Consider the following 57,671-nt stretch of genomic DNA (forward strand, 5'->3'; position numbering starts at 1 on the left):
TCTCGATTAAGCTTTAATGCCTAACCTGAACAAGCGCCCACACGCATTACCTGATTAACTTGTTAAAGAGCGGCTTGAGATCTCAGTGAAGCCCGATGTGCTGGGCTGTTGTCTCAAGCGAGGTGCGTATAGTACAGAGCCACTTTCACTGCGTCAACACCCTTTTTAAATCTTTTTTACATTCGGATTCAGATCAACCAAAGTGCTGAATGTCGATGAGCTCAACCTGATCAGCCTCAACCGATTCAGTGTAGAAATGCTTCGCAACTCGTGCAAATCGAGAAGGGCTGTCAGTTACCAAAAAGCGCACATGCCCCACTGCTGTCGAAGCATTCAACAAATTAGCAGCCGTTAATTGCTGCTGCAGCACACGCGCAGAGGTTTCTGCCGAATCCACTAAACGAACCTGATCACCTATTACGTTTGTAATAGCAGACTTCAATACCGGAAAATGAGTGCAACCCAGTACCAGGGTATCCAATACATCAGTGCCTGTATGATAGTGGTCAAACAAACCACTGAGTGAGCGCTTCACGATAGCTTCTACCAGCTCACCGTCATGCCACCCCTCTTCAGCCAGTGCGACAAACAGGGAACAGGGTGCTGATTTAACGTTTGCCTCAGGCATCAGCGACAGTATGGCCTTTTGGTACGCCTGATTATTTACAGTACTTTCAGTTGCAATCACACCCACATGCCCCGTTTGGGTCACATTGACTGCCGCTTGCGCACCCGGCTCTACAACACCGACAATCAGCAACTGTGGATAAGCGGCAATCAGGGACTCCAAAGCAACAGCCGACGCTGTATTACACGCGACCACCAATGCTTTAATGTCATAGCGTAACAGCGCTTTCAGTGCCTGTTCAGCATAACGGGTTATGGATAATGCACTTTTAGTACCGTAAGGAACACGTGCCGTATCGCCCAAATAAATTAAATGTTCATTTGGCAGCGCCTGGCGCACCGCATTCAGCACGGTCAACCCGCCTACACCCGAATCGAATAGACCGATAGGTCGTTCATTCATACTGGGCACTGACTTACTTCTTCCGGGCACGTTTAATAGAGCGTTTTTTAAGCTCTTTGATATGTTCCATATTACGCTGCTTTTTCATTTTCTGGCGTGCTGTCAGAATATTACGCTTGCCTGCGAAAGGATTGTCCCCGGTTTTGAATTCAAAACGGATCGGTGTACCGCGTATTTTCAAAACCTTGATAAAGCGATTTTCAAGATAGCGCTTATAAGAGTTAGGCAACGCATCTGTCTGATTACCATGCACAACAATAATCGGTGGATTAGACCCACCCTGATGCGCATAACGCAATTTAATGCGATGGTTATTGACACTTGGAGGCTGATGGTCAGCAACCACATCTTCAAGCAAACGCGTCAACTTGTTAGTTGACCATTTAGCCATGGCGGCATCATAGGCTTCATGCACAGAGCCATACAGATCACCCACTGCTGTACCATGCAAAGCCGAAATAAAATGCATACGCGCAAACTCGGCAAACTCCAGACGTCTGCGAATCTGCTCTCGCACTTTGTCTTTTTGCTCAGAAGTCATGCCGTCCCATTTATTCAGGGCAATAACCAATGCGCGCCCGGCATCCACCACAAAGCCCAGCAGATGAAGATCCTGCTCCGTTACACCTTCACGCGCATCGATAACCATGACGACAACGTTTGCATCACGAATCGCCTGCAGCGTTTTGACTATCGAAAATTTTTCTACCGCTTCTGTAATATGCTTGCGACGGCGAACACCTGCCGTATCGATGAGCGTGTATTTTTTTTCATCACGCTCATAGGGGATGTAGATACTGTCACGTGTAGTCCCGGCCTGATCAAAAACCACGACACGATCTTCGCCAAGCATGCGGTTAACCAGAGTAGACTTGCCCACATTGGGACGCCCCACAATAGCAATACGGATACTGCCATCTCTGCGCGGATCAGTTGTCTCTGCATCAGCATCTTCTTCAGGCCGGGCATAAGGTGCCAATACATCCTCCATAAGGGACAGCACACCACGCCCATGAGAAGCCGCAATAGGAATCGGATTACCTATACCCAGCCGATAAAAATCAGCCATCGCCACATCCGGATCGATACCATCAGTCTTGTTCACGACCAGATAGTGATGCTTGCCGCTGCGACGCAGATGATTGGCAATCATTTCATCCGCGGGGTTCAAACCTGCTCGCCCATCAACGATGAACAATACAATATCAGCCTCTTCCACTGCGATCAGAGACTGCTGCGCCATCGCATGATCGATACCGGTTTCATCACCCGTGATACCACCCGTATCAATAACAATGTAACTCTGCTCCTCCAGACGACCCTCACCATACTTTCGATCCCTGGTGAGCCCCGGCAAATCAGCTACCAGCGCATCACGTGAGCGCGTCAGTCGATTGAAGAGTGTAGATTTTCCAACATTGGGACGCCCAACGAGCGCAATAACCGGTAGCATAGTGTTTTCCAGAAAAGCGTCGAAGAGAGCAAAGGCAACTCTTCGACGCTGAAGTCAATCAGTTCAGTTAAGTGTAATCGCGACCAAACGGCCAGCATTGGATAATACGTAAAGTGTATTATCCCGTACCAGCATATCGCCTTGAAGCCCGGATGAATCAACTCGATGACGCGCAACAAATCGACCATTCACCTGAGACATGAAATGCAAATAACCCTCCTGGTCTCCCACGACAACACTGTTTCCAAGTACTGCAGGTGATGTCAGCTGACGATGCGTCATAGCTGTTTGAGACCAGACGCTGGCACTGCTGCCAGCATCATAGGCATGCACATGTCCTGTAGCATCGGCAACGTAAATATTGCCAAACCCTGATGCCAGGCTACGGTAGCTGGAAACATTTTGCGCCCAGACAGCCTGCGCATTAAACGGATTAATCGCCAGCAAGCGTCCTTGATAACCTACGACATAAAGCATGTTATCCACAATAATGGGACGACCATTGATATCGACGATTCGCTCAAGATCGGAACGACCTTCATCCAGCGCCACACGCTGATCCCAGATCAACTGCCCGTCACGATTATCCAAAGCGACCAGACGACCGTTAGACATCCCTGCAAAGGTAACATCAGCTGCCAACAGCGGCACACCTGTTCCTCTCAACGTCAGAGCTGGCACTTGCGCATCGAAAGACCAGCGGTGTTCACCTGTCATGCGATCCAGCGCAGTGACCCGGCCACTAATCTGCTGCAACACCACCAGCTCACGGTTAATCTGAACCTGAGCCGTCACCTCTGAGGCCACACGCTGACGCCAAAGCTCTTTACCATCATTGCCATTCAATGCAACCACTTCACCCGCACGCGTGGTCAGCAACACCTGACCAAAACCAGCACCGACACCGCCAACAACCGGCTCACGTAAACTGATACTCCATGCACGCGCACCCGTGTGACGATCAAACGCGGTTACAATACCTTGACTGTCTGCAGCATAAATACGATCACCGTCAATCGACGGAGCCATCTGATGAAAGCGGCGTCCTGGACCACTACCTACCGTAGCACTCCACTTGACAGATACACTGTTCTCAGCGGAAAAATCAACCAGCGGAGATGGCTGAATTTCTTCACTACCACCCCAGAAGCTACATCCGGCCAGCAAACCCGCCACACAAACAGCCATTAAAGGCCTGATCCAGCTGTTCATCACCCTGCCTCACTACCCAGCTCATCACGTTTCATTTGCAACACTGGACGTGTCGGAAGGTTTTCAGCTGCCGCCAAAGCCCGATCATACGCCTCCACCGCTGCACCCACATTGCCCTGGCGGTATGCCACATCACCCTGTAGCTCATAGTAAATGGCACTGAAGCTGCCTGGACTCAAACCACTCAATGCACTGGCCGCCTGATCAACCTGATCTGCCGCCAATAACACTCGCACACGGCGCAATCCTGCAAGGCGTTTCAGGTCATCTTCCTTGGCCTGCTCAATTACCCAGTCCAGCTCCGCCAACGCCTGGTCATAGTCTTGCAATTGAACAGCAACACGTGCCAATAACAGAGCTGCATATTGAGCATAGGTGCTTTTGGCATGATTTGCCTTAAGCTGATTTCCCAGATGCTGAATTGTTTCCACCTGAGGAGCAGGGTTTTCATCCAGCTCACTGACGACAGCTTCTACCATATTCTGATATAACCAGGATGCCTCAGTTGCCTGACGCTCGGTATAGGACTGCCACCCTTTCCATCCAAATACAGCTGACAGCGCGACAACCAAACCAATGATCAATGAGCGACCATTTTCTTTCCACCAGTTTTTTAACGCTTCAAGCTGCTCTTCTTCTGTGCGAAGTTCTGCCACGACTACTCACTCCTCAAAATATTCGGTTGCAGCCGTCAGCACGGCAGCGATCTGATCAAAAGGTACTAACTGCGGGTCTTGTGAATGCCGTAAAGGGCGCAATGCAACAACCTGCTGCTCCATTTCAGCGTCACCTATCAACAGCGCCACACAGGCACCACTGTTGACAGCTTTTTTCATTTTATTCTTGGCACTCCCGCCTGAGCAGTCCAACGTTACTCTCCAGGGAAGGACATCCCTGAGGGATTCAGCCAACAGCACTGCCTGGCGCCCAGCGGCATCTCCCTGAGCAGAGATAAACACATCAGTTGCTCGTTTCAGATGCTCGGGCAAACAGGCCTCAGCCTCCAGCAGCAAAATCAGTCGTTCAACCCCCGTGGCAAAACCAACAGCTGGCGTAGGACGACCGCCCAACTGTTCAACCAGACCATCGTAGCGTCCACCCGCACAGACGGTTCCTTGAGCACCGAGCTTGTCCGTCACCCATTCAAACACTGTGCGGCCATAGTAATCCAGGCCTCGTACCAGCCTTGGATTCACCTCATAGGCTATACCCGCAGCATCCAGATTACTCTTCAGCTGTTCGAAGTGAGCCAGGGATTCTGCATCCAGACAGGCATGAAAATCGGGAGCGCTATCCAACAACGCCTGTACTTGTGGATTTTTGCTGTCCAGAATCCGTAACGGATTCGTTGACAGGCGTCGCAGGCTGTCTTCATCCAGCTGGTCGCGATGCTCTGTCAAAAAAGCCACCAGACGATCACGGTATTGTGCACGCGCTTCTGAACTTCCCAGGGTATTCAATTGCAGTGTCACTGCATGACTGATACCCAAAGCTTTCCATAACCGCGCCGACAGCAGCAATAGCTCAGTATCGATATCAGGACCTGCCATACCAAACGTTTCAACCCCTATCTGGTGAAACTGTCGGTAACGACCTTTCTGTGGGCGCTCATAGCGGAACATCGGACCTGTATACCACAAACGCTGAACCTGATTAAAAATCAGACCATGTTCTTCACAGGCACGGACACAACTGGCCGTTCCTTCGGGCCGGAGTGTGAGACTTTCACCGTTACGGTCGTCGAAGGTATACATTTCCTTTTCAACGATATCAGTCACTTCACCGATTGAGCGGCAAAACAGCTCTGTTTGTTCAACAATAGGCGTTCGTATTTCACTGTACCCATAGCTGGATAGAACAGCACGAGTATTCTGCTCCAAATACTGCCACAGCGGTGTTTGCGCCGGCAGGATATCATTCATGCCACGAATGGCTTTTATCTTGGCCAAACCTTGTTACCTTAATATCCAAAGAGAATCTGTTATCGACTGAAAGGCAGTGTAAAGCGAGCAACATTACCGGATGTGAAGCTACTCAAATCAACCTGCTCACCATCAAAGCGCATTTCTGCCACTGCATCCCGACGACCGATGACCAGCGACAAGGGTGACTCGCCTGTTAAATGCAACTCAGTACCACCCTGCGCCACACCGGAATACAGCAGCGCTTCATTAACATCACGAACCTGTACCCAACAGTCATCACTAAAACGTACATAGAGGCCATCCGTTACGACGGAAACTTCCTGATCAACAGCACTGCTTTCAGGTTCGTCCAACGCGCCGCTCTCACCATTCGTATCTGGCACCTCTTCTTCCACTTCAGTATCCGAGTCTGCTTCAACCTGCACAGCAGGGACCTCGACAACAGGAGGATCAAATACATCAACAGAAGGTGCACGCTCTTCAACAACAGGCGCCTGCTCAACACTGACAGGGCTGCGACCATATTGCTCACGCGACCACCATACAATCACCGCAATGATGGCCAGCACAAACAGCCAGGAAAACAGCTTCATGAACGGAGAACGGGAAGGGTCCCGGTCCTGAACACTGGTTGTTGAGCGAATAGCAGCCGGCTTCAGATCAACGCCCGGCAAGCTGGCATAGAGGTTGGCATAATGCGTCGAGTCCAAACCAAGATGCTTGGCATAAGTACGGATGTAGCCACGTAAAAACACCGGGTTATGAAAACTCTGAGGGTTCGCTGATTCTATTGCATTCAGCACTTTTATCGGCAAATTGAGTTCGGCTGATACCTGCTCAAGACTCAAGTGCAGACGCTCTCGCTGCTGAGTAAATTCATGACCTGGAAAACGCAACGGCTGTGTATCCTGCTCGTCAGTACTCACTGCGCTGACTCCTTAAACAGTCTATACTCTTCGCTATCGGGATAAAGATTTCTTAACAACAATCCATAGGTAGCAGCCAAACCTGCATTTCGGTCTGCTCGCGCAATGCGCACACCGACCCACAAGCTATTTGCATCATGCTCAACCAGTCGAGCATCCACCTGTTCTCTGAACCGCCCAAACCAGCGCACAGCCTCAGCCGTATTACCCTGTTCCAGCAAAAGACTTGCCAAGGCAACCTGGGCATAGGGGCGGTCCCGCTGCAGATCCAATGCGCGTCGCAATGCGTGTTCAGCTACATCAAGGCGCCCCACCCTCAGGTAGCAACGCCCCATATTTTCAAACGCCTGAGCACGAGATGCGTAGAAAGGATCTTCAGTTGCTCGGGAAAATTCCTGACAGGCTTCCGGGTAGCGCTCCCGTGCATACAAAAAAGCGCCATAATTATTGTGAAAAATGGCGCTCATGGGTTCAAGCTCAATCGCACGCTTGAAGTAGCGTTCTGCAAGTTCAAATTCTCGTTCAGCCTGAAAAACCAGAGCTAATGCATTATGTGCCGGAGCATAGCGCTCACCGATAGCCAAAGCCCTCTGCAGAGAGTTCTTGGCATTGACTGTATCGCCTGCCTGCAAGTACTGGATTCCCAGTTGAGTATATGCTTGCTGAGCAGCCTCAGGTGACGTATCAGACTGAGTTGTTTCAGACAGCGCACAGCCATTCAGCAGCAACACTAGCAAAATAAAACTGATCAGCCTGTTCTTCACTCAGCCTTCCCCTGCTCGAGTTACGGTCTCATTAGTTGCATCAAGTTGTAGCACAGACAGGTATTTTTGACTACGTCTGGTACGATCGTCAACCTGTCCGACAAGCTGCCCACAAGCAGCATCAACATCATCGCCTCGGGTTTTTCGCACGGTAGTCACAATACCACCATTCACTATAATTTGCTTGAAACGCAAAATAGCATCTGCAGAGGGTTTGCGATAACCAGAATTCGGAAACGGATTAAAGGGAATCAGATTTAACTTACAGGGTAACTGCCGCAAGACCTTCAACAACTGACGAGCATGCTCTGGCTGATCATTCACACCCGCAAGCAGCGTATACTCAACTGTAATGACACGTTTATCGTTGAGATGGCGCAGGTAATTATTACAAGCAGCAATCAAGTCACTGAGTGGATAACGACGGTTAACAGGGACCAGCTGATCACGCAGTTCATCATTGGGTGCATGTATCGACACCGCCAGTGACACATCACTCAAGCCAGCCAAGCGGTCAATCGCCGGAACCACACCTGCTGTACTGATAGTGACACGACGTTTGGATAAACCATAGGCGTTATCATCCATCATCAGCTCAGTCGCAGCGACAACATTATCAAAGTTCAGCAACGGCTCGCCCATCCCCATGAAAACCACATTGGTCACACGGCGTTCATCTTTGGGATCGAAGGGACCGAAGGAACGAATCGCCACACGTAGCTGCGCAATAATCTCCGCCGTACTCAGGTTACGATTGAACCCCTGCTTGCCTGTCGAGCAAAAACTGCAATCCAGAGCACAGCCAACCTGTGAAGAAACACACAGTGTTTTACGACTACCTTCAGGAATGAGTACCATTTCGATACTGGAACCACCATCCATACGGATGACCCACTTACGGGTTCCATCGGTGGAGATTTTCTCCAGTACTACTTCAGGTTCACGAATATCAGCAACCTCTGCCAACTTCTGTCGCAGCACCTTGCTGATATTAGTCATTTCATCAAAACTGCTGGCTCCCTGCTGATGCAGCCACTTGAGAACCTGCGTAGCACGAAAACGCTTCTCACCAATGGATTCGAAAAAGTCTTCAAGTCCTTTTGGAGAGAGTCCTAGCAAGTTAATTTTATCTGGCTGTTCTAGCATGACCCGGTACCCGCAGTCTGGTTGGTAAAAGGCCGGACGAAAGTCCGGCCTGAGTCTGAGTGCCGCTAATCAAGCACCGAAAAAGTATGCGATTTCGCGTGCTGCAGAAGTCGTTGAATCAGAACCGTGTACAGCATTTGCATCAATCGAGGATGCGAAGTCACGACGAATCGTACCTTCGGCTGCTTCCTTGGGATTGGTAGCGCCCATCAGCTCACGATTCAGCAATACTGCGTTCTCACCTTCCAGTACTTGAACAACAACAGGACCCGAAGTCATGAAGGCAACCAGATCAGCAAAGAATGGACGCTCTTTATGCTCAGCATAGAAGCCTTCGGCCTCTTCTTTGCTCAGCTGTTTCATCTGCATAGCAACGACTTTCAAGCCTGCTTTTTCAAAACGGCTGACAATCTCGCCGATGACATTTTTAGCTACTGCATCGGGTTTAATAATGGAAAGAGTACGTTCAACTGACATGCAAAGTGTCCCCACATAAAACTAAGGTCGATAAAAGGCGATAATTATACGTGATCGGCAACAAAGAAAATAGACAGAAGGGATTCTTTAACGAACGGGGACCTAGTGCTTGTGAGTAAGCGATCGCTCATCCTGCAGTTCACGATGCAAGAGCGCCATCAACTCTGCTTCAGGACGACCAATACCACAGGAACGAACCAGATCATCTACACCCGCACCCATCTCCATCAACTTGGCTGCCTGGTTATAAGCCAGTACACCGGGGTCCCGATTCTCCAGTTCATGCTGCTTTTCGACAGCGATATCGAGCTTTTGTTCAACCGTTTTCAGCCGCTTGCCCATGCCAATTGAACTACCCGTCATACCCTGAATTTCATTTCGCAGCACATTAATCAGCACCTGATGGCGCTTTTCCTGTCGACGGATACGCACCCAGAGCAGCGCCGTCACCAAGACGGCTGCCAGCGACACTAACGCCAGCAACCCGACGGCTAACCACAAAAATGAAACACCAGGCGCTCCACCCATCAGATGATCATGACCTCAAACTCTTCCAATAACTGATCCGTATCCAGAACGGCACAACGCTGCTTTAGACTGGTACCGTACAACCAGGCACGACGATCCTTATCCTGATTCAGGTTAATATCCTGCAGTGACAAATCAACAGACTGAATGATCTGATTACAGGCCAACGCCCAACGCCGACCTTTCAAGATCAGCACATCGGTATAGGCCGCCTTGTCAACTGAGTAACTCTGAGGTATTACCCAGCGCCCCGTATCGATGACACTGACTGGAGTATCATCCGGACCGAAATGACCAATAATCCAGTCATGTCGCATCTCAATACTCATCGTCAGGCTGCTGATTTCCTGGGCACCATCCACATCACTGATGGGGATAGCGAGCTTAAGACCATGCACATCAACCAGAATGCAGCGCACCACAGGTGAATCAACCTGCTCCGAAGATCCAACCACTACTGGCTCTGGCTCTGGCTCAGAGTGTTGCGCCAGGTTACAAGAGTCAAGCACTTCAGCTACAGAATCTTCCGGTATTTCAAGCCGCTCCTGACGCTCAGACAAAGGTGCCTCAGACGTTTCAGCATCCGGATCGTGCAACAAGGCCTCAAGATATTCATATACAACTTTTTTCTGGTCAGCCATCAACTTGCACCTGCTTACGACGCTCCAACAACCCTCTTAACAGACGCGCATAGGCATGAACCCCGCGACTGCCGGCATCCAATGACGAAGGAACCAATCCCTTGATGCTGGCATTACGAAATTTGGTATCAACCGGAATTACTGCATTGGAAACCTGGTCGGCATAAAGTTTATGCAATTCCCGCAGACTACTGACAGAAGCCTGAGTTCGCCGATCATAAAACGTGGGGATTATCGTATAAGTCAGCTTGTTTTTGCGCGCACGATTGACCATTTCAATGGTCCTCACCATGCGCTCCAGCCCTTTCAATGCAAGGAACTCTGTCTGAACCGGAACCAACAGATGATCACAGGCAGCCAGTGCATTGACCATCAGCACACCCAATACCGGAGGACTGTCAATCAAGACATAGTCATAGTCTTCCCGGACAAAACGCAGCGATTTGGCAACCTGCAACCCCAGCCCTTCTTTGCCGACCGCCTTGCGTTCCAATGTAGCCAGCGCAGTTGAAGCAGGTACCAGACTGATACTCTCGTGGCTGGTCTCCAGAATCAGAGAACGAAATTTTGACGCAGTCACCTCTGACTGTTCAAACAGATCATACACACTGTGTTCTATCTCATCCGGATCGAATCGGAAATAGCTGGTCAAAGAACCATGCGGATCCAGATCCACAATCAAGACCCGATAGCCAACTTCAGCCAATAATCCCGCCAGAGATACGACCGTTGTGGTTTTTCCCACACCGCCCTTCTGATTCGCGACCGCCCATACCTGCATAGTTATCTTCCCGCTACACTGCTGGACTTAAGCATTCCTGCACTTTGCCAACAAACTGCCAATATCATCCAGATCCAATACTGCGTCCGTCAAACCTGCATTCACGACAGCCTGCGGCATACCGTATATCGTGCAAGTTTCTTTGCTTTGCGCCCACAGGGTGCCACCCGCCTGTTTTAACAGACGCGCACCATCACACCCGTCAGACCCCATGCCGGTCAGCATTATCGCCAACACCTTGGCTCCATAAGCCTTGGCAGCGGACGCATAGGTCACATCAACACTGGGCTTATAGGTCATTCTGTCATCACCGGGTAATATTTTCACACGATCCGTCTGCCGGGGATCCAGCATCATCTGCATTCCACCCGGGCACAACAAAGCCAGCCCGGGCTCTAACCGGTCACCATCGACTGCTTCCCGCACGCGGATACGCGCCTGCTGATTAAGACGTTCAGCAAACACCTTTGTAAAGGTACCTGGCATATGCTGAACCAATAAGATAGGACAAGGAAAATTTGCCGGCAGTGCTACTAGAACCTTCTGTAACGCAGCAGGGCCACCCGTCGAAGCACCAATCACAACCAACCGCGCATCCGGCACTCGAACCCGCGACAAAGGCTGCGTCGCAGCCCCTGAACGATCATCAGCAGGGCGTACCACACGCTCCTGAGCAACCGGTTCACGAACAGCTGGGCGAGCCGCCGAGGCTGCCGTAGGACGACCTGGTGACGTAGCTGGCTCAGGTCGAAATACCATACTGGTACTGGTTGTTGATGTTGCCGCAGAAGGCTCTCGACTGAAGGCTGGTGCACCACGATAGCGCCGGGATTTACCCAAGGCAACCACTCGTTCAATCAACTCCTGACGCAACACACTGGAGCGATCCATCCAGGCCCGGATATCTTTTGCAAGATAGTCTGCAGCACCTGCCTCAAGTGCCTCCAAGGTCACACGTGCACCTTCATGCGTCAATGAAGACAGCATCAGCACATTGGTTGGTGATTGACGCATAATCTGTCGAACCGCCTCAATTCCGTTGAGCTGAGGCATTTCAACATCCATGGTAATCAGATCAGGCTTTAACTCCTTGGCCTTGGCAACCGCCTCACGGCCATCCACAGCAGTGCCCACAATTTGTATTCGTGGATCACTGCTGAGGGCTTCCTGTATCCTGTTACGGAAAAAACTTGAATCATCAACCACTAAAACCCTAACGGTCATCAGACACAATTCCTTTTATCATGTCATCATGCTTATGAGGCATAACGCTTCAACAGATTAGGAATATCAATGATCAATGCAATACGTCCATCACCGGTAATGGTTGCTCCCGACAAACCCTGGGTGCCATGCAGAATGGAGCCCAGTGGTTTAATCACAACCTCTTCCTGACCTACGAGCTGATCAACCACAAAGCCGACGCGCGTCGTGCCGACAGACACAATCACGACATGCCCCTGATCAGGCAAAGGTTCATGCTCACAGCCTTTGACCATCCAGCGTTTCAAATGGAACAGCGGTAATGCCTGATCACGTACAATAATGACCTGCTGACCATCAACGATATTGGTTTTGGTTAAGTCGAGATTGTAGATTTCATTAACATTGACCAACGGCAATGCGAACGCCTGTCCTTCGAGAGTTACCATCAAGGTTGGCATGATTGCGAGTGTCAAGGGTACCTGAATAGCGATCTGGGTACCCTGACCCAGTATAGAGTCGATACCCAGTGTACCATTCAGCTGGGTAATCTTGGTCTTGACCACATCCATGCCCACACCACGACCCGAGACATCAGAGATCTCAGTCTTGGTAGAAAATCCTGCATGGAATATCAGATTAAAGCATTCCTGATCAGTCAGACGTGCCGCCGATTCAGTATCCAGCATGCCACGCTCAACTGCCAGACGACGAAGTTTCTCGGGATCCATGCCCGCACCGTCATCCCGAATGATCAGTAGAATATGATCCCCTTCCTGCTCAGCGGACAACAGCACGCTTCCTTCACGAGGCTTGCCCATTTTTTCCCGGACATCAGGCGCTTCAATACCGTGATCCACCGCATTGCGAACCAGGTGAATCAACGGATCAGCAAGGGCTTCAACCAGGTTTTTATCCAGGTCTGTTTCTTCTCCTCGCAACTCCAGGCGTATCTCTTTTTTGAGGCTACGTGAGAGGTCACGAATCAATCGGGGGAAACGCCCAAACACCTTCTTGACTGGCTGCATGCGTGTTTTCATAACCGAGGTCTGCAGGTCAGCCGTTACCATATCCAGGGTACCTAACGCCTTGGACATTTCCTCATCTTCACGGGTACCACCAAGACGGACCAAACGATTACGCACCAGCACCAGCTCGCCAACCATATTCATGATTTTATCCAGCAGTGCTGTATCTACGCGCACGTTACTTTCCTGAACAGCTTTTTGCTGCGCCTGCGCCGGAGCGGCATTACGCGCCGCAGTATCGACAGAGGAGGAGTCACTTCCTGCTGGTGCAGCTACAGCCTGTGGCGGTGCAGCTACAGGGGCAATCGGCTGGCTTACCGCACCCGGAGTCGTCGCAGCCGCAAATGCGCCCTGCCCTTTAGCCTGCAGTTCATCCAGTAACGCTTCAAATTCATCTTCAGTAATTTCGTCGCTGCTGGCCTTGACTCCGGAGCTCTCGACTCCAGCCGACGCGCCCGGTCCTTTGCCAGCACCATGCAGCTCGTCCAGCAGTGCATCAAACTCATCCTCAGTGATCAAATCATCACTTGCAGATGACGCCGTCGCAGCAGGCTTTGGCTCTGAATCACCTGCCACCAGATCTCCCAGCAACTGGTCAAACTCATCATTTGAAGTATTTGGATTTGCAGGAGCAGGGGAAACTGAGGGTTTGACTGCTGGTATCTCCACCTCGTCTGGTACATTACCCGTAGTATATGCATCAAGGCGCTCAAGCAAGGCTACCGGTGCCGGCTCAGGCTCCCGACCACTGCGCACCTGCTCAAACATCAGATTTACTGAGTCCAGTGCCTGCAATACCACATCCATCAACAATGGCGATACGGCCAGCTCACCATTACGCAATAAATCAAACAGGTTTTCAGCTTTATGGCAGCAATCCACCATTGCTTCCAGCTGCAAGAAGCCCGCGCCCCCCTTGACGGTATGAAAACCGCGAAAGATTGCATTTAACAAGTCACGGTCTTCGGGACGCTGCTCGAGTTCAACCAGCTGTTCAGATAACAGCTCGAGTATCTCTCCCGCTTCTACAAGGAAATCTTCAAGAATTTCCTGATCAACATCCAAACTCATAGAGATCTCCTAATCAAAAACCAAGACTCGAGAGCAGTTCATCAACATCATCCTGATTGCTGACTGCACCAGCTTCTTTCTTTTTCAGCTGCGGGCCCTGAGCGCGGATCGCATCGGCCTCGGGATTACGTTCATCATCCTGAGCCATTTCAATACCCGTCAAACGCTCAACTTTGGCTGCCATATCCATCAACTTGACCAGTTGGGATTCCACTTGAGTCATCAAGGTAATCACTCGTCGGATCAACTGCCCCGTAATATCCTGAACACTTTGAGAGACAAGGATATCGGTCAGAGTATTTCGCAACTCTTCGATAGTTTTTTCAGATTCATTTTTGACAGCGCAGGTACGGTCATAAACGCCATCCAGCGCCTTAAACTCCCCCTCAAGCTGACCTACCAGAAGCAGCAGGTCACGAAAACGTTCAGATTGACCATCCAGACGATCCACCAGACTCAGTGAACGGTCCACGCGATCCATGGTTTCGTGTGATGTTTTTTCAGTCAGCTCAATCACATACCCAAGTCGCTCGGAGGCATCGGTCATCGCCGTGAGTGGGCTGGCCTCTTCTGCTGGAATTTTTTCATCTATATCTGAAGAAAAAGCCTTGATAGCTTCATGAAGTCCACGCGTCAGATGCCCGACCTCATTATAAAAAACCTGATGCCGCGCTTGCTGAAGGTCATTAATCAACTCCATGGCATGGTTGAGATTACCCTGCTCTATGGTCAGAACCAGTTCTCGAGCCATCTGCCCCAGCAGATCCTCCAGACCGTCGTATTCCAGTGTCGCTATCATTTTTTTCATTATTTTGTCTCTTGCCAGGCACTAGGTGATACGCTCGAATATCTTCTCGATTTTTTCCTTGAGCACTACCGCAGTAAACGGCTTGATCACATAACCATTTACACCTGCTTGAGCCGCCGCAATAATCTGCTCACGCTTGGCCTCTGCTGTAACCATTAACACCGGAATATGCGACAGCTCGGGGTCAGCTCTAACCGTCTTGAGCAAATCAATGCCAGTCATACCGGGCATATTCCAGTCTGTAATCAGAAACTCAATGCGCCCCTGCTTTAGGATCGGCAAGGCAGTCTTGCCATCATCAGCTTCTTCCACATTGGTGAAGCCAAGATCTCGCAGCAAGTTTTTTATGATTCGTCTCATTGTGGAAAAGTCATCCACTACAAGAATCCTGATGTCTTTTTTCACAAGACACAGCCCCCCCGGCTTATTACAGTAAAATATTAGCGCCCTGATTCTATACTAGACAGGCACAGGACGGATAACAAACAAAAAAATCATTGCCAGTCGCGCAAACGCCCTCTGAGCCTCAGCGCTGCCTGAGAGTGAATTTGACTCACCCGGGATTCACTGACACCTAGAATACTGCCAATTTCTTTCAAGTTAAGCTCTTCATCATAGTAAAGTGCCATCACCAGCTTTTCACGCTCAGGCAGAGCTGAGATGGCATCCGCCAATGCCTGACGAAATGCGTGATTCTGAAACAGGGCATCCGGTCCGGGCTCATCACCTTCAAACTGCACTCCCGCACTCTCATCATCATGACTGAGCTCATCCATGCTGAACAGCCGGCTATCCAGAGAATCCTGCAGCAACCCGTGATATTCAGCAACGGATATTTGCAACTCTGCCGCCACTTCCGTATCTGAGGCATCTCGCCCCGTCCGAAGCTCCACTGCCCGGATCGCTTCACTCACTCTGCGACCGTTTCGATGCACCGATCGCGGCGTCCAGTCACCTCGACGCACCTCATCAATCATGGCGCCACGAATTCGAATACCGGCGAAGGTCTCAAAACTGGCCCCCTTACCCGGATCAAACTTACGAGAAGCTTCCAGCAAACCGATCATTCCGGCCTGTATAAGATCGTCCAGCACCACACTGGAGGGCAGCCTGAGCATCAGATGCTGAGCGATACGCCTGACCAACGGGCCGTACTGCTCCAGCAACTCATTATTGGACTTGAATTGGAGCTGATTATACATACAGCTGGGTTCCGCTATTCAGTTATTGCCGCCTTACCAATTGCTCCACAAAGAACTCCAGATGACCTCTGGGAGTCTTCAACACTGGCCAGTGATCAACCTTGTTTGCCAACTGACGATATGCCACCGCAGCCTTACTTCCAGAGAACGCTTTTAAAACAGCCGTTTGCCTCTGTACTGCTTTGCGGACAGCCTCATCATAAGGTATTGATCCAACGTATTGAAGCGTTACATCCAAAAACCTGTCAGTTACTGTGACAATCTTATTGAACATATTCCGCCCCTCAGTCTCACTATGAACCATATTGGCCAGAATTCTGAAGTGCGTCATTTTATGATCACGGTTTAACATCTTAATTAAAGCATATGCATCGGTAATTGACGTAGGCTCATCACAGACAACCACCAGTACCTCTTGAGCAGCTTTCACAAAACTAACAACCGACTCGGAAATGCCCGCAGCAGTATCAATGATCAGCACATCCATCCGATCCGCGATATCATTGAATGCATAAATCAATTCTGCATGCTGATGTTCTGACAGCGCCGTCATTGCCTGGGTCCCCGAAGAAGCAGGCACAATTGACATATTATCATCTACACGCACCAGCACATCTGCCAGGGAGCAACGCCCCTCTAGTACATCGGCTATGGTTTTCTTGACCCGCAGACCGAGCAAGACATCCACATTCGCCAACCCCAGATCGGCATCCATCAATACAACACGACGCCCCATTTCACTCAGCGCAGCGGACAGATTGACCGACACATTGGTTTTGCCAACACCACCTTTTCCGCCCGTCACGGCAATGACCTTCACTGGATGCGTGTGCTTCATAGACTATCTCTAACCCGCTCTAAAAAACTGGCCGCTACTGAGCGGGTCACTTTCTGCACTGTCTGACTGAGCTGCAACAACGGCTCGACTCACCAGATCCTGGCGCTGAGCCACAATCAGATCATCCGGTATTTTCTGACCATCGGCGATATAGGCAATTGGCAACCGCTTTTCAACCGCCAGCGTCAACGCATCCCCCAAGCTCCCCGATTCATCCAGCTTGGTCAGAACACACGCATTCAGCTCAAGCTCCTGATAATTACTCCAAGCCTTTTCGATCAGTTGCCGCTGACTGGAACAGGACAGCACCAGCAACTTTTTCAGGCGTACAGAAACTGACGCTAACATCTGCTTCTGCTGAATGCCTTCGGGATCACTGGCATTCATACCGGCCGTATCAATCAGCACCAATCGTTTGCCCCGCAATGACATCAGCACCTCATCCAGATTGTGATTCTCATCCACCACACGGACAGGCACGTCCAGAATACGGCCAAAGGTCTTCAACTGTTCATGTGCCGCAATTCGATAACAATCAGTCGTCACCAGGGCAAGACCTGAGCTGCCATGCTGAAGCACGTATCGTGCAGCCAATTTGCCAATTGTGGTGGTTTTACCCACTCCCGTGGCCCCCACAAATGCAATCATACCGCCACGCGCTATGTACTCCTCACCAATCACCGGGACAGAGTCAGCCAGACGTGACAATACATTTTTCCATGCTGCAGATTCTGACAGTTCAGATTCCAGACTGGCCGTCAGCTGACGGATCAGCCCACTACCAAGCCCCAATCCCTGAAGCCGCTGCTGCAAGGGAGCTGCAGGGGAGACACTCGACGCAACTGGCACTTCAGGGACAGCAGACAGACGATTGAGCTGCTGCTCCATCAGTGCACGCAACTGATGAATTTCCTGCTGCATGCTTTGCACCAAAGCTCCCGAGGCATCATTCTCAGACGCTTCTGCCGCAGGAACCGTTGCCCATAGATTTTCAGGCTCTACCGACTCAGCCACCTGATCACGGCGCGTCTGCTCATCCTGACGAGTCTTAAGCGACTGTAAAATAAAGCGCAGATCCTCATCTTCTTCCGTATCAATCTGGCGGTTCACTGCCTGACTGACCTCGGCTTCAGGCTGCTCAGCTCGTCGACGCGCTTCAGCTATGCGCAATTTGGCCCGTCGCAATTCCGCTGCCAACGCATCCTCTGCAGGCACTGACGCAGGCGCTGCAACAGGGCGGATTTTCTGCTGACTACGCTTCAGCTCGGCCTGAGCTCGCTCGTAATCTTCCTCGCGTGCAGCCACAACTTCCACACCACCAGCCACACGATGATTGGAAATAATCACAGCATCGGCACCGATTTCATCACGAACCCGGCGCATTGCCTGACGCATATCTGGCGCAAAGATACGTTTAACCTTCATAACCATTCCTTATTGGCGCTCCGTCAAACGCCAGCATCTGCTTAGGCATTTCCACCTCCGACTGTCGCCACGATTGTTACGCGCTTGTTTTCCGGAATTTCCTGATAAGACAATACATGCACCTGGTGCTGACCATAACGAACAAACCTTGCCATCAACGGCCTGATTGGCGCAGCGACCAATAGCACAGAGGGTTTCCCCGACATCTCTTGCTGCTGAGCTGCCTGACCCAGTGATGTCTGCAACCGCTCTGCCATGCCAGGCTCAAGCACCAGTGTTTCATCACTTGCTCCGCCCTGCTGCATGGAGTTCAGCAACATCTGCTCAAGAGCAGGCTCCAGTGTAATCACCGGCAACTCGGGATCAGACCCGTTAATACTCTGCACAATCAAGCGTGACAGTGCCACACGTACTGCAGCGGTCAACGACAAAGGATCCTGAGTACGATCGACCGCTTCTGCCAGTGCCTCTGCAATGGAACGAAAGTCTTTGAGCGACACCTGTTCCATCAGCAGATTCTGCAACACTTTCAACAACACACTGATCGACAGTTTTTTAGGTACCAGCTCTTCAACCAGCTTGGGTGATGTCTTGGTCAGCATATCCAGCAGTTGCTGCACTTCTTCATGCCCCAGCAAGGCATGCGCATGGTTTTGCAAGATCTGGTTCAAGTGTGTCGCAACGACAGTACTGGCATCCACTACAGTATAACCCAGCGTCTGGGCATGCTCCTTCTGGCCTTTCTCAATCCACACCGCATCCAGACCAAAGGCGGGGTCCTTTACGGCAACCCCCTTAAGGGTCCCAAACACCTGACCTGGATTAATGGCCAGCTCGCGGTCCGGATATACATCTCCTTCACCACTAATCACCCCCATCAGGGTAATTCGATATGCACCTGGCATTAAGTCAAGATTGTCACGAATATGCACCGAAGGCACCAAAAATCCAAGGTCTTGCGATAGCTTTTTACGCACCCCTTTGATCCGACCCAGCAACTGTCCACCCTGCATCTTGTCAACCATGGGAATCAGACGGTATCCGACCTCGAGTCCTACCATATCAACCGGCATCACATCATCCCAGTCAAGATCGCGCCGCTCTTCAGGCTGATCCGACTCTGCAGGCTCATCCGGCTGGCCCTGCTGCTCTGCTGTCAGTTGCTGCTGCCGACGCAGGATCAGCCAGCCCGCGCCTGCAGCAGCACCAGCCAGTGAAAGAAATGCAAAATGCGGCATACCCGGGACAATACCCATCAGGAAAATGACACCCGCTGCAACAAACAATGCACGCGGTGAGCCAAACATCTGACTGAATACCTGACTGCCCATAGCTTCCGAAGAGTTGGCTCGCGTCACCATGACGGCAGCCGCTGTAGACAACAGCAGTGAAGGCAACTGCGCAACCAGTCCGTCACCAATGGTCAGCAACGAGTAGTTACGCATCGCCGTATCAAAATCCAGCCCATGCTGCAGCATCCCGATTCCCAGCCCACCCAACAGGTTAATCACCAGAATCAGAATGCCGGCGACGGCATCACCACGGACAAACTTTGACGCACCATCCATGGCTCCATAGAAATCAGCTTCCTGAGTCACTTCCTGACGCCGGGCACGCGCTTCATCCTGGGAGATCAACCCGGCATTCACATCGGCATCAATGGCCATCTGTTTACCCGGCATGGCATCCAGCGTAAAGCGGGCACTGACTTCAGAAATACGCCCGGCGCCCTTGGTCACTACGACAAAGTTGATAATGACCAGAATCATGAACACCACGATACCAACGACATAATTGCCGCCGACAACCACCTCACCAAATGCCTGGATTACCTGACCAGCCGCATCGCCGCCCTCATGGCCATTCAACAGCACAACACGGGTCGATGCGACATTCAACGCCAGACGCAGCAACGTTGCCGCAAGCAAAATCGTCGGAAATACAGCAAAGTCCAGTGGACGCAAGGCATAGATACACACCAGCAACACCACAATAGACAAGGCTATATTGAAGGTAAAGAAAACGTCCAGCAGGAAGGTGGGCATCGGCAAGGTGACCATAGCCAGCACCACCAGCAACAGCAATGGAATCCCCAGATTCCCTCGACTGATACTTTTGGCACCCTGAAGTATGGCTGCTCTATCCACGTCACCTACCGTCAAATAAACGTCAAAAAAATGCTGTATTGATCATCAAAATCAATAAATACCCGGACATTCTAGCGAATACGTCAAGTTAATGACACCTCTTTATCCATAAGTATTTAAAGCAAGAATTGCGCCAGTTACTCATCCCGGCGAAGTGAATCTGGAATATCCAGCTCATGATCGGAAGGGGGACGCAAGGCTCCCCGCTGTGACTGCCCATCGCGCAGTTGAAAGACATAGGCCAACACCTGCGCCACTGCAGTATAGAGTCCGGAAGGCACCTCTTCATTTATCTCTGCTGCATAGTAAAGAGCTCGCGCCAGTGATGGTGCTTCAAGAATTTCCACCTGATACTCTTCAGCCACCTCACGGATTTTTAAGGCCATAAAATCAACGCCTTTCGCCACAATAACGGGTGCATCGCTGCGACTCTGATCATAACGAATCGCTACCGCATAATGGGTCGGGTTGGTGATGACAACATCCGCCGTAGGCACTTCTTTCATCATTTTACGCTGAGACATTTCATACTGCAGCTGACGAATTTTGCTCTTCACCTCAGGCTTACCTTCGGTGCTTTTCATTTCGTCCTTTACTTCCTGAAGGGTCATTTTCAGCTTTTTGTTATAGTCGTACAGCTGAAAAGGCACATCGATCAACACAATAAAAATCATCGCAGCACTGATAACCAGAAATGCCCAGGCGATAATCGTCAGGGCATGAAGTACGGCAGGATTAACCGCCTCCGCAGTCATGCCGAGCAGCTCCGGGCGCAGCAGATAAATAGCCAGAATTGCAACAGAACCCACTATCACCACTTTACCGATCGCCTTAAACAATTCCACCAGCGACTTTAATGAAAACATCCGCTTGATACCGGCAATAGGGTCGAGACGACTGCCTTTGGGCTGCAACGATTCACCACTGAAGTTCCAGCCCCCCAATGCCGTGGCTGAAAAAATTGTCGCAAGCGTGACTAACAGAAAGAAGCCCCACAGGCTGAGAAAGGCATCAAACAGCGATCGAAACAGGTGGTAGCCCATATAGGCCGGATCTATAATCTCGTCACGGCGCAAGTCAAAATTGAAGCTGAACAGCCCTAACATGACTTCACCTATGGCACTGCCAAACAGCAATGCAGAGGCAGCCGATGCCATCAACAGCGCCAGCGTGGTCAGCTCTTTGGAGCGCGCGATATCACCCTTTTTCCGCGCATCCTGGATACGCTTCTGGGTAGGTTCTTGTGATTTTTCCTGACCAGTATCTTCAGCCATGACTCACCCGCTCAGTGGAGGCAGCAAACCTTCAACAAAACCCAGCACATAATGAGACATACGCACATAATGATCGTAAAAAATGGGCAGATTGATCCAATGCATAATCAATCCCATTAACATCGTAAATGGAAAACCGATCGCAAAGATATTCAACTGCGGTGCAGCCTTGGTCATAATACCGAATGACAGGTTAATAATCAGAAGCGCTGTAATTGCAGGAAGCGCCATCAGCAGCGCCGCTGAAAACAACCAACTCACTGACAGCACAACCCGGATAAACACATCAGTGCCCAAACCAATCATACCTATCGGCAATACATGAAAGCTCTGCGCCAGAATCTCCATCATCACCAGATGACCATTCATTGCCAAAAACAGCAGCATCGCCATCATCGAGTAAAATTGCGCGACCACTACAATCTGCACACCGGTACTGGGATCAGTCATGGATGCAAACCCCAGACCCGACTGCATCGCAATCATCTGGGCACCGGCGATAAAGCTTTGAAACAGAAACTGTAAAGCAAATCCCAGCAAGGTACCGATCATGATCTGATTCAGAATGACCAGCCAGGTACTCAAAGACAAGCCTTCAAATACCGGCATTTCAGGTAATACGGGCAGCAGCAGCAAGGTAAAAGCCAGCGCAAGGCTCAGGCGGACACGCATAGGCACCATCTGCGTACCTATAATCGGGACCGCCATAAAAAACGCCCCTATCCGAAAAAAGGGCAACAGGAAGGCACCTACCCAGTACTCAAGATCGGCGAGCGAGACAAACACCGGCTCAACCTATCATCAGGGGAATGTTCATAAACAGAAAGTTAAACAAATCTAGGATCTGCATCACAATCCAGGGACCACTATACATAAGCGCCAATAAGCTGACGATTAAGCGTGGTAAAAAACTCAGTGTTTGCTCATTGATCTGGGTGGCTGCCTGAAATACGGAAATCATCAATCCGACAATCAAGGCAGGCCCGACAATAATGGTGACGAACTTGATAATCAGCCAAAAAGCACCGCCATACAGATCCAGTACCGTTTCAGTCAGCGCCATCGTAATCCCCCTGACTAGATTCCAAAACTCGCGGCCAGCGTTCCTACCACCATCGCCCAGCCATCAGCCAGAACAAACAACATGATTTTAAAGGGCAGAGAGACAATCACTGGTGACAACATCATCATACCCATCGCCATGAGTACACTGGCTACCACCAAGTCTATCACCAGGAAGGGAATAAACAGCATGAAGCCTATCTGAAAAGCAGTTTTCAGCTCACTGACAACAAAGGCAGGGACAAGCACCCGAAAGGGAACATCCGCTTCAGTTTCAACCCGAGGTGTATCTGAAATACGCATAAACAGGTCGAGATCACTTTCACGTGTATTACGAATCATGAACTGATGAAAAGGCCTGGAGGCCGCCTCAAGCGCTTCCAGGCTGGTCATTTCCTCAGCCATATAGGGCTGAAGGGCTGACTCATTCACCTGATCGAAGACTGGTGCCATAATAAAAAAGGTCAGAAACAGTGCCAAACCGACCATGACCTGATTCGACGGTGTCTGCTGCAAACCCAGAGCCTGACGCAAGATCGCAAATACGATGATAATTCGAGTAAAGGACGTCATCATCATCAACATTGCTGGCAAGAATGTCAGCAATGTCATTAACGCAAGAATCTGCAGAGTGATCGAGTACTCGGTATTTCCGGCGTCATCCACTGTCAGACTTACAGCGGGAATCCCCACGTCAGCGTATGCCACGCCAGGTAAAAACAACAGCAATAGCAGCGCACTATAACGCATCATTGTTATTCCGCTTGTGTAAATACTGACCCAGCGTACGTGAAAAGGCGGTCTCTGCCGGCGCTTCCGGCTGTATGACAGGCTGCTCAAAGCTTTTTAGCAAAGTGACTTGCCCCTGTGCCACACCCAGCAGTACCTGCTGCTCCCCTACCTGTACCAGCACGGCACGCTCACGCTGACCTAACGACAACGCCGCTATCACTTTGAGCTTGCGATGCTGCCCGGGGATCAAGGTAACACGACGCAGCAGCCAGGCAATCAGAAAAATAGTGCCGAGCACCAGACCCAGACCCAGCAAAAGCTGTAGCACTGACTCCAGACTCAGCGGATCAGCACTGCGGTAAGCGGATACAGATACCCGACGCTCCTCACCCCAGGCAGCAGAGCTGAACAAACACAATAGCAGCAGGCCACGGTAGATCACTATTTAAGTCGCCAAATACGTTCCTGTGGACTGATTACGTCGGTTAAGCGAATGCCGTAATGGTCATTAACCACCACCACTTCACCATGCGCAATCAGCGTACCATTCACTTTGACATCCAAAGGTTCACCTGCAACCCGGCTCAGCTCCAGAACAGAGCCCTGGCTCAACTGCAACAGATTACGAATGGCAATCTCGGTGCCACCGACCTCAACGGTCAGCTTCACTGGAATATCCAGAATAACGTCCAGCTTTGGATCACTGACCGGTGTAGAGTCATCTTCCAGCTCAGACAGTTCAACCGTTTTGGCAGCAGCGCCTACAGAAAGGTTCTCTGCCTCGGCGCTGCTGACCTGTTCTTCCATGGCGGCAGCCCATTCATCAGCCAAGGCTTGCTGGTCTACATTGTTATCGTCTTCACTCACAAACGCTATCTCCAGACCATCACATCAGTCATGATCATGCTGAATAGTTTCGACAATTTTTACTGCAAGATTACCACGCGATGCACCGAGTTGGCAGGTATACATTGGCAAACCATTGGCGCTCAGCGTCAAGTGCTCGTCAATATCTACCGGGATCACATCACCTTTTTCCAACGCCACCACATCACGTAATGTCATCTCTCGTTCGGCAACCAGCAGGTCCAGGTTCAAACGGGCACTGACAATATCCTTACGCAGAGAGTTCAGCCAGCGCTCATCAGTTTCATGTTCGCTGTTTTGATAAGAGGAGGTCAACTGATCACGAATCGGCTCAACCATGGCGTAAGGCAGGGTGACGTGGAAATCGCCATTCCCCCCCTCCAGATCAACCTGGAAGGTACTGACAATCACCACTTCACTCGGCCCGACAACATTTGCCATAGCAGGGTTGAGTTCATGCGAAACCTGCTCAAAAGACAGATCAGCGACAGGCTTCCAGGCATCCTTCAGGTCGCGAAACAGCTCACTCACTGTTTTGTGCACCAGCCGGGTTTCAGTTGGCGTGAAGTCACGCCCTTCAATTTTGGCATGGCGGCCATCACCACCAAAATACTGGTCCACCAGTTTGAACACCAGCTTGGCATCAATAATCAGCAAGCCTGTACCGCGCCAGGGATGTACTTTCATCAGCGACATACTGGTGGGTACATAGAGAGTATGGATGTAGTCTCCATACTTCATCACCTGTACCCCGCCCACAGTAACATCAGCCGTACGACGCAACAGGTTAAACAGCGTTACACGCGCCAGTCGGGCAAAGCGCTCATTAACCATCTCCAGAGTCGGCATTCGGCCACGGACAATACGCTCCTGACTGGCCAAATCATAAGGACGCACACCACTGCCATCATCCTCATCTGCATCGTCAGTAGTGTCCACATCGCCGTCATCGACACCATGCAACAAAGCATCGATTTCATCTTGCGACAGTAGATCTTTGACCGACATACTCAGCGCTCCTTCACTGCATTACAAAATTGGTAAACAGTACAATTTCGACACCTGGCTCACCACCTCTGTCCTGGATCAATCGATTAACCAATTCGGTGGCATCCCGCTGCAAGGTCCTGATGCCATCGACACTGCGTAATGCTCTGGGATCGGCTGTGGTAAACAGTGTATTCAGGCGCGCCACGATCAGTGGCATATGCTGGTTCAACACCGCCTCAACTGCTGGATCACGGGTTTTAGCCTCGGCATAAATTTGCATAAAGTGACGGTTGCCATCCGGATTCTCCAGAGAGGCAACAAACATGGGACGCCCTTCAAGGGTACGAATCTTGACGTAGATCGCTTCCCTCTGGACAGGTGCAGATGAGCGGGCCGACTCGTCATCTCCGCCCGAGAGAAAAAAGAATGCAGCACCGCCACCAATCAGAAGCACCAGGAGTACAGCTGCTGCAATGATGATCAGCTTTTTCTTACCGCCCTTGGGTGCCGCTTCACCACCCTCACTACGAGCATCTTCTTCAGCCATGCATCGCCCCTTTTTAGCCGTCACATTTGAATGATGGCTAAATATACCACAGCGTGCTCAGGACAGGGGAACAGCTTCATGCATAATAATCAATGATTCCGACTTTCCGCAGCACCTGACGGCTGGCAGGCAATTCACCAAACTCTTCACGTGCTGAAGCGGCACCTGTACCGCGCTCATCGCGCTGGGTCCTGTCGGAATGTTCCTGTGCAGACTGATCAGAGACCGACGCATCTGCCAGATTCATTCCCTGCTCATTAAACATCTCACGCAACCTCGGCAGACTCTGCTCCAGCACTTCACGTACGGCAGCATTCGGGGCGTTAAATGACAGAGATACCTGATCATTTCCATGTATCTGTACCCGAATGCGTAATGAGCCCAGCTCTGGAGGGTCTAGACGTACCTCGGCAATGCGCGGCCCCTGCTGTGCCATCATCACAGCCCGCTCACCCAGTGCACGGCTCCAGGCTGGATTCAGCATTTTCTGCATTAATGCATCCTGAGAATTGTGCGCTTGTGCAACCGCCGTCGCACTGTTGGGTGCAGGCGTTTGCACGCGAGCTGTTTCAGACAGGTTCTGTGTTACCGTTGCTTCCTGACGGCGATTCAGCTCAGCAGCAGGCTCATCTATCGTAGCGCCCCGCGAGGTTACTGAAGCTGCATTCCCAGGGCTGCTTTCCACAGCAACGCGGCGGGCATCTGGCAGGGGCTCTGCCGATACTCGCTCAGAGCCCGGCTCTTTTGCGGCCGGCGGTATATATGCATTGCGCTCAGTTGTACGCTCCGCAGATCGCTCCTCTCTCATGCCATCACGGGATTCACGTACAGGCGGTAACACATCAACTGATCTCTCAGCACCACGAGCTGGCGTGCTTTCTGCCGAGATCCCCTGCTCCGGCAATTGCACCTCCTCTGAAGCCTCTCCAGCAACAACATCATTTCGAACGCTGACTGGCACCGCATCAGCATCTTCAGGTGCCTGGTTTAACGCTGAAGGTGCGGAGTTCTGCAATTCAGCATCCGCTGTTTCGGAAAACGCTTGCTGAGCCGGAATAAACGGAGACGTATCATCAGCTGAAGTGGCAGTAACTCTTGCCGCTTGCTTTTCAATTGCAGCCTGATGGGCCCGTGCAGCTTCTAACTCAATCCAGAGTTGGCGTACGTAAAGTTCACGCTCAGCCTGCCGGGTGTTATCTTCCTGACTTTCTGCATCCAGAGGCACCTTGCGTTCCAGATAGTCAACCAGAAGCTTTTCAAGAGAGAGATCAACCGACTGCTTTTCATCAGTCGCTGGACGGGCTGTATCAGTATCAACAGGGCGCGCTTCAGGCGTTGAATACAGCCACTGTATAAAAGCACGCAACTCATCATCACTCGGTATTTGAGGCGCTGAATCTGCTGTTTCCACACCACTCTCTGCCGAACTTGAAGGCAACAAACTCTGCAGAGTCTGACGCAACAGATCCAGAGCATTCTCCAGGCGTTCCACCGAATCGCCTTCGGACTGCAACAGAAGACGCTCCAGCTGCTTCAGCACCTGTTCTGGCTCAAGAGACGGCAAATCACTGCCGCCCAACCCTGACAAATCGACATCGGCTTGCCGCTGAGATGTTGAAACAGGTGTCTGCGGCATCGATGTTTCAGGCATTCGGGTCATGCCTGTCCACAGCGCATGAAAATCACCTGATGAAGACGGTACCGGGTGTATTCCTGCAGGCGCAAGGCCATGACCCGCAGCACCGGGGGCCAGGGACAGCAAACCGCCCAATAACTGGATTGTAGAAGTTGGGGAGGACATACTCAGCTCCTGAAGTCAAAGTCCAAACAACGCTCAGCTCACTCTCAGCCAACGCTACTTCAAGAATGCAATTATCGCGCCAGTTTGATAGCAGCCGACCCCGGCCAAGTTACAGACCCGAACCTCTGAAACGCTGTGAGCGCTCATCGATTTGCTGCTGTTCACGCTTATCCTGTGCCAACTGCTCTCCCTGACGTACTTTCTCGGTTAACTTCTCGATTCCCTTGAAGCGTGCGTAAACACTTTGCCAGTATTGCGTCACCTGCTCCAGTTGCTGACGCGCGACTCGAATTGTTTCCTGCTGTTGACGCAGTGCTTGCTCCAGACGACCAATAAATGCCTGATGCTGCCGTAAACGATCGGTTGTCATCCCCTGCTGTCCGGCTTGGGTAAACTGCTGCTGATACTCGAGCATATAGTTTTGCAACTGCACCTGCTGCGTTTCAGCTTGCTGCAGGCGCTGACGACTTTCGGCAAGATACCGGTCCGCTGCATCACGCTGCTTTTGTGCCAACCCCAGTACCACCTCCAAACGCTTTGATCGACGAACACTCATCGCCGGTCAGCCTGAGAAACCTGCCCACGCATTCCCTGCTGAGGCGCACTGGGAGTTGGCGGCATGCTCATCAACATGATCAGTTCCTGAATCGAACGCTGCTGATCAAACGATTCAGCCATACCCTGCTGCAGATATGCCTGCAATACCGGCAACATTTCAATGGCCCGGTCAGTCAGTGGATCACTGCCACGCGCATAGGCTCCCACACTTATCAGATCTGCGTTTTGCTGATAGCGCGAAAACATTCGCTTGAATTCCAGCGCCTTGGCCAGGTGCTCCGGGGCAACGACTTGCGGCATGACTCGACTGATTGATGCTTCAATATCGACGGCAGGATAGTGTCCCTGCTCCGCCAGACTGCGTGACAGCACAATATGCCCATCCAGAATGGCTCGTGCAGCATCCGCGATAGGGTCCTGCTGATCATCCCCTTCTGTCAGAACTGTATAAAAGGCCGTAATAGACCCTTCACCCGACTGAGCATTACCGGCACGCTCCACCAGCCGCGGCAAACGCGCAAATACCGACGGTGGATAACCTTTAGTTGCCGGCGGCTCCCCCACAGCCAAGGCGATTTCACGTTGCGCCTGGGCATAGCGGGTCAGCGAGTCCATCAACAGCAAGACACGCTTGCCCTGAGCACGGAAATACTCCGCAATACGCGTTGTCAGCTCAGCCGCTCTCAAACGCATTAACGGAGAATCATCTGCCGGAGAGGCCACCACCACTGAACGAGCCATTCCCGCAGCACCCAGACTGTGATCAATAAACTCCCGAACTTCACGGCCTCGTTCACCGATCAAGCCAACCACAGTGATATCTGCTTCAGTATTACGTGTCATCATCCCCAGCAGTACCGACTTACCCACGCCACTACCGGCAAACAAGCCCAACCGCTGACCACAACCAACCGTCAACAATCCATTGATCGAACGAATACCCACGTCCAGAGGTGTATCTATCGGATGGCGTGCCAAGGGATTGATCGTTTCACCCTGCAGAGACACAAAGCGCTCCGCGTCCAGCGGACCTCGCCCATCAATTGGCTGGCCGATACCATTAATGACTCGTCCCAGCAGCCCAAAGCCAACCGGAACCTGACTGGCACTCTGCTGAGGTGTCACCCGCGCACCCGGCTGCAAACCTTCCACACTGTGCAGTGGCATCAGATAAATCCGGTCACCGGAAAAACCGACCACCTCAGCCTCAGCCAGCTGCCCCTCTGCAACCGCGATGCGGCAATAATCGCCCAACGCCACCTTCAAACCAACGGCTTCCAGGGTCAGGCCAATCAGACGGGTAATACGCCCACTCACCAGTGGTTTGGCAGGCACAAACAGATCGGGATCGCTAAGATGTGAGTGATTCTGAAATAACGCCATGGCGCTTCACTCTCCGGAAACAGATGCGGAAGATTGACCTAATGCAGCAGCCAGTTGCTCCGTAATCTGCTGAAAGCGTGTCGATACACGATGATCAATTCGGGTGTTATCCGTGGTCACACTGCATCCACCCTGTTCGATTGAGGGATCCTCGATAAAGCGTACACCCTCCAGTCCGGACAATGCCTGCAGTACCGGCAGATCTGCCGGATTTACGCGCAGATCGCACACCAGTGTAGCACCCGGCAGCTCTGCCAGAGCCGCACGCACCGCCTGACATATTGGCTCAGGATTGCTTTGCAGCTCTGCATCAATCACTGCGCGAGCAAACCCTTGCACCAGGCCTGTCAATAATTTTTCAAGTTCCTGCTCCTGAGCGGCGACCGGATTGGCCAGCGCCTGACACACGCCCATCAGCAAGGCCTGCTGACGCTGTATTTCAGCCAGGCCTGATTCCAGCCCCTGCTCATAACCCTGCCGTTCGCCAGCAGCCAGTCCCTGAGCAAAACCTTCCTCTCGCCCCTGAGCGAAGCCCTCTTTGGCTGCATCTTCACGTATCTGCTCAATTTCCGCCAAGGTTAACTTCTCGACTTCAATTTCTTCTTCAACAACGGTGACCTGAGATGCCGGACTGACTGTCTGAAATGCCTGATCCACAACACCAGCGTCCATCAGGGGCAGCTCCCAGCGGGTCAACTGCCGGGCTTCAGCTGCCGGAATTTTGACGGGGCGTAGATTATCCTGCTTCATCCGATCAAATCATATCATCTGAGCTGCCAAGGGTAATCTCACCCTCATCGGCCAGGCGACGTGCCACATTGAGGATCTCTTTCTGCGCCGCCTCGACTTCACTGACTCGCACAGGCCCCTTCGCTTCCAGATCGTCGCGCAGCAACTCTGCAGCTCGTTTGGACATATTCTTGAAGATTTTTTCCTGCAGCTGAGAATCTGCTCCTTTCAGAGCCACCACCAGCTGGTCGGTCTGAATCTCACGCAAGATCACCTGAATTGCACGATCATCCACATCCATCAGGTTGTCAAATACGAACATCAGATCAGAAATCTGGTTAGCCAGCCCCTCATCAGTTTCCTTAATGGCATCCATGAGCTCTGCTTCAATCTGTGTATCAATAAAGTTCATGATATTGGCAGCAGACTTGACACCACCCAGACGCGTGAGCTGTGTTGAACGCGGACCGCTGAACTGACTTTCGAGCATATCATTCAACTCCTGCAGAGCCTGTGGCTGAATCTGATCCAGTGCAGCCACTCGCATCACGATATCCAGGCGCACCTTGTCATCAAAGAAGCTTAGCACATTGGCTGCCTGATCCGGCTCAAGATAGGAGATGATCACCGCCTGAATCTGCGGGTGCTCAAAGCGAATAATTTCAGCCACCTGACGCGGGTCCATCCAGCGCAGCGTATCCAGACCGGACGTATTGGTACTGAAGAGGATGCGATCTATCAGCGTTTTTGCCTTATCCTCTCCCAGAGCCTGATTCAGCATGGCACGGATATAGCGATCATTATTGATCCCGATCCCTGTCTGATCGCTCACAATATCCAGAAAATCTGACACTACCGACTCAACGCGCGACTGAGGAACGTTATCCAGACGTGACATCGCCTCACCAATCCGTTGAACCTCCTTGGGGCCCAGATGCTTCAGTATCTCGGCTGCATCACCCTCACCCAGGCTGATCAGCAATACCGCTGCCTTCTCAATGTCAGTCAGACCATCACTCACGTTCTACCACCCATTGCTTGATGGCCTGCGCGACCCGCGCCGGGTCCTCAGCGACCATGCTGCGAATCTCATTTAACTGATAATCAAAACTCTCATTCGGCGTCACCATGGCGGCAGACTCCACGCCACCAAAGGTCACCTTGTCATCCGCAATTCCTGAACCGTCCAGAGATTCCAGCTCTGCCGAAATCTGACCGGCAGGTCCCAGATCACTAGTGGTGCGACCGCCACCCGTGGTCGACAGGTGCTTGAGTACCGGCCTCAGAATCCCCAACACCAGCAACAAGACAAAAGCCGCAGCACCAATCTGCTTCAGCAGATTCCAGAACCACTCCTGCTGCCAGAATCCCGGATCATCGAATTCAAACTCCTCAGGCGGCACAAAACTCGAGTTAATCACATTGACGCTATCACCCCGCAGCGCCGAAAATCCAACCGAGTTCTCCACCAGCAAACGCAGTCGATCCAGATCTTCATCTGACCAGCGGGCACGACTACGCTCACCGGTTTCAGGGTTGACGACTTGCAGGTCATCGACCACAACGGCAACGGACAGACGCCGGATACCACCCATCTGCTGCCGGGTATAACTGATGCTTCGATCCAGCTCAAAATTACGTGTCGCCTGATTACGACTACTGCCTGAAGCACCGGCTCCAGCACCACCTGCACCATTACCGGCAATTTCTGGCACAGCGACAGGTCCCGGCGGCTGATTGGCCAACGCTCCCGGCACACCGACGGCCGCCTCACCTGAGTCACGCCGTTCTTCCAGAGTCTGCTCACTGCGTAATGCAGGCAAATCCGGGTTAAACATCTCACTGGCCTGTTCAACTTCAGTGAAATCCACATCTGCAGACACTTCTGCACGGAAATTACCCAATCCCACAACAGGCTGCAGAATGCTGTTAACACGATTCACCAGCGTATCTTCAACCTGGCGCACATATTCCAGCTGTCGCGCAGCTAACACTACATCTGAATCAATATCCCGCAAATTCAGCAAGCGACCTCGCTGATCGACGATCGTGACATCCTTGACATCCAGCTCAGGAATACTGGAGGCAACCAGATTGGCAATCGCCGCCACCTGATCACGCTCCAGCTGCCGCCCGGAAAACAGCTCAAGAAAAACAGAGGCGCGCGGCTTGCGCTGATCGCGGATAAAAACCGTATCTCGGGGTATCGCCAGATGTACACGTGCAGACCTGACAGCAGTCATATTGGATATGGTTCGAGACAGCTCGCCTTCAAGACCTCGACGGTAACGCGTCGTTTCCATGAACTGACTGGTACCCATACCGTAATCCTGGTCCAGCAATTCAAAGCCGACAGTACGATCAGCGGTAAAACCATCAGCGGCCAGGCGCAAACGTGCCGCGTGAACATGCGACTCCGGCACCAGAATAGCTCGGCCATCTGCATCGAAACGATAGGGAATTTTATTCAGCCGCAGTTGCTCAATGACTTCATTGGCATCGGAAAAACTCAGATTAGCGTAAAGGACACGATAATCAGGCTGCTGCGACCAGAGCACTACAGCAAACCCGATCGCGACACTGGCAGCCAGGCCGACCATCAAACCCAGCTGGCGCAAAATTCCCAGGCTGTTAAAACCAGCCATGAGATTGCCTCTAGCATTTAATGGAGTTGCTGTATTTTCCATTTACACCCGCTCAATCAGATCGGCATTTTTGAGATGTCTTCGTAGGCTTGCACCAGGCGATTACGCACCTGGGTCATTGCTTCAAACGAAACAGACGCTTTTTGTGCCTGAATCATGACCTGTGGCAGATCTACTCCGGGATCACCACGTTCATATGATTCACGCAAACGGTTGGCACTTTGCTGATGTCCATTCACCTGATCCACAGCAGATTTTAGCAATGCCGTAAAACTGCTACGCTCAGTTTCACCAATGGACCGGATTGACCCGCTTTCCGGCCGCAAACTCGGCAGCTCGATCTGACCGGAAGATTGTTGCATTTCCGCACGCAACGAACGCATTTGCGCCAGAACACCGTTGATGTCAGCCCGTTCAATCATCTTCAGCCCTCATCTGACAGCGGCATTTTTTTGACATTATAACGCCATTCTATATTGATCCACTGAAAAGCGCCAACAAAATGGCAACTTTATACCCTTCATTGCCGCTTATCCCGCATAGGACAATAGAATGCAAAAAGCAGGCCAATGCCTGCTTTAGTTTGGAAGACCCTTACAGGGTCAAAGAGATAGGAATTTATTCAGCCAGGGGAGCGCCAAATTTCAGACGCACATACATCAATGCAACAGTAATTGCATCGCCCAGAGCGGTGTGACGCTGAATGATGGGAATATCCAGCTTTTTGGATATCGTATCAAAACGCAGATCGACATCGCCTCCCACGGTTTTCCACTTGATGATATCGTGATACACATGCGATAACTCAATGGCCTTGTTAGGCAAACCAAAGCCATAGCGGGGACGGATATATTTATCCAGCATACGAATATCATAATTGACATAATAACCAAGAATCGGACGATTCCCGACAAACGCCAACACTTGCTCCAGCGCCTCATCCAACTCAATGCCATCAGCCAGATCACTGGCACGGATCTTGTGAATCTTGATCGACTCTCCCGTCAAGGAAGCAGGCGGTTTCAACTTGATATCCAGCCGCTCACTGGTAATCACCCGACGCCCACGAATGCGCACCGCACCGATAGACAGTATTTCGCCTTTTTTGACATCCAGACTGGTTGTCTCACAGTCCAATGAAACGACCTCATCACCCTTATAGGGCTCGAACAAATGAGCATAGGGACTGTCGCGAAATTCTCTGCGCTCCTTAAAGCGCCGAATGGTTCTTGGAATAATCATTATGTCATGAACCTATATGATAACGTGACGCCAGATGCTTCTTGAAATCCTTCACGATTCTCAAGGCATCTCTTAACAGATCGCGCTCCAGCTTATTCAGACGCTGCAGATCGATTGCATTCGGCGTCGAATCTCTTCCATCCTGACTTTCTTCAACACGCTGTATTTGATGCTTCAGCCGGATCTGCACAAACAGTGACAGAGCCTCGGCCAGATTTTCCCCATGGTTTTTACGCATCTGCTCCATCTCTACCAAAGCCTCAATACGCTTAAAGGTATTGGTCTCCAGTATACGATGCTCCAATGCCATGGTACGGACACCATGCACAATCGGGAAAATACCACCCTTTTTAATATCCAGCACACCCTTTTCTTTGAGATTACCGAAGAATGTCAGGGGCGTATCAAAGTTCAGGGAAGCCTTGGCAAAGTGAGAAAAGAAGATGTCATTATTGCGCACACTGCGCAAAAAGGCATTTCGAGCCACTTTAAATAATGCCGCATTACCGGCAACAGGCTTACCATCAACCGCAATCGCCAGCTTCATGACAGACTCTCCGTCAAATTTTTGACTCCAGTCATTCAGCTTGTTGGCCCAGTCACTGGTGGAATTCACCCACTCCGGATTGGATACCATGATATTACCGGGACACGGCGGAAAACCAAATGAGATCAAAGTCTCACTAAACTTTCGCATAACAGCATGCTTCTCCGGCCACTCAAGACCATCACGGAAAATCAAGCCATTATCCTGATCGGTCTTCATGATCTGCTCACCACGCCCCTCTGATCCCATCACAATCAAACAGACGTGGGGCCGAAGATCATTAGGAATGACCAGATCAAACAGCTTGGAGATAATGCGCCCGTTCATGGCCGCCAGCAGTTCCATGGTAAAGCGTATTTTGACACCGGTTGAAATCAGCGCCTTGATCAAATCTGTCAGCCCCCTTGAGGCCTCACGCAAATCCTCGACAGTCTGTGCCCGCTCGACGCGCAAGCCAATCACATGGGAATGGCTGGAAAAATGACTCAGAACGTCGGTCAATTCAACGATCCCCAACAACTCTGTACCACGCATAACCACAACACGCTCTATCTGCTGCTGCGTCATCATGATCAATGCATTGAACAGATAATCCTGAGGGTCGGTCGTAATCAGTCGATAGCTGGCAATTTCAGAAACATCCGATTCCAGCGGCAAGCCGTTGATAATCACAGCATCTAACAGGTCAGTGCCGGTAACCATACCGTACCGGTTACCTTTTTTGGCCAGCACACAATCCGCTTTCATCTCACGCATCATACGAGTCGCTTCAGCAATACTCGTACCTTCCAGTACGATAAGCGGCTCACGGATGGTTCCGTCTTCAATGCGCGCCAGCATGAACTCGGCCATATCCTGATTTTGACCATGCTGGGCCACTATCTCCCGCTTGGCGGTAAGATTCTGCTGAAAGTAATCCGCGAACAAGGCATTGCTGGCGATCAACTCCATCAACGTCCGGGTAGGCAAAACGTGGCAAATGGTTTCTTCGACAGCGATAAAGTTATGGATCGCACGGCCATTCAAGACCGACCAGCCACCAAAATAATCTTCATCCTGATAATGCACAAACACGTTTGCAGCGGAGACATCCTGATCTATCGCTTCGCTGCCGTCACTCTCGCCAACCTTACCCTTCAGAACAATGAACACCCCTTCCGGGACTTCACCTGCCGATATAATCGTCTCGCCTTTCTGAAAGTACGCAATATCAAGATTATTATTCAGCAACTCCTGCTCTTTCGCGGTCAGTAAACTGAACGGCAAGTTATCCATATTGAAGGATTCAGACATAAGGGCTCCTATTGTTATTATTCAGTCGATACAGCCGTGTGCCTTGCACTCTCCCGGTGAGCGTCCGGCAATACCCGGGCTAATAAAACCACACATATCAGGTTAACCAGCATGACCACCCCTGCCATAGAAACAGGGGGGTAGACTGGCCAGGACTCCGGCCAGAAAGTAACCAGCCAGCCAGTATCATATGCCAGTGTATAGCCCAGGCTCAGTAACAATCCGCCAAGCATTCCGGCACCGGCGGCCCAGGCAGATATTCCTGGACGCCAAAGCAACAGCAACACTGCCGGAAACAGTGAAGCAGCCGTTAACGCAATAGCCCGGTTCATCCACTCCAGTATGCCACCCGGCAACAACACCGCGACAAGCGCAGCCAGCAGCAGCACACTCAACGCAACCAATCTCACCAGCACTGACTCAAGCCGTGATGATAGTGGCAATACAGCACCAAGCTGTAAAACACTCGACTGCACCGTGGAAATTAAAATGACGGCAGCAGTCGACAGCAACGCAGCCGTAATACCCACATTTAACAAGCCTACAACCCAGCCTGGCAGATGAATCAACTCGGGCAGCAGGTATAACCGTATATCATCGGCAACATACAATTCTCCGGGAAAACGCTGCTGAGTCAGATACACAGGATTAGCCGGATTCGTCAGCACACGCTCACCCAATACACCAGCCTGATCGGCAAACCGGGGTTGCGCACCCTCGAACACCGCTCCAGCTGCGTACTGAACCCGACCATCATATGTATGGTCATACCAGGCCAACTGTGCTGTTTGCTCCCAGGCATAAAACCAGCTTGGCATACGGGTATAGGCAACACCCTCATTCAAAGGCCCATTGACCACTTCAATCAAACGCAGTTGCCCCATGGATGAAACCCAGGGCATGGAGGCGTAAATCACTGCGATAAACACCAGCATCCAGGCAGCACTGGAGCGCACATCCTGTTCCTGTTTTACACTCTGGAAACGAATCAGCAGATGGGGCAGCAATGCTGTCCCAGCCACCAGAGCCGCCAGCATTAACCCCTGTTCAACCACGCTCAAGGCGTGTGTACCACTCAAACCCAACTGTTGCTGTAACAGATCCAGACGTAACTGCAAATCGGGTGTCGGGTCAAAAAAAATCCAGTGTGTCGGCAGACCTAACTCTGCCGCCAGATAAATAGCAGGAACCAGAAACGCACAAAAGCAAATGCAGTACTGCAGCATGTGCACCTGTGTCATAGCCTTCATGGCTGCCAGCAGAACGTAAAACAGGATCAGCAACAACGCCACCACTATGCCGGCATGGACAGACAACTGCAGGTGACGAGAAAACATGATCCCCAGCCCCTTGAGCTGCAGAGCCAACAACAGCACGCTGACCAATACCAGTATCAGCTGTACCTGATAACCCAACCAGCGCGATGCATACCCCTGCGCCACAAAACCTGCCAGACACGTTTGTCCGGAGCGAAAAACGGCAGGCGCCAGCCAAACCCCAAACCATACAAGACCTGATAACCAGCCCAATAAGATCCACTGTGCATACTGGGGATCAACAGAAAACAGCCCGAATAAGCCCAGAAAAGTGGCTGCACACAACCAGTCAGCCGCCGAAGCCATTCCGCGACCAAGCGGCGTAACACCGGTGTTCAGTGTGTAGAAATCACGTACGGAACCCGTACGGCCTGCCATAAGCACCAACAGGTAAAAAATTGCTGTGGCACCCACAAAAAGATACACAAACAGATCTGTCTGCATCAGATCTCCTTCTGGACTCAGGTCAGTCCGGACAACTTAATCTAACAAAGCCGTCGATTGACAGATAGCCGGACTTTAGTCTGAAACCAGACTAGTCCTGACAGACAGTCTGATAGAGCACATCGTCTCTGTCCAGGCGACTCAGACGCTGCAGTTGAGGCTGGCGCTGGTCATTCAAAGGCAGCATCTCGGTAGAGGCGCAATTGAGCAAATAGGCCTGATGCGTCACCAGATCGACATGCTGTTTTTCAAATCGATAGAGTATGAACTCAACCACCTGAGCACCATCGTCCAACTGTGTTGTGACCAGATTTCGCGTATCTACGACACTGAATGCAATAATCATGGGGAAATGGTATGTCCAGGGACGCCAGAAGACCTGCCCTGTTTCGGTAGAAACCACCACCGCACCCTCTGGCTGGCGCTGCTGCTGATGCTCAAACCAGGAGTACTCGTAGGATATCTGATAACCCAGCATACCCAAGCCACCAAACACTGGAATAATCCACTTAGGCAGTTTATTACGTGATAACTTGCGCAGAATCAAGGCAACCCCTGCAGCCCCTAAACCGGCAAATACAATCGCGACTATCGTCCAAATCATGCTATAGCTTCCCGAAATAAATCGGGCCTCCAGAAGGAGGCCCGATCAGTTGACCCTGGTGAACAGCACTAGGCTGTCATGGGCCTATTATGATCAGTGATCCAGAGCAGCGCCAGCACCTTTTGGCGTACGAACGCTTTCAACCAGATCCTGAATTTCCTGTGGCGGCTCTTCAGTAGACAGAGACACCGCATAAGCCACAGCAAAGTTGATAACCGCACCCACTGCACCGAAGGACAGCGGAGAGATACCAAACAGCCAGTTATCAGGAGTGTTCGCCAGCATGTTAGTACCTGAAATGAAGAACCATCCCAGGTAGGTAAAGATGTACAGCAGCGTTGACAGCAGACCTGCCAGCATACCTGCAATCGCACCCTTGTCGTTAACACGCTTGGAGAAGATACCCATCATCAGTGCAGGGAAGAGCGAAGCAGCTGCGATACCAAATGCCAATGCTACCACCTGTGCCGCAAACCCTGGCGGATTCAGGCCGAGATAGGTTGCCAGCAAGATCGCCCCCGCCATGGAGATACGAGCTGCCATCATTTCGCCTTTTTCACTGATATCCGGATTGATAATGTTTTTGATCAAGTCATGACTGATCGCCGAAGAGATCGCCAACAACAAACCTGCTGCCGTCGACAATGCTGCCGCAATACCACCCGCAGCAATCAGACCGATAACCCAGCCCGGCAGGTTGGCGATTTCCGGATTCGCAAGAACCAGAATATCGTTGTTTACCGTCAGCTCATTACCCGCCCAGCCACGCGCTTCTGCAGTTGATGCAAAATCAGCATTGGCATCATTGTACATCTGGATACGACCATCGTTGTTCTTGTCTTCCCAACGAATCAGGCCTGTCTGTTCCCAGGTTTTCACCCAGTCAGGACGCGCTTCATATGCCAGTGCTGGCGCATTCGGGCCATCCGGATAGATGGTTGTCAGCAGGTTCAGACGAGCCATTGAAGCTACTGCAGGTGCAGTCAGGTACAACAGCGCGATGAATACCAGCGTCCAACCCGCAGACCAGCGAGCATCAGCTACTTTGGGTACGGTGAAGAAACGGATGATAACGTGTGGCAGACCCGCTGTACCGATCATCAGAGACAGGGTGAACAGAACCATGTTCAGCTTATTGCTGACATCAGCTGTGTAATCACGGAAGCCCAGCTCACGCACCACTTCATCCAGTGTTGTCAGCAGTGGCTGACCGGACTCAACGTGAGTACTGAACATACCGAACATCGGAATCGGATTGCCAGTCAACTGCAATGAAATGAACACCGCAGGAATGGTGTAAGCGATGATCAGTACAACGTACTGCGCTACCTGAGTGTAGGTAATCCCTTTCATACCACCGAATACGGCATACAGGAATACAATCGCTGCTGCGATCCAGATACCTGCAGACGAACTGACTTCGAGGAAGCGAGAGAAGGCCACACCGGCACCGGTCATCTGACCGATTACATAGGTCACGGACATGATGATCAGACAGATAACTGCCGTCAGACGTGCACCACGACTGTAGAAACGGTCACCGATGAAGTCAGGCACAGTAAACTTGCCGAACTTGCGCAGGTAAGGTGCCAGCAGCATGGCCAGCAATACATAGCCACCAGTCCAGCCCATCAGGAAGGTTGAGTTGGCATAACCGCCAGCAGCGATCAAGCCGGCCATGGAGATGAAGGATGCAGCTGACATCCAGTCAGCAGCTGTTGCCATACCGTTGGTGATAGGATTTACACCACCACCCGCTACGTAAAATTCTTTCGTTGATCCCGCGCGCGCCCAGATCGCAATACCGATATACAGCGCAAAAGAGGCACCTACAAACAGTAGGTTGATTGCAAATTGGCTCATGCTATTACTCCTCGACGCCGAATTCTTTATCGAGCTTGTTCAGTCGCCACGCATAGTGGAAAATGATCGCGATAAAGGTAATGATCGAGCCTTGCTGAGCAAACCAGAAACCAAGATCAGTTCCTCCGATAGGAATACCGGCCAGCATGGGACGCAGAAGTATGGCAAAACCATACGAGACTAAAGCCCAGACAACCAGGCTCCAGGTGATCAGGCGAACATTCGCCTTCCAGTACGCAGCAGCATTTGCTTTATCATCTGCCATTGTCGTTCTCCGTTTTGTTGTTATTTGGAGTTGAGAAATTTCCAAGAGCAATCTTGCAAAATTAATCTTGGGAATAAAAGCCCCGACTTTAGTATGAACAGCGCAAACAACTTTTATACAAATACAAATTAAATCTTTACTATCAATCTGTTATACCGGAATTTACCTTCAGCCCATGCACGCTTTGACCCTGCTGTACAGGACAATAGTCTAACAACAATAACGGGGCAGGCTGTGTCTCGGCGCTGCACAGGGTACACTAGGCAAAACCTCGCTAATCTCAACAGGAAACACCATGCTGTCCGGCTGGATCATTATTCTGATTTCAATCGCTTATCTGATGCTGTTATTTGCGATCGCCTACTATGGTGACAAGAGTGACACCGGACAACGCTGGGCTAACCATCCGCTGGTCTACTCTTTGTCGCTGGCCGTCTACTGTTCTTCCTGGACCTTTTATGGTGCTGTTGGCCGGGCGTCCACGACGGGCTGGGAGTTTATGGCTACCTATATCGGCCCGGTGATCATCTTTCTGTTCGGCTGGCGGATGATTGAAAAGATCATTTTGGTCAGCAAACAACAAAACATCACCACTATTGCCGATTTCATCTCATCCCGCTACGGAAAAAGCCAAAGCCTGGCAGTCATGGTGACGGTAATCGCTGTACTCGGCACCATGCCGTACATTGCGCTGCAATTGAAAGCCGTCGCCATCAGTTATAACGCGATTGCACCCGGCACCACTGAAGCCTTGAGCAAAGGTAGCGATACCGCCTTGTTTGTAGCACTGCTGATGGCCATTTTCAGTATTCTGTTCGGCACCCGCCATATCGATGCCACCGAACACCATCCGGGGCTGGTACTGGCAGTTGCATTTGAATCAGTGATCAAACTCACAGCCTTCCTGGCAGTCGGCTTTTTTGTCGTGTTCTATCTGTTTGAAGGTCCGGGCAACATGCTGTCGGCGGTATCGGAACAGCTGCGCTTCAACCCGAACTTCCAGTCCCCGTTTGCCGGAAGCTTTATCACAGAGATCGTACTGGCCTGCGCAGCGATTATCTGTCTGCCGCGTCAGTTTCATGTCACCGTGGTTGAAAACACCAATCCTCGCAGCCTGTTAACCGCGCGCTGGCTGTTTCCACTCTACCTGATCCTGCTGGGCGTATTTGTGCTGCCAATCGCCGTCGCCGGGCTGGATATTTTTGCCGGCAGCTCTGTCGATGCAGATTCCTATGTGCTGATGCTTCCCAGTGTGGCAGGCTGGGAATACCTGACTGTGTTTGCCTTTATTGGTGGCCTGTCCGCCGCAACCAGCATGGTCATCGTTGCCAGTATTACTCTGTCGACCATGGTATGTAACGATATCATCATGCCTCTGCTGTTGCGCATCCGCTGGCTGCGTCTCTCTCAGTCGAAAGATCTGGGAGCGCTGTTACTCCGGGTACGACGCATCACCATTCTGGGCCTGATGCTGCTAGCCTATTTTTACTACCGGGTATTTGGTGACCACGGGCCGCTCGCATCTTTTGGTCTGCTCGCGTTTGTGGCTGCCATTCAGTTCCTGCCGGCCATAGTGGGCGGTATTTATTGGAAAGAAGGCACACGTTATGGGGTGCTGGCGGGCATGAGTGCCGGCATGCTGCTCTGGTGCTACACCCTGGTATTGCCCACCATGCGTGAGGCTAATGTGATCCCCAACGCCATGGATGCACTGCTGCCTCCAACACTGAATACTGCTGAATGGCTGCAGCCAACAGCCTTGTTCGGCCTCTCGGGCATGGATCCTCTTACGCACGGGGTGTTCTGGAGCCTGAGTATCAACCTGCTGTTGTATATCCTGGTGTCACGCCTGTCGAAGGGACGCCTGGTAGACCGCATACAGGCCAGTGCTTTTATCAACGCCTACAATAAAGATCTGTCTGATCAGTCACGACTCCTGGGGCATGTAACCGTCGGCGACCTGCAAACACTGACAGAACGCTTCCTCGGCCCTCAGCGTACCGAACATGCCTTTACCGGCTTCGCACTGCAACGCGGCGAATCCTATCCGCTCAGCGGCGACAAGGCCAGTTCCGAGCTGATTCAGTACACCGAGCGCCTGCTGGCCGGGGTTATTGGTGCCTCATCCGCACGTATCGTTATGGACTCCACGCTGCGTGGAAAAGAGATGCAAATCGGCGATGTTGTCGCCATTGTTGATGAAGCCTCTCAAGCACTGCGCTTCAACCGTTCATTACTGCAATCCACTATTGAAAACATCGGCATGGGTATCAGCGTGGTGGATCAACACCTGCGCCTGGTGGCCTGGAACAAGCAGTATATCGAGATGTTTGACTACCCGGACGGGCTGGTCTGTATCGGCCGTCCGATTGTGGAAATCTTCCGTCATAATGCCAACCGGGGTGAGTATGGCGGCGGGGATACCGAAGTGCACGTGCAGATGCGCCTTCGTTTGCTGCAAGACCGCGAACCGCATTCCTATGAGCGTCTGAGACCGGATGGCACCGTACTCGAAGTACGTGGCAACCCCATGCCCAACGGTGGTTATGTCAACACCTACATGGACATCACCGAGCACAAGCGTATCGAGGAAGCTCTGCGGGAAAGCGAACAAAACATCCGCATCTATACCGACAACGTACCGGTACTGATCGCCTATCTTGATCCACAGCTACGCTATCTGTTCGTTAACAAGGCGTATGCTGACACCTTTGGACTGGACCGTCATACCATTGCCGGTGTCCCCTGTTATCAGGTATTACCACCTGAAGAATATGAACAGCGCCGCCTCTATATCGACAAGGCACTCGCTGGCCAGCGCCAACGCTTCGAAACACGACTACCAACCCGGGACGGCAGCGTGCGCTTTGCTGAAGTCACCTATATTCCGCATCGCGGTGAACATGGCGACCTGTTGGGCTACTTTACCCTCTATCAGGATATTACCGAGCGTCGCCATGCTGAAATCGCCCTTCAGGAAACCAATGAAAACCTGGAAAATCGTGTGCGCGAACGTACTTTGGCCCTGTCGGTTGCCAACAAGGATCTGCGCAAGGAAAACACCATCCGCGCACTGATGGAAGATGAGCTACGCCAGGCAAAATCTGAAGCAGAAGCCGCCAACCTTGGCAAAACCCGTTTCCTGGCGGCAGCCAGTCACGATTTGTTACAGCCACTGAACGCAGCGCGACTGTTTACCTCAGCCCTGGCTCAACACAGCTACGAACCTGAGGTTAATCAACTGGTCGAAAATCTGGATGGTTCCCTGCGTGCAGCTGAGGAGCTGATTACCACCATTCTGGATATTTCCAAGCTGGATGCCGGAGCACTGGAAGCCAGTCCTCGCCATTTCTCGCTGGCCAGCCTGATGAGCAATCTGTCGGCTGAGTTTTCAGCACTGGCAAATGAAAGACAGCTGAATTTCCGTCATGTAGATTGCAAACAGGTGATCTATTCCGACCCCACACTGCTACGCCGCATTCTGCAAAACTTTCTTTCCAATGCAATGCGCTACACTCAATCCGGGAAAGTATTGCTGGGAGCCCGACGCGTCGGACAATCCCTGCGACTGGAAGTCTGGGATACCGGTGTAGGTATTCCGAAAGACAAGATTCGCGAAATTTTTGAAGAGTTCAAACGGATCGACAACCCTCGACACAGTCAGGTGAAGGGACTCGGTCTGGGCTTGTCCATCACTGAACGTATAGCACGCATGCTCGGACATGAAATCGAAGTCCGTTCATGGCAGGGTAAAGGCTCTGTTTTCAGTGTAACCGTACCCTTGGGGCAACCTGACCTGGCGGTGAAGAGCAAGCCTGAACAACGTGGCTGGATTCGTAGCAAAGGCCTGAATGGCATCCATATCCTGGTCATCGATAATGAACCCAAAATACTGGAAGGCATGAATGCACTGCTGAAAGGCTGGTCCTGTGAAGTACTGACCGCGCTGAGTGCTGATGAAGCAGAAGCCAGAGTACGCGATCAGGGCTTCACCCCGGATATCATTCTAGCAGACTACCACCTCAGTGAAGTGCATACCGGGATTATGGCTCTGGAACAGTTGAAACCACTCTGGCGACAACCTGTGCCCAGTATCATTATCACAGCGGATCGGACAGAAGCGGTTAAAACCGAAATAGAATCGACATCAGCTCAGCTATTGACTAAACCTGTCAGACCGGCGGCACTGCGTGCCATGATTAACCGTATGATTGCTCAGGCACGCGAGTAGATTATCGCGTGCAAAGTGCCACTTAAACGTCAGTTTTAGGTGGCTCCACCCCCAGACGCTGAGCCGCTATAACGGCCTGGGTACGGCTATGAACACCGAGCTTACGCAGAATTGCCGTCACATGTGCCTTGATGGTCGCTTCCGAGACATTCAGCTCATAAGCGATCTGCTTATTCAACAAGCCTTCGGTCAGCATCGTCAGTACACGAAACTGCTGAGGCGTCAGCGATGCAATTGCCGTAGCAAAGTTGTAGTCCTCTTCTGGCAGCTCATCCATACTGTCGCTGATATCCTGTGGCAACCACTCCTCGCCCTGCAATACCAGAGAGATAGCTTCAGCAATGGTTTCCAGTGGTGCAGACTTGGGGATAAACCCCGAAGCGCCATAGTCCATGGCGCGTTTCATGACATGCACTTCTTCGCTGCCGGAAACCACTATCACTGGAATGGATGGATGCTGACCACGCAGGAATACCAGCCCGGAAAAGCCCTGTGCACCTGGCATATGAATATCCAGCAGAATCAGGTCCGCATCTGAGTGCTGCTCTGCTGCAGCCTGAACAGCTGTCAGTGAGTCCGCTTCAACCACAGCAACACCCGGAACGGCTTGCAATACAGCCTGTTTCAGAGCTGCTCGAAACAGCGGATGATCATCTGCAATAATAACCTTCTGTGCCAGTTGCATAGTGTTTTTCTCCCCCGAGCGCAGTTTTTTCAGAATCGCATCATAGCACCTCTTTAAATGCAAAACTCCCCCCTGACGTCAGTCAGGGGGGAGTTTTCGATGCATTATGATAGATTTAGCTGTTTTTACGATTCAAACGGTGCTCAATCAGGTCATCCACAACAGACGGGTCTGCCAGCGTCGAGGTATCACCCAGAGCACTGAAATCATCTTCAGCAATCTTGCGCAGGATACGGCGCATGATTTTACCTGAGCGTGTTTTGGGCATACCGGGTGCGAACTGGATCAAATCAGGTGATGCAATCGGCCCGATCTCGCCTCGAACCCAGTTACGCAGCTCTTTCATCAGCTCATCAGACTGATCATAACCTGTTTTCAGCGTGACATAGACATAGATCCCCTGCCCCTTCAGGTCATGCGGATAGCCTACCACAGCCGCTTCAGCAACCGCCGGATGTGCCACCAGTGCGGATTCAACCTCTGCCGTACCCATACGATGACCAGAAACGTTAATCACATCATCCACACGTCCGGTGATCCAGTAATATCCATCCTCATCACGGCGCGCACCGTCACCAGTGGTGTAGTAGCCTTTGAAGCTGGAGAAATAGGTTTGTACAAAGCGTTCATGGTCACCGAAGATAGAGCGGCTCTGCCCTGGCCAGGAATCCGCAATGACCAGATTACCTTCACCAGCACCTTCAACCGGATTACCCTCGTTATCCAGCAGCATCGGCTGTACACCAAAGAATGGACGTGTTGCAGAACCCGGTTTGAGGTCTGTAGCGCCTGGAAGTGGAACAATCATAATACCGCCGGTTTCAGTCTGCCACCAGGTATCAACGATCGGACAGTTGCCCTTGCCAAAGATGCGGTGGTACCAGGTCCAGGCTTCAGGGTTGATTGGCTCACCCACAGAGCCCAGCAGTTTCAGACTGGACAGGTCAGAGTCACCCAGTACATCTTCTCCCTGCTGCATCAGCGCACGAATGGCTGTAGGTGCCGTGTAGAACTGGTTGACCTTGTGTTTCTCAATCACTCGACCAAAACGACTGTTATCCGGATAGCTGGGCACCCCTTCAAACATCAGCGTGGTTGCACCATTCGCCAGTGGACCGTAAACGATATAACTGTGACCTGTTACCCAACCAACATCTGCAGTACACCAGTAGATGTCGCCATCCTTGTAATCGAAAATCAATTCATGGGTCATGGAGGCATATACCAGGTAGCCACCGGTCGTGTGCTGCAACCCTTTTGGTTGCCCGGTAGAACCGGAGGTGTAGAGGATAAACATCGGATCCTCTGCATTCATCTCTTCCGGCTCACACTCGGCAGACGCTGCAGCAACTACTTCGTGGTACCACACATCGCGGTTAGCGTGCCAGGCTACATCTTTGGTCGTACGCTGCACCACCACGACAGACTGAATAAATTCTGCAGCGCCGTGTTCATCAATGGCTTCATCCACATTGGCTTTCAGCGGAACCTGCTTACCGCCACGCAGTGAATAGTTGGAGGTCACTACCAGCTTGGACTTGGCGCCAATGATACGGCTGGCCAGTGCTTCCGGAGAGAAACCACCGAATACGATTGAGTGAATTGCACCAATACGGGTACAGGCCAGCATAGCTACAGCAGCCTCAGGAATCATTGGCAGATACAGCGTGACCACATCGCCTTTACCCACACCCTGAGCCTTCAATGCATTGGCAAAGCGACATACGCGCTCATGCAGGTCACGGTAGGTGATTTTTTCATCTTCTTCCGGGTTATCACCTTCCCAGATAATGGCAACCTGATCACCACGTGTAGCCAGATGACGGTCCAGACAGTTGGCTGATACGTTCAAAGTGCCGTCTTCATACCACTTGATAGAGACATTATGTGGATCGAATGAGGTATTTTTGACTCTGGTATAAGGCTTGATCCAGTCAATCCGCTTGCCCTGTTCACCCCAAAAGGCATCCGGGTCCTTGATGGACTGCTCATACATTGCCAGATACTTGCTGTTATCGATGTGTGCCTTGGCCGCAAATGCCGGATCAACCGGAAAAATATTTGCATCACTCATGGGTTGTTGTCCTTCGCTTAAGATTTGTTGTTATGTAAATTCACGCCGGATGTTTCGATGACAAAACGAGGTATTCAGGCGTTTCAATTCTGAATACTACGTTTATACAGAAGCCTTGATGCCCTCTTAATTAGACATTGGTCTGATCAAGGGGGCTACGTTAGTTCTATACATCCTCAATAGTATGCACTTACTTACCAGCTAACACCTGCTCCAGATCAATTCCCTGCTCACGAATTTTTGCCAGCTTATAACGCAATGTTCTGGGGCTGATCCCCAGGTGCTCCGCTGCCAGTTTACGACTGCCCTGAAAGTTCACCAGGGCATCCAGGATAATCTGGTATTCATGCTGTCGAAGATCCTGATCCAGCACCCCGGCACCGGGCTCATTGCGGCTCAAGGACACCACCGCAGGACGGTCAATCACCTCATCTTGCAAACGAATAGAGGACTCTGACAGATGCAGGTCAGCAGGCATGATCCGCGTACCACCTTGCAGGATCAGCGCCCTCTGAATCACATTATCCAGCTCGCGCACATTACCAGGCCATGGATAGGACTCCAGCTCCATCAGCGCCTGCTCTGACAACACCACTGGGCTACGACGCATTTTGGTACAATGATGCTGCAGCAGCCGCTGCACCAGGGGTTCGATATCTTCAGGGCGCTCTCTCAACGGCAGCCATTGCAATGGAAAAACATTCAGCCGGTAATACAGATCCTCTCGAAACTGTCGTTCCGCCACACAGGCAGCCAAGTCCCGGTTACTGGTCGCCAGCACCCGGACATTCAGCTGAATCAGCTTGCGGCTACCGATACGTTCAACCTCCTGTTCTTGCAGTACCCGAAGCAGCTTGGCCTGCAAACCCAGGTCCATTTCGCTAATCTCATCCAGCAGTAGCGTACCACCATTAGCCTGCTCAAACTTGCCAGGTACGGCTTGATGCGCACCGGTAAACGCGCCCTTTTCATGCCCGAACAGCGTAGCTTCGAGCATGCTTTCCGGTATGGCTGCACAATTAATCGCAATAAAAGGCTGATCGGCACGACCGGAGTGACGGTGGATATAACGGGCCAGAACCTCTTTCCCGGTGCCCGACTCACCGGTAATCAACACGGTCGAGTCTGTCACCGCTACCCGCTTTGCCAGTTTCAGCAGCTGTTGACTGGAAGTCGAACGGGCCACAGGCTCAGCATCTGCAGTGACTGCGGGGCCTCCCACATAGCGTTGAATCAGCTCAATCAGCTGTGCGGGTTCAAAAGGCTTCATCAGATAATCGACGGCACCCTGACGTATGGCATCTACGGCACGTTCAACCTGTCCGTAGGCCGTAATCAGGGCTACCGGCAGCATGGGATAGCGCTGACGCAATTCTGCCAACAGCGCATGACCATCCATTCCCGGCATATTGACATCGGTCACCACCATGTCGACCGTTTCCTGCTCCAGTAGCGCCAGCGCCTCTTCTGCCGATCCGGCCTCCAGAAACCCCAGCCGGGCTAACGCCAGAGTATCTGCCAGCGCTTCTCGCAAACCCAGGTCATCTTCAACGATCAACACCTTTGCTGACATTTTCTGTTATCCCGTTATGTAGACTGTATTAAAGGTAGACGAAAGCGCGCGCAGGTGCCCTGTCCAGGTATTGAAGCCAGCTCAAATTGTCCATGATGTGCACGTGCAATGACCTGGGCAATTGCCAGCCCCAACCCCGTGCCATGCGTTTTCGTGGTATAGAAAGGTTGCTGAGCTTTTTGCAGCGCCTCATCATCCATCCCCGGACCGTTGTCGATTACACTGATCAGCACATCATTCGCTTCCCGATCCAGACGTATCTCCAGCGCGGCCTGCTGACCACATGCCTGCAGGGCGTTATTCACCAGATTCAGCACCGCGCCGAGCAGCGCTTCGAGATTGCATTGTAACGACTGCTCTCCGGCGTGATTGATAAACTCACACTCTGCATCATATTGCGCCAGCGGTTGATCCAGCATATCTTCAATACGCAGCAGCAATTCAGTGGTACTGACCTGATTATCCAGGCGGGTTTCACCCCGGGCAAAGATCAACATATCACGCACCTGTTGTTCCAGATGCGTCAATTGCTGTCGGACCTTGGTGGCAAAACGGATACGTTGAGCATCGGTCAACTCAGCCTCACACAGATGCGCCGCATAGATCAGCGCAGCCGACAGCGGTGTCCGCACCTGATGCGCCAGCGAGGCCATCATGCGCCCCATTTCCGACAATCGCTGATAATGGTGCAGTTTGGATTGCAGATCCCGGGTTTGCGTCTGGTCGGTCATAAACACCAGTTGGCCTGGCTCATCCGGCAACGCCAGCGTTGACAGCAAAACTCTGCGGCCATTTTTTAATGACACCTCGTGTCCATCATCCGGACGCGGCGCAAAGCACTGCTGAATCACCTCTATCCAGGCCTGATCCTGAACCTGTGAACCCAACAGCGCTTCAGCAGCGGGATTACTCTCGGTAATTCGACCTCGATTGTCGATGACCAAAAAGCCAGTCGGCATCAGATCAACCAGTTTCCGCAGGCGCACCAATGCCTGCTGCTCTGTTTTCAGTGCAGCAACTTCGGCCTCCAGTTCAGCGATACGTGTCCCTGTCATGGCCGTGCCATCTCGTACTTGCGCATTTTTTCAACCAGCGTGGTGCGTCGAATACCCAACAATCTGGCGGCACGTGCAACCACCTGACCGGACTGATCCAGTGCCTGTTCAATCAGCTGTTGCTCGGTTGTTTCCAGATAGGCCTTCAGGTCCAGCCCACTCTGCAAGACCTGCAAGCCCACAGCAGATGTCGCTAGCGGCGACTTAACAGGAGCACTGTGCTGGTCCGGATCATCAGGCATCAGATTGACAGGCGGCTGCGCCTCATCATAACGCTGCGGGTCTGGTTCCTCGATATGACGAAACTTTGCCGGTAACTCGGATACACCGATCACCCCCCCGGCATGCATGATCGCCAGACGTTCCAGCAAATTTGCCAGTTCACGGACATTACCCGGCCAGGGATGCTGCTGCAAAGAGGTCATGGCATCAGGTAAAAACTGCATGGCAGCTAACCCCTGCTCTTGCAGGCGACGACTGAACTCATGAATCAGCAACGGCAGATCGCTGATCCGCTCACGCAGCGGTGGCATTTCGATGGGAAATACATTAAGACGATAATAGAGGTCTTCACGAAACTCGCCGGAACTGATCATCGCTTCCAGATCTTTGTGTGTCGCAGTGATAATACGGACATCCACCTCCAGCGTCCGACTGCCCCCTACACGTTCAAATTGACGCTCCTGCAACACCCGCAACAGCTTCACCTGCATAGGCAAGGGCATGTCTCCGACTTCATCCAGAAACAATGTACCGCCATCTGCCAGCTCAAAGCGTCCGGCACGACTGCTGATCGCGCCGGTAAACGCCCCTTTCTCATGCCCAAACAACTCACTTTCCAGCAGTTCTGCCGGAATAGCGCCACAGTTGACCGGCACAAATGGCTTATCACGACGCGATGAGTTTTGATGCAAGGCACGCGCAACCACTTCTTTACCCGTACCCGACTCTCCGGTGATCAGCACACTGACATCACGTGCAGCCACCTGAGCAATCAGATGGCGTATCTCACAAACACGCGGACTTTGGCCCACAAAATCCTGACAGTCGATTTGTGGCGCCTGTACACCGGTCTGCTGCGTCAGATATACCTGAGCCCGGTGCAACAGATCCAGAAAGCAGTCGTAACGATACGGCGGGAAAAAAGTATCCAGTATCCCCAGGGTGCGCATACTGCCCTCAGCCAATTCCGGCCAGTCACAGAGCAACAGCTTCGGCAAAGGGCGATCATCAACCTTCAACTCCCCGACCAGCTTTTCCAGGGCAATCGGCAGGCCGCTGTGACCGATCAGCACCAGTCCGACACTGGCCAGATCAAAATCACGGCTGCGTTGCAACCAGGTCACAAAGTCAAAAATATGACACTCAACACCTAGAAATGCCAGACAGGTCTGTAGCGTCTGGGCGCGTTGAGGGTCATCATCCAGCAGTAAAACGTCAGAAATTTTACGATTCATGGGTAAAAACCAAGGGTTAAGACAGCGTTACACTAACCTGCACCCCCGCTTACGTCAATAGTTTGACTCTACCCAGATGACCCTTACGTGGACTTTTTCGGTGGCATGACAGGAAAAGGCGTAATCGTACCCTTGGCTTCAGAAATCTTGGCAACCCCGCTCTGACGGACTTCATCAATGCGAATAACAGCGTGCATCGGCACATAGGTGCGTTTCACTTCGCCAAACTGTTGACGCAATTTTTCTTCCGAAGGGTCAACAAGCAGCTCTGTACGAGAGCCAAACACAAAGCCTTCCAGCTCCAGGAATCCCCACAGGTCGCTCTGATACACATGCCGGACATAGAGTTCATAAACTTTGTCCTGATTGACAAATACCACACGGTAAATGGGCTCTTCTACTGCCATGACAGACACATCACTCCTGCTAAACATCGGGTTATGGTTCAGACTTTATCGGGGCGACAGCCAAGGCTTTCAAGTGGCCGATAAATACTGATCAAAAAACGTCCAGTTTGTAGCGGCAGCCGGGCAGCTCCGCTATAATCTTCGCCCTATTTTAATACCCAATCCGGAATGCAGGTAACACATGAGCAAAAAACTGTTTATCAAGACACACGGTTGTCAGATGAACGAGTACGATTCCTCCCGTATGGCGGATCTGCTGGGCGAGAGTCACGCATTGGAACTGACAGACAACCCTGAAGAAGCCGATATACTGCTGCTGAACACCTGCTCCATTCGTGAAAAGGCACAAGACAAGGTCTTCCATCAACTGGGCCGCTGGCGCAAGCTGAAAGAAGTGCGTCCGGAGCTGATCATTGGCGTTGGTGGCTGTGTTGCCAGCCAGGAAGGTCACGCCATCCGGGATCGCGCGCCCTATGTTGATATGATTTTTGGTCCCCAGACCCTGCATCGACTCCCGGAAATGATCAATGAGAGTCGCAAAGGCAGTGTCGGCATTGTGGATATCAGCTTCCCTGAGATCGAAAAGTTCGACAGCCTGCCCGCACCACGTGCAGAAGGCGCGGAAGCCTTTGTATCTGTTATGGAAGGTTGCAGCAAATACTGCACATTTTGCGTAGTCCCCTATACCCGTGGTGAAGAGGTCAGCCGTCCATTACAGGATGTGTTGAACGAATGTCAGGAACTGGCAGAGCAAGGGGTGCGTGAAGTAAACCTGCTGGGCCAGAACGTCAATGCGTACCGTGGAGCCGTCCCGGGGGAAGATGAGGCCGACCTGGCCGAACTGATTCGCCGGGTTGCCGCCATCGACGGTATTGATCGTATCCGTTTTACCACATCGCATCCGGTCGAGTTCAGCGACAGCCTGATTCAGGTCTATGCCGAAGTGCCGGAACTGGTCAGTCATCTGCATCTACCAGTACAGAGTGGCTCAGACCGGATTCTGATGGCCATGAAACGCGGTCATACTGCACTGGAATACAAGTCAAAGCTGCGCCGTATCCGCAAGCTGCGCCCGGAGATCAGCTTCTCTTCTGATTTCATCATCGGCTTCCCGGGTGAGACTGAAGCAGACTTTCAGGCCACCATGAAGCTGATCGAAGAGATAGGCTTTGATGCATCCTTCAGTTTCATCTACAGCCGACGCCCGGGCACACCGGCTGCTGACCTGCCGGATACCGTCTCGGAAGACGAGAAAAAGCAGCGACTGTCCTTACTGCAGCATCGGATTACCCAACAAGCCATGGCGATCAGTCGCCGGATGGTGGGTAATATCGAACGCATTCTGGTCAATGGTTACTCGAAAAAAGATCCAGGACAGCTGTCAGGACGGACCGAAAACAATCGAGTGGTCAACTTCCGCAGCGATAATCCGGACCTGATTGGACACTTTGCTGACGTCAAGATTGTGCAGGCCTATGCCAACTCACTGGTCGGCGAGCTGATCAGCTCCGAACTGGATACGACCCACTAAACCGGAAATCCGGTGAACAGGAATTAGAATTGTCTACTCATCATACGCTCAGCTTTTTGCTCGAACCCGACAATCCAGCCGCGCTGGCCAACCTCTGTGGCCAGCTCAACGAGCATATTCTGCTCATTGAGGAACGCCTGGGCATCGAGGTACTGCATCGCGGCAATCATTTTCAGCTTCTGGGCGACCCTGAGCTCTGCGCCAGCGTCAAACCCATGTTGCAACAGCTTTATCAGGATGCATGTTCCGGCACCGAACTGACACCTGCCCATCTTCATCTGGCGCTGAAAGCAACTGGCGCAGAGATGCGTTTACCCAGTCAGGATCCGGTCCAGCGTGACCTGACCATTCGCACCCGCAAGATGCAGATACGCCCTCGCAGTGACAATCAAAAACGCTATGTACAGTCGGTGCAAACGCTGGATATTAATTTTGGCATCGGCCCTGCCGGTACCGGGAAAACCTACCTGGCTGTCGCCTGTGCAGTCGAAGCACTGGAGCGCGAAGAGGTCAGCCGTATCCTGCTGGTGCGTCCAGCGGTTGAAGCGGGCGAAAAGCTCGGGTTTCTGCCCGGGGACCTGTCCCAGAAGGTTGATCCCTACCTGCGCCCACTTTATGACGCCCTCTATGAAATGCTTGGTATTGAAAAGGTCGCACGCCTGATTGAGAAAAATATCATCGAGATCGCACCGCTGGCCTATATGCGTGGACGCACACTGAATGGCTCTTTTGTCATTCTGGATGAAAGCCAGAACACCACACGCGAACAGATGAAGATGTTCCTGACCCGTATAGGCTTTGGCTCTACTGCAGTGATCACAGGTGATGTTACTCAGATAGACCTGCCTAAGGGCGTGCGCTCAGGACTGGTGCATGCGATTGAGGTGTTAAAAGGTGTTGAGGGTATCGGCTTCACACATTTCAGCGCCAAGGACGTCGTGCGACATCCATTGGTACAGCACATCGTGCTGGCATACGACCGCTTTGAACAGCTGGAAGCACAGCGCCAAAAAAACGGGGAGAAACGCTGATGGCCATTGATGTGGATGTACAGGTCGCCGTAGATGGCTGCTTTCTGCCATCAACAGCAGAGCTGACACAGTGGGTTGAGGTTGCACTGGCTGGACGACTGGAACAGGCCGAAGTCTGTATCCGCCTGGTCAGCACTGAAGAAAGTCAGGAGTTGAACCACACCTGGCGCGGTAAAGACAAACCCACCAATGTGCTCTCATTTCCATTTGAAGCGCCGCCAGGAATCGATACCAGTCTGATCGGGGACCTGGCCATTTGCGCTGAAGTCGTGGCTGCAGAAGCGCAGGAGCAGCAAAAGCCGCTATCGGCACACTGGGCACACATGGTTATTCATGGAGTCTTGCATCTGATCGGATTCGATCATATAAATGATGCTGACGCGGAAGAGATGGAAGCGCTCGAAATCCAGTTACTGGCGCAACTGAATTTTCCCAACCCCTACATATCCGCCTAGAGGACAGCATGAGCGAAGAGCGATCGGGAAACACCCAAAAAGGTTGGCTGGGCCGTCTGGCTCAGGCTTTTTCAGATGAGCCGCCTACCCGTGAAGACTTGATCAATGGACTCTATGAAGCTGCTGAAGCCGGTGTCCTCGACAATGATGCCTTGAGCATCATCGAAGGTGCAATGCAGGTTTCGGATATGCGGGTACGCGATGCCATGGTACCCAGATCGCAAGTCACCATGGTCCAGATCAACCAGCGCCCGGTCGATTTTTTACCGGTGATTATTGAAACGGCTCACTCTCGCTTTCCTGTCTGTGGCGAAAACCCGGATGAGGTTATCGGCATTCTGCTGGCCAAAGATCTGCTCACCTACATGCTCGACGGCAATCTGGACAATTTCAGCCTGCGTGACTGCTTGCGCCCTGCGGTGTTCATTCCCGAAGGCAAACGCCTGAATGTACTGTTGCGCGAATTCCGTGGCACCCGAAACCACATGGCGATCGTAGTCGATGAATATGGCGGTATCTCCGGCCTGATCACCATCGAGGATGTGCTGGAGCAGATCGTTGGCGAGATTGAAGATGAGCATGATGAGGATGAGAACGAAGGCAACATCAAGGCACTGGACGAGAAAGGCTATCTGGTCAAGGCGCTGACACCGATCGATGACTTCAACGAACACTTCGACTCACACTTCTCTGATGAAGAGTTTGACACCATTGGCGGCATTATTACGCAAAGCTTTGGCCGACTGCCCTGCAAAGGCGAGTCGGTTTGCCTGGAAGGCTTCACCTTCAGTGTCGTCTCGGCTGATAACCGCCGTATTCGTTTGCTTCAGGTCACGCCCGAGGACAACTGACCCATGCACCTGAGTGCGGCCCTGGGCCCTCTGCTCGCACTGCTCGCCGGTGCCCTGTCGATTCTTGCGTTTGCGCCCTTTGATATTGCACCGCTGATTCTGCTGGGGCCAGCGGTGCTCTTCGGCGTGCTGCCCAACCATATCAGTCCGCGCCGGGCTGCCTGGATCGGCTGGGCATTTGGCTGTGGATTTTTTGGTGCCGGTGTTTCCTGGGTCTGGGTCAGCATCCATGTCTATGGCGGTGCGTCCTTTCTGCTGGCAACCCTGGCAACGCTGCTGTTCGTCATGACACTGGCACTGCTATTCGCCGCCCAGGCCTGGCTATATCAACGTCTGTTTCATCCGGCTACAGCCCGCTGGCTGGGCTTTATTGCGATCTGGATGGGTTTTGAATGGTTGCGCAGCTGGTTCCTCACCGGCTTCCCCTGGCTGCTGCTTGGCTATGCCTGGCTGGACACGCCTTTCAGTCCACTGGCTGCGGTCCTGGGTGTCTGGGGACTGTCACTACTGACCCTCTGCCTGGCCATCGGCCTGTATCATGCCGTGCGTCAGCGCTCACCCGGTGCTCTGCTCCTGGCGCTGGGCCTCCCCCTGATCAGCCTGCTGTTACCAGACACCTGGACAGACGAACGCCCGGACAGCCAGTTAAAAGTCGCGCTGGTACAACCGAACATTTCTCAGCATGATAAATGGGATGGACGCCTGCTGAGCGACATACTGCAGCAGATGATCGATCTAAGCGAGCCCTATCAGCAAGACCATGATCTGATTATCTGGCCAGAAACGGCAATACCATCACTTTATTATCAGGCGGCACCCTATACAGAGCCTTTCTTTAATCAGCTAGACAGCTACAAAACAACACTGATCAGTGGCTTTCCCTTTATGACCCGGGACTCCCAACAACCGGAAATACCCCGCTTTCATAACAGCCTGGGCATTTTCAGCTATGGCAGCGGCGTCTACCATAAACGCCGGCTGGTACCTTTCGGCGAGTACGTTCCGCTGGAAAATCAGTTACGCGGGCTGATTGAGTTTTTTGACCTGCCAATGTCGGAATTCAGCCTGCCGGAGCACACCGAACTCAGTCTGGATGTTCAGGGGCGCACACTGGCACCCTTGATCTGTTATGAAATTGCCTATCCTGAGCTGACACGCACATCTGCACGTCAGGCCGATATGCTGCTCACTGTCTCCAATGATGCCTGGTTCGATGACTCGCTGGCAGCCGAGCAGCACTTGCAGATTGCCCGCATGCGGGCACTGGAAAATGGTCGCTGGCTACTGCGCGGCACCAATGATGGCATTACTGCACTGGTCGCACCTGACGGTGGACTGGTCGAACGCCTCAGCCGTGAAACAGCGGGGGTCCTCAGCGTAGACGTCCCAGCCATGCAGGGCCAGACACCCTATCAAACGCTGGGTATCTGGCCTGTCTGGCTGTTCAGCCTGGCATTATTAATTGTCGCTCGCTGGCCAAGGGCGCGATAAGCGTTCAAAAATCACCCCGTGACAAGCACTGCAGGGCTCAATCACACCACTCTTGATCAGCAA

General features: G+C 51.9%; 54 protein-coding genes (1 of these 54 running past the window's edge). 6 read left to right on the plus strand and 48 right to left on the minus strand.

Annotated features, from left to right (window positions below; translation table 11 throughout):
* Positions 1-193: 193 nt before the first annotated feature.
* The 41 genes from murI to ADINL_RS09395 form a co-directional block, all read right to left on the minus strand.
* Positions 194-1,030, minus strand: a complete 837-nt coding sequence (murI, locus tag ADINL_RS09195; protein WP_036546881.1) for a glutamate racemase — start codon at positions 1,028-1,030, stop codon at positions 194-196.
* 13 nt (positions 1,031-1,043) lie between these two features.
* Positions 1,044-2,483: a ribosome biogenesis GTPase Der gene (gene der / locus ADINL_RS09200; protein ID WP_036546884.1), complete on the minus strand. Its 1,440-nt coding sequence runs from the start codon at positions 2,481-2,483 to the stop codon at positions 1,044-1,046.
* Positions 2,484-2,546: 63 nt separating this feature from the next.
* The gene (gene bamB, locus ADINL_RS09205; protein WP_051632691.1) at positions 2,547-3,695 is read right to left on the minus strand and encodes an outer membrane protein assembly factor BamB; all 1,149 of its coding nucleotides are present in this window, start codon (positions 3,693-3,695) and stop codon (positions 2,547-2,549) included.
* On the minus strand, positions 3,695-4,351 hold the full coding sequence (locus ADINL_RS09210; protein WP_036546888.1) for a YfgM family protein: 657 nt from the start codon (positions 4,349-4,351) through the stop codon (positions 3,695-3,697). Before ADINL_RS09210 ends, bamB begins: the two co-directional genes overlap by 1 nt.
* A 6-nt stretch (positions 4,352-4,357) precedes the next feature.
* Positions 4,358-5,617 carry a histidine--tRNA ligase gene (hisS, locus tag ADINL_RS09215; protein WP_204368227.1) on the minus strand — a complete coding sequence of 420 codons (1,260 nt, stop codon included), beginning with the start codon at positions 5,615-5,617 and terminating at the stop codon, positions 4,358-4,360.
* Between the two features lie 59 nt (positions 5,618-5,676).
* On the minus strand, positions 5,677-6,546 hold the full coding sequence (locus tag ADINL_RS09220; RefSeq protein WP_036546892.1) for a RodZ domain-containing protein: 870 nt from the start codon (positions 6,544-6,546) through the stop codon (positions 5,677-5,679).
* Positions 6,543-7,310: a type IV pilus biogenesis/stability protein PilW gene (pilW, locus tag ADINL_RS09225; protein ID WP_036546894.1), complete on the minus strand. Its 768-nt coding sequence runs from the start codon at positions 7,308-7,310 to the stop codon at positions 6,543-6,545. Before pilW ends, ADINL_RS09220 begins: the two co-directional genes overlap by 4 nt.
* On the minus strand, positions 7,311-8,456 hold the full coding sequence (gene rlmN / locus ADINL_RS09230; protein WP_036546897.1) for a dual-specificity RNA methyltransferase RlmN: 1,146 nt from the start codon (positions 8,454-8,456) through the stop codon (positions 7,311-7,313). It abuts the gene before it with no gap.
* A 69-nt stretch (positions 8,457-8,525) separates the two neighbouring features.
* Positions 8,526-8,933, minus strand: a complete 408-nt coding sequence (gene ndk / locus ADINL_RS09235; RefSeq protein WP_036546900.1) for a nucleoside-diphosphate kinase — start codon at positions 8,931-8,933, stop codon at positions 8,526-8,528.
* A 102-nt stretch (positions 8,934-9,035) separates the two neighbouring features.
* Positions 9,036-9,461, minus strand: a complete 426-nt coding sequence (locus ADINL_RS09240) for a DUF2802 domain-containing protein (RefSeq protein WP_036546903.1) — start codon at positions 9,459-9,461, stop codon at positions 9,036-9,038.
* Positions 9,461-10,102 carry a chemotaxis protein CheW gene (locus ADINL_RS09245; RefSeq protein ID WP_036546906.1) on the minus strand — a complete coding sequence of 214 codons (642 nt, stop codon included), beginning with the start codon at positions 10,100-10,102 and terminating at the stop codon, positions 9,461-9,463. The genes ADINL_RS09240 and ADINL_RS09245 overlap by 1 nt, the downstream gene beginning before the upstream one ends.
* Positions 10,095-10,883, minus strand: a complete 789-nt coding sequence (locus ADINL_RS09250) for a ParA family protein (protein ID WP_036546908.1) — start codon at positions 10,881-10,883, stop codon at positions 10,095-10,097. The genes ADINL_RS09245 and ADINL_RS09250 overlap by 8 nt, the downstream gene beginning before the upstream one ends.
* A 27-nt stretch (positions 10,884-10,910) precedes the next feature.
* Positions 10,911-12,107, minus strand: coding sequence for a protein-glutamate methylesterase/protein-glutamine glutaminase (locus ADINL_RS09255; protein WP_036546911.1), 1,197 nt, complete (start codon positions 12,105-12,107; stop codon positions 10,911-10,913).
* Positions 12,108-12,139: 32 nt separating this feature from the next.
* A complete protein-coding gene (locus tag ADINL_RS09260) occupies positions 12,140-14,185 on the minus strand; it encodes a chemotaxis protein CheA (RefSeq protein ID WP_036546914.1) in 2,046 nt (681 codons plus the stop codon).
* Positions 14,186-14,198: 13 nt separating this feature from the next.
* The gene (locus ADINL_RS09265) at positions 14,199-14,993 is read right to left on the minus strand and encodes a protein phosphatase CheZ (protein WP_051632692.1); all 795 of its coding nucleotides are present in this window, start codon (positions 14,991-14,993) and stop codon (positions 14,199-14,201) included.
* Positions 14,994-15,014: 21 nt separating this feature from the next.
* On the minus strand, positions 15,015-15,386 hold the full coding sequence (gene cheY, locus ADINL_RS09270; RefSeq protein ID WP_239644366.1) for a chemotaxis response regulator CheY: 372 nt from the start codon (positions 15,384-15,386) through the stop codon (positions 15,015-15,017).
* A 101-nt stretch (positions 15,387-15,487) separates the two neighbouring features.
* A complete protein-coding gene (locus tag ADINL_RS09275; protein WP_036546919.1) occupies positions 15,488-16,195 on the minus strand; it encodes an RNA polymerase sigma factor FliA in 708 nt (235 codons plus the stop codon).
* Between the two features lie 22 nt (positions 16,196-16,217).
* Positions 16,218-17,033: a MinD/ParA family protein gene (locus ADINL_RS09280; protein ID WP_036546922.1), complete on the minus strand. Its 816-nt coding sequence runs from the start codon at positions 17,031-17,033 to the stop codon at positions 16,218-16,220.
* A gap of 9 nt (positions 17,034-17,042) precedes the next feature.
* Positions 17,043-18,458: a flagellar biosynthesis GTPase FlhF gene (gene flhF, locus ADINL_RS09285; RefSeq protein ID WP_036546926.1), complete on the minus strand. Its 1,416-nt coding sequence runs from the start codon at positions 18,456-18,458 to the stop codon at positions 17,043-17,045.
* A gap of 41 nt (positions 18,459-18,499) precedes the next feature.
* A complete protein-coding gene (flhA, locus tag ADINL_RS09290) occupies positions 18,500-20,605 on the minus strand; it encodes a flagellar biosynthesis protein FlhA (RefSeq protein ID WP_036546929.1) in 2,106 nt (701 codons plus the stop codon).
* A 137-nt stretch (positions 20,606-20,742) separates the two neighbouring features.
* Positions 20,743-21,879: a flagellar biosynthesis protein FlhB gene (gene flhB, locus ADINL_RS09295; protein WP_036546930.1), complete on the minus strand. Its 1,137-nt coding sequence runs from the start codon at positions 21,877-21,879 to the stop codon at positions 20,743-20,745.
* Between the two features lie 3 nt (positions 21,880-21,882).
* Positions 21,883-22,665, minus strand: a complete 783-nt coding sequence (gene fliR, locus ADINL_RS09300; protein WP_036546933.1) for a flagellar biosynthetic protein FliR — start codon at positions 22,663-22,665, stop codon at positions 21,883-21,885.
* A gap of 4 nt (positions 22,666-22,669) precedes the next feature.
* A complete protein-coding gene (locus ADINL_RS09305; protein WP_036546935.1) occupies positions 22,670-22,942 on the minus strand; it encodes a flagellar biosynthetic protein FliQ in 273 nt (90 codons plus the stop codon).
* 14 nt (positions 22,943-22,956) lie between these two features.
* Entirely contained in the window at positions 22,957-23,694 is a 738-nt protein-coding gene (gene fliP / locus ADINL_RS09310; RefSeq protein ID WP_036546939.1) for a flagellar type III secretion system pore protein FliP, read from the minus strand.
* Entirely contained in the window at positions 23,681-24,115 is a 435-nt protein-coding gene (fliO, locus tag ADINL_RS09315; protein WP_051632693.1) for a flagellar biosynthetic protein FliO, read from the minus strand. The genes fliP and fliO overlap by 14 nt, the downstream gene beginning before the upstream one ends.
* On the minus strand, positions 24,115-24,549 hold the full coding sequence (gene fliN, locus ADINL_RS09320; RefSeq protein WP_409673302.1) for a flagellar motor switch protein FliN: 435 nt from the start codon (positions 24,547-24,549) through the stop codon (positions 24,115-24,117). The genes fliO and fliN overlap by 1 nt, the downstream gene beginning before the upstream one ends.
* A 15-nt stretch (positions 24,550-24,564) precedes the next feature.
* Entirely contained in the window at positions 24,565-25,548 is a 984-nt protein-coding gene (fliM, locus tag ADINL_RS09325) for a flagellar motor switch protein FliM (protein ID WP_036546945.1), read from the minus strand.
* A gap of 13 nt (positions 25,549-25,561) precedes the next feature.
* Positions 25,562-26,077, minus strand: coding sequence for a flagellar basal body-associated FliL family protein (locus tag ADINL_RS09330; protein ID WP_036546947.1), 516 nt, complete (start codon positions 26,075-26,077; stop codon positions 25,562-25,564).
* A gap of 76 nt (positions 26,078-26,153) precedes the next feature.
* Positions 26,154-27,878 (minus strand): flagellar hook-length control protein FliK, encoded by a 1,725-nt coding sequence (locus ADINL_RS15970; protein ID WP_051632694.1) that lies wholly within the window; start codon positions 27,876-27,878, stop codon positions 26,154-26,156.
* A gap of 109 nt (positions 27,879-27,987) precedes the next feature.
* Positions 27,988-28,434, minus strand: a complete 447-nt coding sequence (gene fliJ, locus ADINL_RS09340) for a flagellar export protein FliJ (RefSeq protein ID WP_036546949.1) — start codon at positions 28,432-28,434, stop codon at positions 27,988-27,990.
* The gene (gene fliI / locus ADINL_RS09345) at positions 28,431-29,819 is read right to left on the minus strand and encodes a flagellar protein export ATPase FliI (protein ID WP_051632695.1); all 1,389 of its coding nucleotides are present in this window, start codon (positions 29,817-29,819) and stop codon (positions 28,431-28,433) included. The genes fliJ and fliI overlap by 4 nt, the downstream gene beginning before the upstream one ends.
* Before the next feature lie 6 nt (positions 29,820-29,825).
* Positions 29,826-30,569, minus strand: coding sequence for a flagellar assembly protein FliH (locus ADINL_RS09350; RefSeq protein WP_036546952.1), 744 nt, complete (start codon positions 30,567-30,569; stop codon positions 29,826-29,828).
* Between the two features lie 4 nt (positions 30,570-30,573).
* Positions 30,574-31,569, minus strand: coding sequence for a flagellar motor switch protein FliG (gene fliG, locus ADINL_RS09355; protein WP_036546955.1), 996 nt, complete (start codon positions 31,567-31,569; stop codon positions 30,574-30,576).
* Positions 31,562-33,193, minus strand: coding sequence for a flagellar basal-body MS-ring/collar protein FliF (gene fliF / locus ADINL_RS09360; RefSeq protein WP_239644365.1), 1,632 nt, complete (start codon positions 33,191-33,193; stop codon positions 31,562-31,564). Before fliF ends, fliG begins: the two co-directional genes overlap by 8 nt.
* Before the next feature lie 56 nt (positions 33,194-33,249).
* Positions 33,250-33,615, minus strand: a complete 366-nt coding sequence (gene fliE / locus ADINL_RS09365; RefSeq protein WP_036546958.1) for a flagellar hook-basal body complex protein FliE — start codon at positions 33,613-33,615, stop codon at positions 33,250-33,252.
* A gap of 196 nt (positions 33,616-33,811) precedes the next feature.
* Positions 33,812-34,435: a 3'-5' exonuclease gene (locus ADINL_RS09370; protein ID WP_036546961.1), complete on the minus strand. Its 624-nt coding sequence runs from the start codon at positions 34,433-34,435 to the stop codon at positions 33,812-33,814.
* A 4-nt stretch (positions 34,436-34,439) separates the two neighbouring features.
* On the minus strand, positions 34,440-36,275 hold the full coding sequence (locus ADINL_RS09375) for a putative nucleotidyltransferase substrate binding domain-containing protein (RefSeq protein WP_036546964.1): 1,836 nt from the start codon (positions 36,273-36,275) through the stop codon (positions 34,440-34,442).
* A gap of 17 nt (positions 36,276-36,292) precedes the next feature.
* A complete protein-coding gene (locus ADINL_RS09380) occupies positions 36,293-38,035 on the minus strand; it encodes a sodium:solute symporter family transporter (RefSeq protein ID WP_036546967.1) in 1,743 nt (580 codons plus the stop codon).
* Between the two features lie 91 nt (positions 38,036-38,126).
* The gene (locus ADINL_RS09385; protein WP_036546970.1) at positions 38,127-38,639 is read right to left on the minus strand and encodes a hypothetical protein; all 513 of its coding nucleotides are present in this window, start codon (positions 38,637-38,639) and stop codon (positions 38,127-38,129) included.
* A 93-nt stretch (positions 38,640-38,732) separates the two neighbouring features.
* A complete protein-coding gene (locus ADINL_RS09390) occupies positions 38,733-40,502 on the minus strand; it encodes a sodium:solute symporter family protein (RefSeq protein ID WP_036546973.1) in 1,770 nt (589 codons plus the stop codon).
* A gap of 4 nt (positions 40,503-40,506) precedes the next feature.
* Positions 40,507-40,767 (minus strand): DUF4212 domain-containing protein, encoded by a 261-nt coding sequence (locus ADINL_RS09395; RefSeq protein ID WP_036546977.1) that lies wholly within the window; start codon positions 40,765-40,767, stop codon positions 40,507-40,509.
* Positions 40,768-41,062: 295 nt separating this feature from the next.
* Here ADINL_RS09395 and ADINL_RS09400 point away from each other — a divergent pair, with 295 nt between their 5' ends.
* Positions 41,063-44,998, plus strand: coding sequence for a hybrid sensor histidine kinase/response regulator (locus ADINL_RS09400; RefSeq protein WP_036546980.1), 3,936 nt, complete (start codon positions 41,063-41,065; stop codon positions 44,996-44,998).
* 22 nt (positions 44,999-45,020) lie between these two features.
* Here ADINL_RS09400 and ADINL_RS09405 read toward each other — a convergent pair whose 3' ends face one another.
* The 6 genes from ADINL_RS09405 to ADINL_RS09430 form a co-directional block, all read right to left on the minus strand.
* Positions 45,021-45,683, minus strand: coding sequence for a response regulator (locus ADINL_RS09405; RefSeq protein WP_036546983.1), 663 nt, complete (start codon positions 45,681-45,683; stop codon positions 45,021-45,023).
* Between the two features lie 115 nt (positions 45,684-45,798).
* Positions 45,799-47,757 (minus strand): acetate--CoA ligase, encoded by a 1,959-nt coding sequence (gene acs, locus ADINL_RS09410; RefSeq protein ID WP_036546985.1) that lies wholly within the window; start codon positions 47,755-47,757, stop codon positions 45,799-45,801.
* Positions 47,758-47,947: 190 nt separating this feature from the next.
* Entirely contained in the window at positions 47,948-49,330 is a 1,383-nt protein-coding gene (locus tag ADINL_RS09415) for a sigma-54-dependent transcriptional regulator (RefSeq protein ID WP_036546988.1), read from the minus strand.
* 14 nt (positions 49,331-49,344) lie between these two features.
* A complete protein-coding gene (locus ADINL_RS09420) occupies positions 49,345-50,385 on the minus strand; it encodes a sensor histidine kinase (protein WP_036546989.1) in 1,041 nt (346 codons plus the stop codon).
* Positions 50,382-51,842: a sigma-54 dependent transcriptional regulator gene (locus tag ADINL_RS09425; RefSeq protein WP_036546991.1), complete on the minus strand. Its 1,461-nt coding sequence runs from the start codon at positions 51,840-51,842 to the stop codon at positions 50,382-50,384. The genes ADINL_RS09420 and ADINL_RS09425 overlap by 4 nt, the downstream gene beginning before the upstream one ends.
* A gap of 83 nt (positions 51,843-51,925) precedes the next feature.
* Positions 51,926-52,249, minus strand: a complete 324-nt coding sequence (locus tag ADINL_RS09430) for a DUF1820 family protein (protein ID WP_036546993.1) — start codon at positions 52,247-52,249, stop codon at positions 51,926-51,928.
* A 181-nt stretch (positions 52,250-52,430) separates the two neighbouring features.
* Here ADINL_RS09430 and miaB point away from each other — a divergent pair, with 181 nt between their 5' ends.
* From miaB to lnt, 5 genes are read left to right on the plus strand one after another with little or no spacing between them, the layout of a single operon-like run.
* Positions 52,431-53,780, plus strand: a complete 1,350-nt coding sequence (gene miaB / locus ADINL_RS09435) for a tRNA (N6-isopentenyl adenosine(37)-C2)-methylthiotransferase MiaB (RefSeq protein ID WP_036546995.1) — start codon at positions 52,431-52,433, stop codon at positions 53,778-53,780.
* Between the two features lie 29 nt (positions 53,781-53,809).
* On the plus strand, positions 53,810-54,811 hold the full coding sequence (locus ADINL_RS09440; RefSeq protein WP_051632696.1) for a PhoH family protein: 1,002 nt from the start codon (positions 53,810-53,812) through the stop codon (positions 54,809-54,811).
* Complete coding sequence (ybeY, locus tag ADINL_RS09445; RefSeq protein WP_036546998.1) at positions 54,811-55,266, plus strand: rRNA maturation RNase YbeY; 456 nt, start codon at positions 54,811-54,813, stop codon at positions 55,264-55,266. The genes ADINL_RS09440 and ybeY overlap by 1 nt, the downstream gene beginning before the upstream one ends.
* An 8-nt stretch (positions 55,267-55,274) precedes the next feature.
* Positions 55,275-56,117 carry an HlyC/CorC family transporter gene (locus ADINL_RS09450; RefSeq protein WP_036547000.1) on the plus strand — a complete coding sequence of 281 codons (843 nt, stop codon included), beginning with the start codon at positions 55,275-55,277 and terminating at the stop codon, positions 56,115-56,117.
* Positions 56,118-56,120: 3 nt separating this feature from the next.
* A complete protein-coding gene (gene lnt / locus ADINL_RS09455) occupies positions 56,121-57,608 on the plus strand; it encodes an apolipoprotein N-acyltransferase (RefSeq protein ID WP_036547003.1) in 1,488 nt (495 codons plus the stop codon).
* Here the strand turns inward: lnt and ADINL_RS09460 are convergent.
* A protein-coding gene (locus ADINL_RS09460; protein WP_036547007.1) for a zinc ribbon-containing protein crosses the window boundary here: on the minus strand, positions 57,576-57,671 show its final stretch. Its footprint extends 456 nt past the window's final position; the window shows 96 of its 552 coding nt (coding positions 457-552); its start codon lies beyond the right edge, outside the window — the gene reads right to left on this strand; its stop codon occupies positions 57,576-57,578. The genes lnt and ADINL_RS09460 overlap by 33 nt on opposite strands.

It is taken from the genome of Nitrincola lacisaponensis, from assembly GCF_000691225.1.
GTDB lineage: Bacteria > Pseudomonadota > Gammaproteobacteria > Pseudomonadales > Balneatricaceae > Nitrincola > Nitrincola lacisaponensis.

Bases quoted from the DNA above. Each gene is read 5' to 3' on its own strand.
- murI (WP_036546881.1), bottom strand. From the start codon at position 1,030: ATGAATGAACGACCTATCGGTCTATTCGATTCGGGTGTAGGCGGGTTG.
- der (WP_036546884.1), bottom strand. From the start codon at position 2,483: ATGCTACCGGTTATTGCGCTCGTTGGGCGTCCCAATGTTGGAAAATCT.
- bamB (WP_051632691.1), bottom strand. From the start codon at position 3,695: ATGAACAGCTGGATCAGGCCTTTAATGGCTGTTTGTGTGGCGGGTTTG.
- hisS (WP_204368227.1), bottom strand. From the start codon at position 5,617: ATGAATGATATCCTGCCGGCGCAAACACCGCTGTGGCAGTATTTGGAG.
- rlmN (WP_036546897.1), bottom strand. From the start codon at position 8,456: ATGCTAGAACAGCCAGATAAAATTAACTTGCTAGGACTCTCTCCAAAA.
- ndk (WP_036546900.1), bottom strand. From the start codon at position 8,933: ATGTCAGTTGAACGTACTCTTTCCATTATTAAACCCGATGCAGTAGCT.
- ADINL_RS09240 (WP_036546903.1), bottom strand. From the start codon at position 9,461: ATGGGTGGAGCGCCTGGTGTTTCATTTTTGTGGTTAGCCGTCGGGTTG.
- ADINL_RS09245 (WP_036546906.1), bottom strand. From the start codon at position 10,102: ATGGCTGACCAGAAAAAAGTTGTATATGAATATCTTGAGGCCTTGTTG.
- ADINL_RS09250 (WP_036546908.1), bottom strand. From the start codon at position 10,883: ATGCAGGTATGGGCGGTCGCGAATCAGAAGGGCGGTGTGGGAAAAACC.
- ADINL_RS09255 (WP_036546911.1), bottom strand. From the start codon at position 12,107: ATGACCGTTAGGGTTTTAGTGGTTGATGATTCAAGTTTTTTCCGTAAC.
- ADINL_RS09260 (WP_036546914.1), bottom strand. From the start codon at position 14,185: ATGAGTTTGGATGTTGATCAGGAAATTCTTGAAGATTTCCTTGTAGAA.
- ADINL_RS09265 (WP_051632692.1), bottom strand. From the start codon at position 14,993: ATGAAAAAAATGATAGCGACACTGGAATACGACGGTCTGGAGGATCTG.
- ADINL_RS09275 (WP_036546919.1), bottom strand. From the start codon at position 16,195: ATGTATAATCAGCTCCAATTCAAGTCCAATAATGAGTTGCTGGAGCAG.
- ADINL_RS09280 (WP_036546922.1), bottom strand. From the start codon at position 17,033: ATGAAGCACACGCATCCAGTGAAGGTCATTGCCGTGACGGGCGGAAAA.
- flhF (WP_036546926.1), bottom strand. From the start codon at position 18,458: ATGAAGGTTAAACGTATCTTTGCGCCAGATATGCGTCAGGCAATGCGC.
- flhB (WP_036546930.1), bottom strand. From the start codon at position 21,879: ATGGCTGAAGATACTGGTCAGGAAAAATCACAAGAACCTACCCAGAAG.
- ADINL_RS09305 (WP_036546935.1), bottom strand. From the start codon at position 22,942: ATGGCGCTGACTGAAACGGTACTGGATCTGTATGGCGGTGCTTTTTGG.
- fliP (WP_036546939.1), bottom strand. From the start codon at position 23,694: ATGATGCGTTATAGTGCGCTGCTATTGCTGTTGTTTTTACCTGGCGTG.
- fliM (WP_036546945.1), bottom strand. From the start codon at position 25,548: ATGTCGGTCAAAGATCTACTGTCGCAAGATGAAATCGATGCTTTGTTG.
- ADINL_RS09330 (WP_036546947.1), bottom strand. From the start codon at position 26,077: ATGGCTGAAGAAGATGCTCGTAGTGAGGGTGGTGAAGCGGCACCCAAG.
- ADINL_RS15970 (WP_051632694.1), bottom strand. From the start codon at position 27,878: ATGTCCTCCCCAACTTCTACAATCCAGTTATTGGGCGGTTTGCTGTCC.
- fliJ (WP_036546949.1), bottom strand. From the start codon at position 28,434: ATGAGTGTTCGTCGATCAAAGCGTTTGGAGGTGGTACTGGGGTTGGCA.
- fliI (WP_051632695.1), bottom strand. From the start codon at position 29,819: ATGGCGTTATTTCAGAATCACTCACATCTTAGCGATCCCGATCTGTTT.
- ADINL_RS09350 (WP_036546952.1), bottom strand. From the start codon at position 30,569: ATGAAGCAGGATAATCTACGCCCCGTCAAAATTCCGGCAGCTGAAGCC.
- fliF (WP_239644365.1), bottom strand. From the start codon at position 33,193: ATGGCTGGTTTTAACAGCCTGGGAATTTTGCGCCAGCTGGGTTTGATG.
- fliE (WP_036546958.1), bottom strand. From the start codon at position 33,615: ATGATTGAACGGGCTGACATCAACGGTGTTCTGGCGCAAATGCGTTCG.
- ADINL_RS09370 (WP_036546961.1), bottom strand. From the start codon at position 34,435: ATGATTATTCCAAGAACCATTCGGCGCTTTAAGGAGCGCAGAGAATTT.
- ADINL_RS09375 (WP_036546964.1), bottom strand. From the start codon at position 36,275: ATGTCTGAATCCTTCAATATGGATAACTTGCCGTTCAGTTTACTGACC.
- ADINL_RS09380 (WP_036546967.1), bottom strand. From the start codon at position 38,035: ATGCAGACAGATCTGTTTGTGTATCTTTTTGTGGGTGCCACAGCAATT.
- ADINL_RS09385 (WP_036546970.1), bottom strand. From the start codon at position 38,639: ATGATTTGGACGATAGTCGCGATTGTATTTGCCGGTTTAGGGGCTGCA.
- ADINL_RS09390 (WP_036546973.1), bottom strand. From the start codon at position 40,502: ATGAGCCAATTTGCAATCAACCTACTGTTTGTAGGTGCCTCTTTTGCG.
- ADINL_RS09395 (WP_036546977.1), bottom strand. From the start codon at position 40,767: ATGGCAGATGATAAAGCAAATGCTGCTGCGTACTGGAAGGCGAATGTT.
- ADINL_RS09400 (WP_036546980.1), top strand. From the start codon at position 41,063: ATGCTGTCCGGCTGGATCATTATTCTGATTTCAATCGCTTATCTGATG.
- ADINL_RS09405 (WP_036546983.1), bottom strand. From the start codon at position 45,683: ATGCAACTGGCACAGAAGGTTATTATTGCAGATGATCATCCGCTGTTT.
- acs (WP_036546985.1), bottom strand. From the start codon at position 47,757: ATGAGTGATGCAAATATTTTTCCGGTTGATCCGGCATTTGCGGCCAAG.
- ADINL_RS09415 (WP_036546988.1), bottom strand. From the start codon at position 49,330: ATGTCAGCAAAGGTGTTGATCGTTGAAGATGACCTGGGTTTGCGAGAA.
- ADINL_RS09420 (WP_036546989.1), bottom strand. From the start codon at position 50,385: ATGACAGGGACACGTATCGCTGAACTGGAGGCCGAAGTTGCTGCACTG.
- ADINL_RS09425 (WP_036546991.1), bottom strand. From the start codon at position 51,842: ATGAATCGTAAAATTTCTGACGTTTTACTGCTGGATGATGACCCTCAA.
- ADINL_RS09430 (WP_036546993.1), bottom strand. From the start codon at position 52,249: ATGGCAGTAGAAGAGCCCATTTACCGTGTGGTATTTGTCAATCAGGAC.
- miaB (WP_036546995.1), top strand. From the start codon at position 52,431: ATGAGCAAAAAACTGTTTATCAAGACACACGGTTGTCAGATGAACGAG.
- ybeY (WP_036546998.1), top strand. From the start codon at position 54,811: ATGGCCATTGATGTGGATGTACAGGTCGCCGTAGATGGCTGCTTTCTG.
- ADINL_RS09450 (WP_036547000.1), top strand. From the start codon at position 55,275: ATGAGCGAAGAGCGATCGGGAAACACCCAAAAAGGTTGGCTGGGCCGT.
- lnt (WP_036547003.1), top strand. From the start codon at position 56,121: ATGCACCTGAGTGCGGCCCTGGGCCCTCTGCTCGCACTGCTCGCCGGT.